This is a genomic window from Prochlorococcus marinus str. MIT 0912 (assembly GCF_027359595.1).
Lineage (GTDB): Bacteria > Cyanobacteriota > Cyanobacteriia > PCC-6307 > Cyanobiaceae > Prochlorococcus_B > Prochlorococcus_B marinus_C.
This window is the reverse complement of record NZ_CP114783.1, coordinates 890,557-945,611: the sequence shown is the minus strand read 5'-3', so window position 1 is coordinate 945,611 and position 55,055 is coordinate 890,557. Positions and strand designations below refer to the sequence as shown.

Here is a 55,055-nt window from a genome sequence, read left to right as displayed (position 1 = left end):
AATGGAGAAGCTGAAAGATTGATAAGTAAGTCTAATTTTTCTTTTTCCAGGGACTTAATAGGATCTTGCCCTATAATCTTTTTATTTTGTAGGCTTTGCTCAACCCATATATCTTCACAAATAGTTATTCCGATCTTCCAAAGTTTTTCTTGGTTATTAAAATTTAAAATACTACTATTTTCTGCAGAACGAAAATAACGTTTTTCATCAAAAACATCGTAAGTTGGTAGGAGTTGCTTCCTCGCTACGACTCTCCAATTACCTTTTTCTAAAATAACAACTGAATTATAAAGTTTCGGAATTTCTATATCTGGAGTTGGTTCTGCGATACCAATTAATACAGATAAGTTGTGACTAAGGTTACTTAACCTTTTACTTAATTTGTTTAGGATATCTTTCTGTTCTTCGTAAAGTTTTGGATTAAATAATAAGTCTTTAGGAGGGTAGCCGATCAAAGAAAGCTCTGGTGTTATGACTAGATCCACATCCTCGTTTTTGATCTCTTTACATACTTCAAATATTTTCTCGGCATTACCATCAAGATCTCCAATGATGGGATTGAGTTGGGCTAATGCTAATTTCATTATTTTTTATCTGCTAAACCGTATAGATTCTCTTCAAGCAATATTGGTATAAGTTCTTGAGGGATAAGACCTTCTTGAGGTCTCTCTCTAAAATTTGAACTGGATGATTTAGGTATACGAAAAGGTAATAGGTCAACTTCACCGCCAAGTTTTTTAATTTCCTCTAATTGTTGATCACTAATTGGCCATCCATCTCTCATTGCGATAGCTATTGTTGCTTTATTGAGAATAGACTTGGCATTAAGCCATTTTGGAACTTGAACAGCTAAATCACTACCAATTACAAAACTAAAACTTGCTTCAGGCCAAAGTTGGAAAGCTTTTTTTAGAGTATGAATCGTCCTAGGGCTACTCAATTCTTGAATTAGTTCTAATTTAGGATGTGATATCTTTTTTACCAGAATTCTTAAAAGCTGAGTTCTTTTTAGAAGTGGAATTTGATGCTTTTTATCCGGGTTATCACTTGCCCATGTTATAACTTTTGGAAAAAATCTTGTTAATTCATTCAACAAGGCCTCGTGACCCAAAGTGGGTGGATCTGCACTGGTACCAAATAAGGCTATTGAGTTAATTTTGGCTTTCATGGCAATAAATAATTTTTATTTTTTGCCGTACTTGATGTAAGGAGTGTACAGTCACCAACCATTATTCTTAAGTCTGTATTTTTTTTGAGAAGATACTTCAACATTAATCGAGGTTGCCCATCTCTTTTATTTGTAGAATTAAGAAATTTATAAGTTGCGAGACGACCTATGAGTTTTGTTGCATGAATCGCAAGAGCTGCTTGTACAATGGCTATTGGAGCAGTAGGGGCAAGGGTTAATCCTCCAGTAAGAGGTGCAGTAAGAATCAGTATTTGCTTTAAAATATTTAAAGTAATTTGTATTCCTATTTGAGCACCCCCTAGTAATGAATTTTGAAAACTAAGCTTTTTAACTAATTGCCTGGCAGAGGGACCACCTACTTCTAAACCATATAATTTACTTAATTGGATAACAAGGGCACTATCAAAAGCAAACCCTGTAAAAAGATCAATCATTAAAAAAGGATTAATTACTATTCCTGAGGCTTTTAAAGTTGCATATTTGCCTATTAAAGCTTGTGCTTTTTTTCTCTTTCTCAGTATTCGATTCTCCTTAAGTGATTTGTAGAATTGGTCTGCAATTCTTAGACTATTTATACAAAGAAGAAATTCACCACTTTGATCAATAATTTCTTTAAGTTCGTTCTTTAGAATATCAACTTTAGGCATTTTTTGTTCACTTCTAACTGTACCATTTTGTTTTATTTTTGCTTCTCGTGGAGATGACGATACCAGATGAATTTTGACTTGTTTTTTGCAAAATGATAATTTTCTGTGAATACTTGAAAGAATTAGTTTTGTCTCTTCTGTGTTCCATTGATCACAGCGATTTAAGACTAATAGTATCGGTTTTTTTTGCCTTAATAGCTCTTCGATGGAATTCAAGTCTATGCGAGTTATGTCACTATCAATTACAAATAGAATTAAATCTGTATCTAAGACATAATTAAAATTTATTTCTTCTTTGTTGATATTATTGATTTCATCTATACCTGGTGAGTCTATTAGTTTAACCTTGTTTAAACTTTTAAATCTTTTGTCCCATGTATAAGATTTGAACTCCTTTGTATTCCCGTTTAGTATGTCGGTGGGAAATATTTGCTTTTCAATTAATGCATTTAATAAGCTTGATTTCCCAACTCCAACACGGCCATATACTGATATCTGTAGTTCTTTTTTTTCTAATTTTTTTATTTGAAAATCTATTTGATTTAAAACGGTTTCGAATTTTGTTCTCTCATAATTAGTAAGATTTAAATTTTTCTTCCATTTATTAATTAAAAAGTTGCATTTTGTCGGTGTATCTTTTTTATTAATCATGTTTTAGATTTCCCCCACCAACCAGCTAATACTGCTAAGACCGCTTCTGCTCCTACCAATCCAACAAATCCTCCAAACTCATCTACAACGACTCTGACTCCTTTTTTGTCTTCATTAAATCCAAGAAGTAATCTATCTACTCTAATCATTTCGGGCACAAACTCTACATTTTCGCTTAGCTCGTACGGAGTTAGGTGGGAGTCTCCTCGAAGTAAAGAGGTTAAGAGTTTTTCACGGTTGGCGACGCCAACTACCTTGTCTACCTCTTCACCTAAAACTACCCACCAAGTTGAATTATTCTCTAATAAGTTTGATCTGACAGATTGAAGAGATACTCTTCCTGGGAGTGTAGGGGCAGCAACTCTCGGAGTCATAAGATCTTTAGCCGTAAGATCATTGAGCTGAAAAACCTTGGATATCATTGCAGCTTCATCTGCTTCAATTTGACCGATTTGAGAGCCAAGTATAGCCATTTGTCTTATTTCTTCTTCGTCTGTTGTTAGCTCACTCTTGGCAGTGATGATTGGCAATAGACGTTCTAGAAATATTAGCAATGGTCTCATTATTATACTTAAGAAATCCAGAATAGGAGCGCTAGTTAAACTGATTTGCAATGCAAGTCTTGTACCAAGAGCTTTGGGTACAATTTCTCCAAGAAGTAAAACAAGAATGGTCAGGCCAATCGAAAATATTGGCATTAGATATCCGATTCGATTTTGGAAAATGAAACTTGCGTAGCTACCAACCATTAGACTTCCAAAAATATTGAAACTATTATTAGCAATTGTTACGACAGTTAAAGTCCTCCCAAGTCTGTGGCGTAATTTTTCCAATCTTTTAGCGCCTAAAACTTTTGGACTTCTTCTTGCTAGCTCATGCACGTGTAATGGATTAACAGCCAATAGCGCTGCTTCTATTCCTGAGCACATTGCGGAACCAATTAAAACAACCGCAACAAGAGCAGTTAAGAGCAGAATGTCTTGGGTCATCCCCTAGAGATTTTTTAAATAGTAAGGATCTTTTGCTTTTATTTTTCCACTAAGTTAGTTCTCTTGCCATCCTTAATAGTAAATAGGAGTATTTTTGTGGCTGATTCAAGTATTTTTCGTCGCCGTAGAGACATATTTTTGTCACATTTAGGTTCTCATGCCGCTGTCATCCCAGCGGCAGAATTAGTTACTCATCATGCGGATTGTGAGTACCCATTCCGTCAAAATAGTGATTTTTGGTACTTAACTGGCTTTGACGAGCCAAATGCAGTGGCTTTGTTTTTGCCTCATAAACCCAAGGGAGAACAATATGTACTTTTCGTCTTACCCAAAGAGTCTGGTGCAGAAGTTTGGACAGGCTTTAGGTGGGGAACAAAAGGAGTTTTAGATAATTTCGATGTTGATATATCTCATCCTTTGAATGAATTGCCAAACCTTTTGCCTCATTATTTAAAAGGAGCCGAAGGGATTGCTTTTCGAGTTGGGAAATATCCACATTTGGAGCCTTTGGTTTTAAAAACTTGGTCTGAGCATTTGCAAAAACTTCCTAGAAGTGGCTCCGCTCCATTGTCCATGATTGCGCCTTGCCCAATACTTCATGATCTAAGACTTCGTAAGGATGATTTTGAGATAGAAAGAATGCGTATTGCATCAAAAATTTCTGCAGAGGGCCATGAAATAGTTAGAGAATTTGCCCGCCCGGGAATGAATGAGAGAGATTTGCAAGCTCAAATAGAAAAATACTTTCTTGAAAAAGGTACAAGGGGACCTGCTTATGGTTCAATAATTGCTTCAGGAGACAATGCATGTGTACTTCATTACACGGCAAATAATTCACTCATAAGAGATGGAGATCTTGTCTTGATAGATGCTGGTTGCTCTTTGGATGATTACTACAATGGCGACATAACAAGAACCTTTCCTGCTAATGGTAAATTTTCTGGAGAACAAAAGGCTTTATACGAAATTACTCTCATAGCTCAAGAAGCCGCAATTCAATGTGTTCGCCCTGGTGATAACGCTGAGAATGTTCATATGACTGCCTTGAAGCAACTTGTTGAGGGCTTAGTTGATATTGGCTTGCTAGTTGGTGAAGTAGATTCGATTATTGAACAAGAAGCTTACTCTCATTTGTATATGCATCGAACCGGCCATTGGTTAGGTCTAGATGTACATGATGTAGGGGCATATCGTTTAGGTGATTATCATCTGAAGCTAGAACCTGGAATGGTTTTAACAGTGGAACCTGGTATTTACATTAGTGACCGTTTAGCAGTACCTGAGGGTCAGCCTGAGATAGATGAAAGATGGAAAGGCATTGGAATTCGCATTGAAGATGATGTTCTAGTAACCAAAGATTCTGTAGAAGTTTTGAGTTGTGGTGCGACTAAGAATTTGGTTGATTTGGAAAATTGATTGAATTTATTTAGAAAATTTCTAAGAAAATCTGTTTAATTAAATTGTCCATGATGAATGTATTTTCCCAAATAGTTTGCTACTTCCATAACTCCATCATTATCGAATAGTAGAAAACCTTTTGAATTCCTACTCTAGTAATTCAAATAGGTCCTAGTTCCTGTTAAGTTAGTATTTTGTTAGCTAGTTGAAAACTTAGAAATGATGGTTTCTGAAGAGGCTGGTACTGTTCAAGAAGATTTAACAAGTACTGAGGCAAGCACACAAACTGAAAATCAAGAGAAAATTAGTTCTGAAGAGACAAAATCAGGTCGACCAAGCGCACTTGGAGGTGCTGCAGCATTAGCAACTGCAACTATTGATGCAGATGGAGTACCTTCTGGCCATACACCAAAGGCAGATGAGGGGAGGTTTTTGCTGAAAATTCTTTGGTTGCCAGACAACGTAGCTTTGGCTGTTGATCAAATTGTTGGAGGAGGACCTAGCCCACTTACAGCCTATTTCTTTTGGCCAAGAGAGGATGCATGGGAAACACTAAAGTCTCAATTAGAAGAAAAAAGTTGGATTACTGATAATGAAAGAGTGGAAGTACTAAATAAAGCAACAGAGGTTATTAATTATTGGCAAGAGGAAGGTAAAGGAAAGACCTTAGAACAAGCCAAAGTTAAATTTCCTGATGTAACTTTCTGCGGTACTGCATAAAAAACACTTGAACAAAATTTTTGTTCAGGGAGAAAAGATTATTTGAAACTTTTAGTCAGATTTTGAAGCATTAAACCAAGCTTTAGCTTTGTTTAATGCTTCTTGGGCTTTGATTTTTTCAGGGGAAGTTTCTTGATCCTTAGTTTGACTTAGTTGATTTTTTGCTTGTTCTAATTCAGCTTCAGCTTTAGCAGAGTCAATATTTTTTCCCATCTCAGCTTTATTTACTAAAACTGTAACTTCATTGGATTCAACTTCTGCGAAGCCCCCACTTAGTGCTATTGAATCCCAATTACCGTTTTTTAAAACCCTTAATACACCAAAATCAATAGCAGTAACCATTGAAATGTGACCAGGCAATACTCCCAATAGCCCAGTAGTGCTTGGAAGTATTATTTCATCAGCGGTATCATCAAATACGCTCTGATCAGGAGCAAGAACTCGTAGAGTTAAAGACATTTCTTGTGGATTTTAGAAAAACGTTGACTGAAGGTGATTTAGTAGGAAAACAGATTTTAAGCTTTTGCTTCAGATTCTATTTTTTCTGCTTTAGCCTTAACTTCCTCAATACTTCCAACAAGATAGAAAGCTTGCTCAGGTAGATGGTCTAGCTCTCCTGCAAGAATCATATTGAATCCTTTGATTGTGTCCTCTAATTTCACATATTTACCCGACATACCTGTGAAAATTTCAGCAACAAAGAAAGGCTGAGATAGGAATTTCTCGATTTTGCGGGCACGATCTACTGTCTTTCTATCTTCTTCAGATAGTTCGTCTAATCCTAAAATAGCAATGATATCCTGCAATTCTTTGTATCTTTGAAGTGTTGATTGAACTGCTCTTGCAGTGCGATAATGCTCATCACCAACAACAGATGGCTGCAACATGGTGCTTGTTGAGTCAAGTGGATCAACTGCAGGATAAATACCCTTAGCTGCAAGAGCTCTTGCTAGAACAGTAGTTGCATCTAAATGAGCAAAAGTTGTAGCAGGCGCTGGATCTGTTAAGTCGTCAGCAGGAACATAAACAGCTTGAATTGAGGTGATGGAACCCTCAAGAGTTGAGGTAATCCTCTCCTGAAGCTCTCCTACATCAGTTCCTAATGTCGGTTGATATCCAACCGCTGATGGCATACGACCTAGCAATGCAGATACTTCGGATCCAGCCTGAACAAATCTGAAAATATTATCAATGAACAAAAGAACATCTTGCTTGTTTACATCACGGAAATGCTCTGCCATCGTCAATGCTGATAGGCCGACTCTCATCCTTGCGCCAGGTGGCTCATTCATTTGACCAAAGCACAAGGCTACTTTTGACTTGGTTAGATCTTCTGAATTGATCACTCCAGATTCTTTAAATTCTTCATATAAATCGTTACCTTCTCTTGTTCTTTCTCCAACTCCACCAAAAACTGATACGCCTCCATGTTCTTTAGCAATATTGTTAATGAGTTCTTGGATTAAAACAGTTTTCCCTACACCAGCTCCTCCAAATAACCCTACTTTTCCACCTTGGCGGTATGGAGCAAGCAAATCAATAACTTTAATGCCAGTTTCAAATACTTTTGGTTTGGTTTCTAAGTCTGTAAGGCTTGGAGCTGAACGATGAATTGGTGAAGTTGTTACGTTCTTAAGGTCGCCCTGCTCATCAACTGGTTCTCCAAGGACATTGAAAATTCTTCCAAGGGTCGCTTCACCAACAGGTACAGAAATGGGCGCTCCAGTGTCTACAGCTTCCATACCTCTAACTAATCCATCAGTTCCGCTCATAGCAACGGCTCTAACGCGATGATCACCTAGTAGTTGTTGAACTTCTGCAGTCAGTGCGACATCTTGCCCGGCAGGATTCTTCCCCTCAATCCTTAATGCATTAAGGATTGAGGGAAGTTTGCCAGCTGGAAATTCAACATCTAAAACAGGACCAATTACTTGGCGAACAATACCCTTAGTTCCAACAGTAGCGGTAGCAGAAGCGGCCATAAGATAACTAAAACTTTGTGAGCATGCTCTGATTTGCATACCCTTATCAGCGGCTTAGACTACCACTTCACAGGCATTTTTTTTTAGTGTTCGGTCAACCGCACAGAATATATGTGGTCTAGAGCGTACTTAGATGCATAAATTAATACCGTTGGTAATGAGTAATACTCTTTATCGAGTCAGCGCTAAGCGCTTTTTGTTTTTTTTGCTACTGCACTAATTTATGGCAGCTGTATCTCTCAGCGTCTCCACTGTTAAGCCACTTGGAGATCGTGTATTTGTAAAAGTTTCTGAATCAGAAGAGAAGACGGCGGGTGGCATATTGCTTCCCGACACTGCTAAAGAGAAACCACAAGTCGGTGAAGTTGCTCAGGTTGGTCCTGGAAAACGTAACGAGGATGGTTCACGTCAATCTCCTGAAGTAAGTGTTGGAGACAAGGTTCTCTACAGCAAGTACGCAGGTACTGATATCAAACTTGGCAGCGATGAATACGTACTTCTCTCTGAGAAAGATATTCTGGCTGTTGTCAATTAAAACTCAGCTTTTGCTGAAGTCCAAACCAAAAAACTTTTTGAAATTAAAGGAAATCGCCTCTTATGGCTAAGCGCATCATTTACAACGAGCAAGCCCGCCGTGCACTCGAGCGAGGTATTGACATTTTGGCTGAATCAGTAGCAGTCACCTTAGGGCCGAAAGGTCGTAATGTTGTTCTCGAGAAAAAGTTTGGTGCACCTCAAATAATCAATGATGGTGTAACAATCGCTAAAGAAATAGAACTCGAAGATCACATTGAAAACACAGGAGTTGCTCTAATACGTCAAGCCGCATCAAAAACTAATGATGCTGCTGGAGATGGAACTACCACTGCAACTGTTCTTGCTCATGCAATGGTAAAAGCTGGTTTAAAAAATGTTGCAGCAGGAGCAAATGCAATCACTTTGAAAAAAGGAATTGATAAGGCAACTGAATTTCTGGTTGAAAAAATAAAAGATCATTCCAAGCCCATTAGTGACAGTAATGCAATTGCTCAATGTGGCACTATTGCTGCTGGTAATGATGAAGAAGTTGGCAAAATGATTGCTGATGCAATGGATAAAGTTGGTAAGGAGGGGGTTATCTCTTTAGAAGAAGGCAAGTCAATGACCACTGAGTTAGAGGTCACTGAAGGAATGCGTTTTGATAAAGGATATATCTCTCCTTACTTCGCAACTGATACTGAGAGAATGGAAGCAGTGTTGGATGAGCCTTACATACTTCTTACTGACAAAAAAATAGGTCTGGTTCAGGATCTTGTTCCAGTTTTAGAACAAGTTGCTAAGACTGGTAAACCTCTTTTAATAATTGCTGAAGACATAGAAAAAGAAGCTTTAGCCACATTAGTTGTTAATAGGCTTAGAGGTGTCTTAAACGTTGCAGCTGTTAAAGCACCTGGCTTTGGAGATCGTAGAAAAGCGATGCTTGAAGATATGGCTGTTCTTACTAATGGCCAGCTCATTACTGAGGATGCAGGCTTAAAACTTGAGAATGCTACTCTTGATATGCTTGGCACTTCTAGGAGAGTCACAATTAATAAGGACACATCCACAATTGTTGCTGAAGGTAATGAATTAGCTGTTAATGCTAGATGTGAACAAATCAAGAAGCAGATGGATGAGACAGACTCAACCTATGACAAGGAAAAGCTTCAAGAAAGATTAGCTAAATTATCTGGTGGAGTTGCTGTAGTGAAGGTTGGTGCTGCAACTGAGACTGAGATGAAAGATAAGAAACTTCGATTAGAAGATGCAATTAATGCAACTAAAGCTGCAGTTGAAGAAGGAATTGTTCCCGGTGGTGGCACTACACTCGCTCATTTAGCTCCTGCATTGGCCGATTGGTCCTCCTCAAACCTCTCTGGAGAGGAATTAATCGGAGCAAATATAGTTGAAGCTGCTCTTACTTCTCCACTAATGCGTATAGCTGAGAATGCTGGGGCTAATGGAGCAGTTGTTGCCGAAAACGTTAAATCCAAGCCGGTAAATGATGGGTACAACGCTGCAACTGGTGAGTATGTGGATATGCTTTCTGCTGGAATTGTTGATCCAGCAAAGGTAACTCGTTCAGGTTTGCAAAATGCTGCTTCAATAGCAGGAATGGTCCTTACAACTGAATGTATAGTAGCCGACTTGCCTGAGAAGAAAGAAGCTTCCCCAGCAGGTGGTGGAATGGGTGGTGATTTTGATTACTGATTAATTTCAGCATTTAGTCTAACTTTGATTTCAATAAGGGACTGGGTTTATGCCCAGTCTTTTTTTATAGTCAAATAAATGTTCAGAACATTTCCTCAACACTTCCTCGATACAAAAGCAATTGATTATCTTTTAGGACAAAGTCCTCAACATATTTCGTAAAGACATAACCTATACGAGGGATAGATTGAGGCTGCGATTAAGAAATAATGATAATCAATTCCATTAATTAATTATTTCCCTTCAATTAAATAGGGTTTAACAAACGTTTGAAAATTTATTTTAACCATCCGGCACTAAGAACAACAGCAAGGGTTAAAAACAAGATAAGACATGTCCAAGTCGCTCTATTTAAAGTCGATTCTGCACTACTGGCACTTGTGAACATAGAGCTTCCGCTAGATGCTAATCCACCCATTCCATCACCTTTTGGGCTATGAAGAAGAACTAATAGTATTAGAAACACTCCTGAAATTGCCCATGCCCAAGATAAAAGTGGAATGATCATTTTTTATTTATTATGCGGGTTGAGGAATAAGGTTTGACTTTTTAGGTAAATTGATTGGTTCAATAAGTGTTGAGCCAGTCATTGCTTTAGGTTTTGGCAAGTTTAGTAGGTGTAGGAGGGTGGGAGCTAAATCAGATAAACCACCTCCGAACTCTCTCAGTTTTATGTCATTGCCATATCCTTTTAATTTACGTTTTTCGCCCTCTACAAGTATAACTGGCACAGGATTTGTTGTATGAGCAGTCCATGGTTGACCATCTGGTCCTAACATCATTTCGGAATTGCCATGATCAGCTGTTATTAGAAGTGATCCGCCTAACTTGCCTATTGAATTTAATAATTTTCCAACACAGCTATCAACTTTTTCATTAGCTTTAATAGCTGCCTCTAGGATTCCGGAATGACCAACCATATCAGGATTGGCAAAATTAATTACCACTAACGAGTAAGTTCCAGTTTCAATTGCTTTTATGCAACTTTCAGTTAGCTCGTCTGCTGACATCTCTGGTTGTAGATCATAAGTTGCAACTCTTGGAGATGGAACAAGATGTCTTACCTCTCCTTTTAATGGCTTTTCAATACCTCCATTCAAAAAATATGTTACGTGAGGATATTTCTCTGTTTCAGCGGTCCGATATTGCTTTAGTCCATGATTCGAGACTACTTGACCTAATAAATCATTCAGTGGCTCAGGTGGAAAAGCAACTGATACGGGAAGACCAGACTCATATTGAGTAAAAGTTAGTAAGTCAATATCTATTTTGTTCTTTCTCTCAAAGCCATCAAAATCTTTTAACTTAAGAGCCTTTACTAATTGCCTAGCTCTGTCGGGGCGAAAATTAAAAAATACCACTCCATCTCCATCATTTAAGAAAGAGGGGGAAAGCCTAATAGGTTCAATAAATTCATCTGTGATTCCTTCTTCATAGCTTTTCTCTAAACACTTTTGTGCGGAAAGATTGCTAACAATAAAGTCTGGATCAGTAAGTAATTCATAAGCTTTTAAAGTCCTTTCCCATCTATTGTCTCGATCCATAGCCCAATATCTTCCGCAAATTGAAGAAATTTCTCCTACACCAGTTACCTTGATTGTTTCTTCTATTTTCTCTATATATTTTGCAGCACTTTTTGCTGAGGTGTCTCTTCCATCAGTAAAAAGGTGTAATGAGACATTTGCTAATTCTTTCTCAGCAGCCCATTGCATTAAACCGCACAAATGATTGATATGGCTGTGGACCCCTCCATCTGAGCAAAGTCCCATGATATGAAGAGTTCCCCCTCTATTTTTTAAAGTTTTAGAAAATTCATTAAGAGCATTATTTTCAATTAATTTATTTTCTTTAACTGTATTAGATATACGGACTAATTCTTGCTGAATTATTCTCCCAGCTCCGATAGTTAGATGTCCAACTTCGGAGTTCCCCATTTGATTATCTGGTAGCCCAACATCTGCACCGCTTGCTTCAATAAGAGTGTGTGGGTAGGCATGCCATAAAGCATCCATTACAGGTGTAGATGCTTGTTTAATAGAATTGTGATTAGTTTCTTCAGAATGCCCCCAACCATCAAGTATCGCCAATACCACTGGGGCTACATTCCCTTTGCTTATTGAAACAGCGGCGTTACTGCTTGACATTCAAAGAAATTGGTTGCTAACAATGTTTCTAATTAATCTTAAATTACTTCCTAATAGGTAAACAGGCTAATACTTTGATGTTTGGTTAGCTTTTCCCTATTAGATTGAAAAAGTATTTCAGCTATTCCTAAGAAAAAATAAAATTTTTAGGATTTTAAAAGATGCCAGATGAAGCAGTAAAAAAAGAGATAGAAATCCTCTCAAAGAAAGAACTTGATAGAACCATAAAAAGATTGGCTTCTCAAATTTTGGAAAAGATTCCAAATATTCGTTCTTTATTGCTAGTTGGAATACCAACTAGGGGAGTTTATTTATCTAAATTTCTATCAAAATATCTAGAGGAATTATCTGGTCAGCCAGTCGAAAATGGTTGTTTAGATCCTACTTTTCATAGAGATGACCTTGCTAAGATTGGTACTAGAATTGCACAAGTGACTAATTTACCTTCTTCTGTTGATGATAGAGAGGTTGTTTTGATTGATGATGTTATATATACAGGTAGAACGATTAAGGCAGCATTAGAAGCCTTGAATTCATGGGGCAGGGCAAGAAGAATTACGCTTCTAGCGATGGTAGATCGGGGCCATAGAGAAGTTCCCATTCAACCAGACTTTTGTGGGCGTGTAGTTCCAACTAGTAAAGACGAGACTATAGATCTTAGATTGAATGAAATTGATGGAGAGGAGGGTATCTTTTTGTGTAAAAAATAACTATAAATCTATAGTTGATTAATATTAAAAAAATATGGTAATTATCTAATTTGCCCAAGATTTTGAATTGTTATCTTATTGTTATTTCGTAAATCAATGCCTTCAACTTCAAGTTGACACTTGTCATTAATATTAAACATTAGTTTAATACAATCCTGACCAATTTCACCGGGAGGATCAAGGGAAATTGAAATAAGACTATTATTTAACCTCTTTATTTTATCCTTAGACTCTATTGTTTTCAAAGTTGGTATTCCATTAATATAAATAATCTCATTAGACCCTTCTTCCTGAGGTTCTCCGATAACTAAATCTAAACTTAATTGATTATTTATACTTGCAGCTAAAACTATTTCTAAAGGTTTATTTGTTGGCCATGTTTGACCTGCTAGAAAAAGAGGATGCCAAATATGCTTTTCATTTTTTTTATTCCAGCATCTTAAGCTGATGCCTTTATTAAGGACATCTTTTACTTGAACACCTGGAGTGAGATGTAATGCTCCCAATGCAATTGCTTCAATAGGTGGAGGAGTTAAAAAAGGGATGGAATTACAGAGCTCACCTAAATAATTTTTAATTAAAGGTATTCGAGATCCTCCTCCGACTAATACAACACTATCAAGAGCTTTTAATTCAAATGAATTTCGTTTTGCGACATTAATTGTTTGATTGAATAGCTTTTGAATACTTTTTAAGAGTCCATTTTCTATCAGTAATTCTTCTAATCCTTTTTTAGATAGTTTTAAAAACTTTTCTTCACATTGATCATTTTGTACTTTTTTAGTGATAACAAATGTCTCTTTTATATTTGTATTACTTAATTCACATTTTAGTGCTTCTGCCTGTCTTAAGATTGCATTGGTTGGATTTTCTTTTGGCAATAAATAATTACATATCCATCGGTCTATATCTTTACCACCTATTCGAAGCCCTGATTTTCCTAGAACTTTTGCAGTGCGAAGAACTTGTGTACTTTTACCCTCTAAATTATTGCCATCAAATCTGACAAGTTGAGCAATTGGTGCAGCTTTCCCTTCCCCTCCTTCTAACGCAACAATTGACATATCAATTGTACTGCCTCCAAAATCTAAAACTAGTAATGTTGAACCAGGTTCAAGTCCAGCTCCCATCGCAGCAGCAGTAGGTTCATCCACTAATGCAATTTCTTTTACATCTAATGAATTACATACATTTACCAACCAAGTTTTATATTCAAGATAAGTATCTACTGGAGCAGTTAAGACTAATCGTTTGATGTTTACCTTTTCCGAGACTTTTTCCCAAATATTGTGAATTAAAATCTCTCCTGCTTTTTCTGGGGAGATTTTTGAATCATATATAGGCTGAATTTCGGTAGCTCCTATCCATCTTTTAAAATCTTGACTCAAGTTATTTTCTTTTGAGTTAATTAGGTTTAAATCTATAATTTCTTGTCCAATTAAATAGTATTCTTTTTCTCCTTCTACTGATTTCCAAATTAAGCTAGGTATCTCTCCCGGAGCGCGACTAATTGGAGGTAGATTTAAAAGTTCAGGGGGTTGGCCATTCTCTTTTTGAAAAACAACCACAGTTGTAGAACTCCCTAAATCTATGGCTAATGTTCCAAAATCCTTTTTATTGATTTCTTGTTGATGTGATTTTTCGAATGGATCAATTTTAATTTTTTCCATCTTTCTTTGTGAACTTTGAATAGGTTTAACAAGAATCAATCAATAGAAAGTGAGTCTAGAAAAACTAACGCCAGTGTTATTATTTGGCGAAAAATATTGAAATGAGCAATTCTCTCCTAGAATAAAGCAACATCAAAGTTTTAAGTGTGATTAAGTCAGGTTCAGGAGTTAATTCCAAGGATTTAGCAAAAAGAGGCGAGAGTCTTATCAGACATTCCACTAATCGCTACCTCACTACTGTGAGGATTGCTTTTAGAGCAAAACAAAGAAGATTTGATGATTTTGATGGACTTCTAGAGGAATCAACAGTCAAGCCAGTACAAAGAGCCATAATTGAACTAAGTGATGAACAAGATCAGCCCGATCTATTACCCGGTTAGGTGATTAAAAAAGAAGGTCCGGGTTGGAGAATAATTAGAGATTCATCAAGAAACAACTTTTCTACGCTTATAGGAGGAGAATTTTGGGCAATAGAATTGAACAAATATGAGTGGGAAAATTTAGTTAAGGTGATAATAGATCTGTCTGATCAGTACAAATCAGTAAAAGATCAATTGATGGGAGATGAGAATATAACTTTGGAATTAGAACGTAGCCCTTGGTTTGCAATTTTGAAGGGTGATCAATATGGATGGGATCTCAGATTGATTTTGAGTGCAAGCGGGTTAATAAATAGAGGGGCAGAGGTTTATTGGCCTAGAAATGTGACTAACCATGTTTCTAATGCAATGAGAACAATGTGGGATTCAGACTATTTGTGAGAGAACTTAACTAAAAGTTTTTCAAATTTTTCCCCAATTTCACGTCAAAACAACTCACATCTTTTCCACAGGATTTGCCGAAACAACAAGTCTCTTCCTGACTTCTGTGGAAAAAGATCGAATTTGACGGCTTTGATTAGGCTTGCAAATCATAAGAGTACCAAGGATAAGCAAAAATTATAGATTTTCCCGGAAAGTAGTTGGGTGCTTGATCTGAGAGTGAGACGCCCCGAGAAAATGTTTTTTATAGATTTGATTTTGAGAGTAGTTTGCGGATGAATTAAATCTTCTAAAAGCCTTTTAAATGAAAAATATTGATTTTATGGAAGAAAAAAGCTCGATTCAAAGTTCGGAAGTTATGGAATCTGAGGACACAATTAGTTTTCAAACAGAAATACCAAAGCAAATTCAACAAGCTATGAAAGTTTATATTGAGAAACATCCTAATTGGGATCAATACAGGCTTTTGCAGGCTGCACTAGCCGGTTTTTTGATCCAAAACGGTATTAGTTCAAGATTGATAACACGTCTTTATATTGGGAATATGTTTGGATCTCATTCTTTTTGAATTAATTTTTCTTGAGCTTTTTTAGAAGATCTAAAGCGATATTTTTATTAATTGGCATAATTGAAAGCCTGTTACCTTTACGAACTAGCGTTAGTTCATCAGACGTATAAGTTTCAGATAGCTCCTTTAAAGTAATCATATTTTTAAATTCACAGATATATTTAGTTTTCACACAATCCCAACGAGGTTTATTACGTGTTGATTTTTTGTCAAAGTACTTTGAATTTTCATCAAACTGAAATGGGTCGATTAAGTTTGTCTCAATAATTTCCATTAAACCAACTATTCCAGGGGGCTTTGTATTTGAATGATAAAAAAAAGCTTGATCGCCAATTTTCATTGACCTCATAAAGTTTCTAGCTTGATAATTTCGAATTCCATCCCAGAGAGTTTCTTCTTCCTTTTGTAAATCTTTAATGCTGTAAGCATCTGGCTCACTTTTCATTAGCCAGTAGTTAATCTCAGTCATAGTCTGTAATCTTAGTGATTCTTGATGGTTGGAATGGAGTTGGAATGAAACCTCATTCTTCCATCTCTTTTCTTTACTCTATCTAATCAGGTTTTTATTACTAATAACTAACAAATCAGATTTTTTTTCTGTGATTTGTAAGATCGACTCAATTATTTTTGAAAATAAGTGAATATTATTTAGTCCTCTAGCGGCTTCGTTGCAGGGGCGAGGAGGAATCTGTCTTTCGTTTTCATTCCTATCGCTACTAAGAAATTTGCCTTCATGAATATTGCCACACTTTGGACGAGGTGACGAGGAATATAAAAGTCTGGTCTTGATTGCTTCTATAGATGAACTCGATTGCTAATGTACTTTATGCTTCCTCGTCATCAGTGATCGTTAAAGTAGCCGTATCGTCAGAGAAGGTGGAGTTAGTTGCATTGGTGAGAGTAATGGTTGCAGTTTCTGTGTTCTCATCTGTTGAGTCAGCAAGGATAGGAACATTGAAGGTTCCTGAGGTAGCACCTGCAGAGATAGTTAGGGAGCCGGATGTCCTGCCATAATGGTCGTAGGTGCCTTGTTTGCAACTGTTATCATTGGCGCAGTTGGTGCTGAGAAAGCCGTCAATCCCGGTGGTTTTAAATCTTCTTTTGGTTTAAATGACAAAAAAGAAAGAAGAATCAAAAGCAAGAAGAAAACTAATCAAAATTTGTATACAATAATTTATTACCCATAACAATCTGAAGATGATTTGCCCTGTTTTTGCGGGGCATTTTTTTATGCGATTTTGTTAATTTATTTTATATATTTCTTTAGAGTAGTTTATTTATCTTCATTATTTTCTTCTTCAGGTTCGATAACTTTTACTCCACTAAATAATAATTTGCCATCTTCAACCCAACTATAATCGGGTAAAGAATAATCGCTCATTTGACCATGGAAAACTAATTTGTTCAAATTCCCACACTCATCTTTATGATATGCATCAATAACAGTTGTTTTTAAATTATTAGCTTTCTTGCTGTCTAAAGGAATAACAGTATCTTTAAGCCAAAAATCATCTGCATCAACAAATCTAAAACGTATCTGATTATCTTTCCCCTTGATTAAGCTGAGCATTCTCTCTCCTCTAAGTTTTGCACTTAGATTTGAATCTATTGACTCAATAGATTCGCACATAGGATTAGTTACATTATCTGAGATGTCTTTCAATGAAATTGCAATTCTATAAAGCATACTTCTCTCACGAAGTCTATATTTAATTTTTGCATTAACTTTGTAGTCTTTAAATGTAGTATTTTTCTCGAAAATCTGCTCGGATCGTATATCTTCTTTGTTGATACTAGGAGTTAATAAACCTTCAGCTAAAGATCTTTCTTTCTCTAAAGCTGCTTGACGCTTTGCTTCTTCAATTCTAGCTTTTTCCTTTGATTTTTCTCTTTCGCTACGAACTTTATTCTCTGAGTTCTCGTCCATTTTTACAAATCTCATTTCTCCTTCTTTTCCTTCAATCCAACCATAAATATCTCCTGTTTTTTTATCTGATAAAATTTCAAAATCTGTTATATTTTCTATTCTTTTATTGTCAATTGGTTTGAAGTTTTCAGCTGCTTTTGGAATTGAGAGGAAAATCGCTAGACCACTACCTCCTAAAGCAACCCATGGAATTATATTTCTAGGAAAATTTGAGAAATTTGTCATTTTTAATTATAGTTAGATTAGAAATTTTATAAAAACCTACTATACGAGCTAGATTTTCTATTAATCATTTTTAACATCTTCAATCTTTGTAAGATAAAATGTTACTATCAAAAAATACATTAAATATTGATAATGAAAATTAGAGCAAGGATATTTTTTAAACTATTTTTCTTAAGTAGTGTTTTATACCTGCCCGTGATTGCGGCAGACTCCCCACCTGTATGGACAACGGCACAAGCAAAAGGACCAACCGGATCAGCTTTTTTTAAGACCGTTGACCAACGTAATAGAGATTTAGCTAAGCGTCAGGATTGTATAAATAAGAAGACAGGTAATGCCATTGCTGGAGCTGCCTTTGGAGGGATTTTAGGCAAAAAGATTTTTGGAGGGAATTCAGGTGCGGCAATTGGTGCAGCAGCAGGAGGAGCTATTGGTGCTTCATCTGGGCCTGACTGTTGATTGTATTCAATACATTTAATATATAAAAAAATAAACTTTAGCTTTGGGATGAATTAATAGTATGCCTTTTGAATGTAGGATAAAAAAATATACTTTTATCTATGAAAATCTTCTTAAAATTAATAATCTTGCTAGCTTTTTTCTCAATGGGATCTGACTCTCATGCAGGTGGTAGTTGTAGAGGTGGTAATTTAAAATCAATGTCGGAGTTTAGAACACCTAAATTTAAAAAGTATCTTGATAATAAAATGATTTCTTTTTCAGAGAAAGGAATTAATAATACTAAAGAATTTTCGAGAATATCAAAATGCCATAAGATGGTTTTTGGATCTAAAAATAAAGTTAAACCGTTAGATGCTATTTCATTAAAAAGATGTCAAAGTATGATGAAAGGAGATGTGGCTTTTCAATCTGCTATTAAACAACCTAGTTCTAATATAGTAAAATCTACTATTTTGGATACCAAAACTGACGATCAAGATAAGCTTGAAAAGAGACGGGATTCAGAGAAAATATCAAACAATTCATCTATTAGAAGTCAAAAAAGTGATGAATCACTTCAAGAAGAATCATTGTTTTTTGATTGAAAGAACTATAGACTTTTGTCTGAAAGAGCATGAACTTATTAGTGTGGGGATAGATATTTTTTTGGTGTAAGTAGATTTAATTGTTGAAGTCTTTTATTCTTGTCTCTCCCTTCCAATGTATTGGTTGATACTTTTTCTACCTAATTGTTCTCAATTCATTATCATGTGTAAGCAAAATCATAAGAACATATCCTGATTGATTTCAATAAACTTTTCATAAAGATCTTTTTGCATTAGCCGATACGAGATATCTTTTTCTGTCATGGATCTGGGAGAAAGTACGGGGTGTAAACAGAATATTAAAAACGTTCAATTCTAGGTTTATTATCCATCGAAATTTGTATTTAGAAAATAAATCATGAAAGTTTTGATTTTGTATCTATTGTGTAATTACTATCTAATTTTTTAGATTATATGATTAAAAGAATTTTTAAACCGCTTGAAATATATATTCTTTCAATAGCTTTCTTCTTTTCTGTTTCTTTTGATAGAAATTTAAATCTTGATGATGTTGAGGATTCTTCAGTGAAGAATTTATTAGAAAATATTCATTTGGTTTTAGATTCTTTTACTAATTACGAACATCCATTAGGGGCGATTTTTTTAATCTTTATTCTTTGTTTAATAATTTGGGGTCTTTTAGGCAAAGATTCAAGACTTTTGAGTGACGTTTATGCAATTATTTTGAGCTTTGCGTGGCTTTTGGAACTTGCTTCAATGAACTTGCTCTTGGTATCTCCCCTTAAAGATCCTGTCTTACTATTGGTTGAATTAGTATTATTTGTACCCATTGTATTAATTGGATTCTCTTGGTGGTATTGGAGATTGAATCATTCATCTAGATTAGGGAAGGGTAAAGCTGCGATTACATTTGATAAAAAGCCAACTCCATTTAGTTATTTTGCGAAAACAGCTTCTGTCGTTGTAAGTGATACAACTGAACATGGTGTATGTGAAACAGACGTTGCACGTGCACTGAGAATAATGAATGGTTTTGTGGTTTTAGATATTTTTGGATTAACACTTTCAAGAGCTGTAGGTCTCGTAATAACCTGAAAAAATAATCTAAAAGTGTGGACGATGCTTGGACGGGGGGTATTTGATTTTTAATAACCCTTGCAATAACTCAGGGTACATGTTTCATTAACCAGTTGCATGGTTACTTTTTTGCCATGGGATCTTAGCGAAATTAAGATGTTTAGATGGATTGATAATCTCAGCCTCATTTCTTTATTCGATTCTTTGTAGTTAGATAGACGTCAAAAGACTCTAATTAATTTGAGGTAGACGTAATGACATTAATAATGAAAGATTTCTCAACAGGCTATGAAGGGAAAGAAATTATTAAATCCTGATATCTATCGATTAATAGAATTTAAGATTTTAATGAGTGATAAAGTGATGCGCTATCAAGGAGATTAAAATACCGGTCCATATTCCCTTGAAGAGTGTTGGGTAATTTGCTTGGCTAATATCATTCTCAATTGTTATGAGACTTAGATCTTTATTCATATTCAGTAATAAGTTGTGATTAGATTTATATACTATTTTAGTTGCTTTTCAAATAAATACATTCTATCAATAAATACATAACCTAGTCTTGTTTTATACTTTTTAGAAAAGTAAGAATTTAGTTTGTTAAGTATTAATGAAAGTGTTATAGATTAACTACTAATTCAACGCAGTAACGAGAGTTAAGTTGGAGCCTATGGTTTTTTATGTGGTTACACTCTGATGAATATTTAATCACTTTTAAAAGCAATATTTGTTATGACTAAATTTAAAAAAAAAAGTTATGAATAAATTACTTCGAACTCAATAAAATCCAATGAGCAATTTCAAAGAATTTAAAACAATGATAAATAATTTGAATGAGGAAAATTTATCAGAACTTTGTGAGGAATTTCTTACTAACCATGAGGCTGCAATGAATAGGCTATTTAAATATTGCAGTGATTTTGGGTTGATGTTTGATAGTCAAGAAATTAAGGACAATATGACAATTATGCATAGAAATGGTGACTTTGATAATATTGCATGTTTTGGAATTCAATTGTCAGAGAATCAGTTATATAAGAAATTTCATCCTTCTTGAATGGTTTACTAGCGTTTCAAAATGCTGATTTGCCTTGAGCTAAGCTAATAAGGAATAAAGTGGGTAATCCTAATAAAATTACCACTGAAGTAATTAGAATTAGATTGATTGTTAACGTACTTATACCTAACTGAGAAGATGCTAATGCAAAAAACATTTGTTTGATATTGAATTCATCTTATTTTTAAATATCTTTAAAAAAGAATTTCTTTTTCTTAAAATCTTGTAGGAATTATTGTGTATCAAATGACACTCTTACAATTATTTTAATTTGCTTTTTTCTTGGTTTCACTTTGTATTTCCTTCTTTTTCTTTAGAGCTTCTTTTTCGATTTCTTTGATTGCCTCTGCTTCTTTTTCAGCAGCAATTTTTGCAGCTAATGCAACTGATTCTTCATGAGCTATTTTTTCATCGAGTTGCCCTGTTGCTCTTAACCAATCATTCACGCTGACTTCCTTTCCAGAAGCTTCATATTCTCTCTTATATCTAAGAAATGGAAACCAATGATGATTGGCTTTTTTAGGATTGCTTGCTGTTAAATTATCTTCGTACATTGAGTTACTTTGAATTCTTTAATTATCCAATAATCCCTATATTAACAGTTGATTTTTTTTACAGTATTGAAGTTTATTTTATACTTAAGATTACTTTGTGATTTTTATTACTTCATATTAGTAAAATGAGCTAAGTTGTTTGAATGAATTGAAATATTAGTGAGTTCTTATTTTCGTATGGATTTTAATTTATATCTTAGTTTACTAAGACCAATAAACATTTGTTATGGATTATTCATTGGCTCTAGCAATTATTTTGACATTTGTTGGGATAATTATTTTTATATTAATTTCAAAAAACGATCTTGGGGTCACAACGTTAAAGAAAGATCCAGAAGCTCATACGACTCTGATCGGATCTGTTGCTAAAGGCATACCAAGCACTGATATCTTACAGACAGATACGGTTCCAATCACTAAAGATTCACCTGAAAATGCACTTCACAACTAACGAAGATTCAAATGAAGGAATGATTTGGCTTTTGATTTTAAAAAATTTGACATCGAACTTATCAACTGAAGCTTCAGCTTCTACATCCAGTTTCTATCGAACTGAGGATGGTATTGAATGTTCAGTCAGAAAAAGAAATGGAGATTTAATTGCTAATTGTTACTCCGAATCAGATCGTATGGGTAATCGACGTTGGACTATAGATATAAAGTGAATTCCTAAAATTTATACCTTTATTTGTCGAATAATGTTTATACTATTTTTTCTTTTTTAAAGCCTGTTTGTAATCTTGTTTGCAGTAGTCGAGAACATGCTTAAGGTACTTGTCTGTATCTTCTTCGCACTTGGCTCTCTCGAGAATGAAAAACATGATTTCATTTATTATTTCTGTTTTGCTTTTCATTGAAATGATCCATAGATCGCCTTGATTAGGATATTTACTTATTGATGCAAATGAGGAAAAAACAAAAATATAGAATAATATAAATAAAAACAAATGTCATTGGTTAATAAAGATTTATTTTCAAGGAGAGAAGAGCCTTTATTCTCAATAAAACAGCCAACGTTAGAAAGTCCTGATAGTCAATTAGTTTCAGCGAGTCAACTATATGAGAAAGAAGCGGAAAAGTGGATTCAACTTCTTAAGGAGACTGGATTTAGTCCAGAAGGATGCGTATTGGATAGAAAAGTATGGGAATATGTATATATCCTTCAGGCGATTACAACTTACGTTGGAGACTTAAAAGGGAAAAAAGGTTTAGCCTTTGGATGTGGTTTTGAAATGATGCCTTCTTATTTTGCGTCAAGAGATAGCCAAGTAATAGTAACTGATTTGGTATCCCAAAAATATAACTGGCAAGCAACTGAAGTGGATCAATTATATTTTAAATCAATTATTAATAAAAACGATTTCAAAAAAAGAGTTAGTTTTAAAAATGTCAATATGAATTCGATTCCATCTGATTTGAAAGGTTTTGATTATTGCTGGTCCTGCGGCTCATTGGAACATATAGGTAGTCATGATAATGGAATTCGTTTTGTAGAGAATGCTATGAACATTTTAGCGCCAGGAGGTATTGCAGTTCATACCACTGAATTCACATTGACATCCGATAAAGTTAGTCATGATAGTCCTGACTTAAGCTTTTACTGCAAGCAAGATATAGAGGAATTAGCTAAAAAGCTAATAGCAAAAGGTCATAAAATTGTTTTAAATTTTAAACGTGGAAATACACCTGCAGATACACATGTAGACACCCCTGATCCAAAAACAAGAAATTTTCATTATGGAAGAACACTTCTTGCCCATATGAACAATCACGTAATCACTTCATTGGGTTTAATCATTCAAAAGGGATGAAATAGGAAATTTTTATACAAAAAAACGTGAACATTTTTTAGAGCGTTTCAAGAACCTCCGCTAAAAACCAAGGTAAACTTTCATTATGAGCCAATAGTTCATCTTGTTTATTTCAAATAAATTATCTTTTGATTTTTTAATATCTAACTTAGACATCAATATCTTTTTCATTAGCTAAACTCATGTTATTTGGTTTTCAATCTTTATTCAGAACTTACTTTTCGTTTTATTATGAATTGCCTATTACTAATTCTTATCAAGTTGATTTAAAAACTTTCTACTTCTTTCATGCCTAGCATTAGAAAAGAAAATATTTGGAGGAGATGTTTCTATGACTTTACCTGAATCCATAAATAAAACTTGATCACTTACGTCTTTAGCAAAGCCAATTTCATGAGTTACTACAATCATTGTCATCCCTTGCTCAGCTAGTCTTCTCATCGCATCGAGTACTTCGTTGATTCGCTCTGGGTCTAGAGCACTAGTGGGTTCATCGAATAAAAGTAATTCGGGCTTTAAGGCTAGAGCTCTCGCAATAGCTACTCGTTGCTGTTCTCCTCCGCTAAGTTGACTTGGATATTTTTTGGCATGAGAATCTATTCCCATTTGACTTAAGAGATACATGCCATATTCTTCAGCTTCAATTTGATGACGTTTTTGCACATGTACTGGAGCGAGAGTGATATTTTCAAGGATTGAGAGATGAGGGAATAAATTAAATTGTTGAAATACCATACCTACTCTTCTTCGTATTTTTTGTATTTTTCTTTCATCATGAGTGGAATCAACTTTTATTCCTAAAATATTTAGCTCTCCTTTATCAAAAGTCTCAAGACCATTAAAAGTCCGAATGAGAGTACTTTTCCCTGAGCCTGAGGGACCCATGACTACTAGAACTTTACCTTGATTAACTGTAAGAGAAACATCATCAAGAGCTCGTAATCCTTTTATGTACGATTTAGTGAGATTCTTCGCAACAAGAATAGGTTCCATGAATTATCAGAAATTGGCTTGATTAATGTTCATTCTTTGTTCAAGATGCCGTGCTAGAACAGCCATGATTGTACAAACCATCCAATAGACACATGCTAGCCAAACATAAACTTCAATATATTGACCAATAAATTCTGGATTAGCCAGGATACTTCTGCCGACACCTAGTAACTCCACTAGTCCTAAAATAGCCATTAAAGATGTATTTTGAAACAGCCCAATAGATTGATTAGTCAGAGCAGGTAATGCAATCCGTAAAGCTTGAGGAATTAATACGAATTGAATGATTTGGTATTGGTTAAGGCCAAGGCTATTGGCTGCCTCTATTTGAGTGTTGGGGATGGACTGTAGCCCTCCACGAATATCTTCCGCTATGTAGGCAGAGACAAAAAGAGTAAACGCAAAGATAGCTCTCCAAACACGATCAATTTGTATTCCAACAGGAAGGAATAAAGGTATTAGTAATTGACCAAAGAAAAGTACTGCAATAAGAGGAATTGCTCTCATACCATCTATATAAATTGAACTCAGCTTCTGAATTATTGGTAATGAACTCTGTCGACATAGTGCCAAAACTATTCCAAAAGGTAATGAAAAGAATGAGCTACAAACAGTTAAAAGTATAGTTAGAGTTAACCCACCCCAATGTCTACTCGTTATAGGTGATAAGCCAATCCCTCCATAAAGTAAATATAGACCTAAGGGTATTGTTCCTACCCATATAATTAATAGATTTTTACGTAGACATTTCCAATTAGGACCCCAAAGAGTAAAGATACTGAGAGTAAGAAGACTAATAATCCAAGTAGCAGGTCTCCATTGTTCATTCGGTGGGTAACTTCCAAATGCGTATAACGGAAGATTTGATATTACGACTTTCCAATTAGCCTTAAATATGATCCATTCAAAAGTATTAATACAAGTTACACTAATCAATACAATAATGAGCAAAGTAACAATAGTATTCAATAAATTTGAAAATACAGTCTTCCTTATGTTCTTAAAGTAAGCTATTATTGAATTTATATTGAACATGAATTAATTATATTTTCTTGATTTTAAAATTAAAATATTTATGATTTCCATGGTATTAGTTATCAATAGATTTAATAGCAAGAAACTAACAAGTAATATGATAAAACACTCAATAGCTCTTCCTGTTTGATTTATAATAGTATCATTAATTGCGTAAATATCTGAGTAACCTACTGCGATTGCTAGGGTACTGTTTTTAGCAAGGTTAAGATATTGACTAGTTAATCCTGGAATGATCGCCGGTAATGCTTGTGGAATTATTATACGGATAAGTCCTTTCCTTTCTGAAAGCCCTAAGCTCCTAAATGCTTCCCATTGTCCTCGAGGAACGGAAAGAATTCCTCCGCGGATTACCTCTGCTATGTAAGCACTTGTAAATATACTAAGACCAAGTAATAATGCTAAAAACTCTGAGGAAAAAGTTAATCCTGAAAATTCTATTCCTTGATTTGAAATGTTGAATATATTATTTACTTTGATAACCATGTTGTTTGTTAAACCTAAGAACCCAACAAAATACCAAAACATAAGTTGAAGTAAAAGAGGAGTTTGTCTAATTATTGTGATGTATCCAGCCGAAATGAGACCTAATAATGAGTTTTTACCTGTTCTTGCAAAGCCTATTAGTGTTCCCAAGAAAGTAGCCAATATTAATGATGAGACAATAACTTTAAGACTGTTGAGCCAACCTATAACTAATGCCCAAGCATAGCTATTTGAGGGGGTATAAGGTAAGGGGTGTTCCGCTAAAGCAAAACTTGCTGCTTGAGAAAGCCAGCTAAAATTAAAACCAAGACCTGTTCTTATTAGATTTATTGTTAAATTATTAATTAGTATCCCAATTAAACCAAATAAGATAATACATATTCCAAATTGCAAAAATATTTTTTGATTTATTCTCATCCCAGCGAAAAATTATGTTTTAGTTAAATGGTGGTGAAATATGTACACCACCTTTGTTATACAACTCATTTTGCCCTCTTGGAATAGGTACCTCGCTATTTATTCCTAAATGTCTTTCGTAAATCTCTCCATAATTGCCAGTTGATCTAATTACTTTAACTACGAAGTCATTGCTAAGACCAATTTTTTCTCCAAGTCCTCCCTCAATACCTAGAAATCTTCTTAAAGGTTTTAATTGAGGATTATTCTTTGCAATTTGTACTTTTTCATCAATATTTGACTTTGTTATCCCTTGCTCTTCTGCCGATATAAGTGAAAAGATAACCCATCTCATGGCATCAGCTAGTTTCTGATCTTGGCCATCGGAGGCTGGAGCAAGTGGCTCCTTGCTTAATACATCATCAAGAATAATATGTTCTTTTGGATTCTTAAAACCAGATCTGGCTGCTGCTAATTGTGAACGATCAGAAGTCATGGCTGAACAACGACCCTGTAAATATCCAGCAACTACTTGATTAAGATCTTGATATTTGATTGGTGTATAAGGTAGTGAGGCACTCTCAAAGGCATCATTTATATTTTGCTCAGTAGTGGTACCTGAACCTACACATATAGATTTATTTGCAAGATCTTTAAGACTACTAATTTTACTTTCCTTCTTGACCATCAATCCCTGGCCATCATGGAAAACAACTGGTGCAAAAGTTAATCCGTTTCCACCTAAGGAGTCTCTACTGAGAGTGAAAGTGGTATTTCTTGATAACAGGTCAATTTCACCTGTTTTAATAGCTGTAAATCTTTCTGCTGCAGTTAGAGGTCTATATTGGATCTTTTCTGAATCTCCTATAATTGCAGCAGCAAATGCTTTACATATATCGACATCTAGTCCTTGATAGCTACCATCACTTTTCATAAAACTAAATCCAGGAATCTTTCCACTTACTCCACAAATCAACTCATTGCGATTTTTTATTAGGTTCAGTCTAGAACTATAGTCTTGATTTGTTGTCGCACAGCCAGCTAATAGAGCTGCAAGACCAACTATTCCTGATACCAATCGACGCATGAATTTTTTTATCATTGAATTTGATTTTCGCCAGAATTTTCTTTTTCCTAGGGCAATTAAAGAAAATCTTTTACTTTTTCTTCATTGAAAGTTGTGATCCCAAAACTAAAGCTCGCTGAAACTTCTAAGTATTTTTTGTGAGTTTAAAACTTTTTCTAAAGATAGAAGATTTGTCTTTATGTATTAATGAATAATCTGAAATCAATTAGATTATTTCCTGTTAATGAATCTGTGTTAGCTACACTTCTCATAATCTAATAGTTGCGTTATCCCTGTCAAATAATTTGTGCGTAAATATGGGGTCTGAAAAAGTTTAGGAACTTTCCTAAATTTAAAGAAAGGGATTCATCTTATTGAAGATATTTTCCAAAAGTAGATGTATTTATAAAGAGTATGTTTTGTGGAACCAGCTTTTTATTCTTTATGCATTTAATCCATTCTCTATATTCTTGTCCAATAGCTAACTGATCTCCAGTATTGAGATGGTCGGTTCTTTTAAGCATATGGCATATAAGGTCTGACATCGTTTCCTCTACAGATCGATTAAAGGCCATTGGCTAAAAGTAGCTAATCCAATTTAACTTCTTAGATAAGTTTGTAAACATGCATATATTTGGCTATAAGTAATTTTAATATTTAGATGATCGAAAGTAAGCCCCTTACCTGATCGTTATGTAGCCATTTAACCGTTGTTAATAAATATATCTATTAAAAGTAGTTGAATTTAATTCAATCGTAATAAGAACCAAATCTTAATGTATGCTTTTGACTTTTCTGTTGTCTCATCTCTGAATTGTATATATTCAAGATGAATGGTGAATCAACTTTTATTACATTAAAATTCCTTTACTATCTATATTGCTTGAGAATAGAAAATATCGATTCCTAATACGATTTCAAGCATTTGGATATGAAAAATTTCAACACAAAAAAAATAATCAGAGCTTTATTAGTAATAGCTTGTCTTACTTTCTCTTTGTTTATTGGTTTTATAATTAGTATTAATCTTATAGTTGATCCAATTATTTATTGGCTTGCATCGACTGAAGGAGCAAGGATATGTATAAGTTGTATTCTATCTTGGTTGGGAGTGTCGACACTTTTCGACTTGTTTTATAAGCGTTATAGGCGTAGTAAGAAATTGAAAAAGTTTAATGCTCTTAATATCCCTTATCCTCGGACTTTCAAGGGTAGGAAATGATTATTTTTCAGAGGAAGGCTGGGCAAATATATAAAGATTGTAGAAAGGAATGAATGAACAAAATGCCCATAAAACTAAGTTTTCCTTACCTATATCTCTCAGCCTTCTGATTAATAAAGCTATAAAAACTAAAAAAGATGGAATGCTATATAAATAACTCCAATCATATCCCTCAGAGATGGTATAAAAATCATTTGGATCATTAGCAAGGGTGTTATTAGATAGTATTGAAACCACAGCTCCTATTAATCCATCCAGGATAAAAAAGTGCCAAAATGGTATTCTACTTGTTTTATCTTTGTAATTAAAAATCTGGCTCCATGCCAGAAAGTAATTTGAAAGAACTCTCTCTAAAAAATTCATCCTTATTCTTATATGTATAAATAATTATGTAAGATCTTACTCTCAAAAGGCTCTGAAGTTTTTTATCTTACAAATAAAATAATGAACCGTATCTTTCTCATGGCTCTATCTTTTTCTCTTATGTCTCCGATGGTGGTTAAGTCTGATGATCGAATTTATGAAACCAAGAATATTTGTGGACGATACTATGCAGTCGAAATTAACGGTGGTGATGCCGCAAGGTTACTAGGCTTAAAAGATTCTGGAAGAGTGAGCTCAAGGGTAGAGCAGTACTGCAATTTCTTTCGCTAAGTTTCTTGTTTATGCTTTCTGCTCTTGCAGTAAATTACATATTTCGTAGTTCATTTAACTGTTGAAATAAAATGTATTAGCTATTAAGCAATGACAGCATTTATTTATAAATTTCGTGTTCAAGCTTTGAAAAAGATCATGAGGACTAAGGGGGGGGTAATATTTAAGAGTTAGCTTTAGTTATGGACTTGAGGACGTAAGCTGTGTTGATTAGTCTTATTAATGCTTCAACAGACTTTGGAATAAAAAATCTTTTTAAAAATTTAGACCTTCATATAAATAAAAAAGAGAGACTTGGTTTAATTGGTCCAAATGGATCTGGAAAGTCAACACTATTGAGAGTCATTGCAGGAATAGAACCTTTGATGGAAGGAGAAAGGAGATGTTTATCATCCTTGCGGATATCTTTAGTTGGGCAAGAAACAAGTTACAACAGTGAAAAAAGTATTTTGGAAGAAGTTCTTGAAGGGTGTGGAGAAAAAAGAAAATTATTACTCAATTTCAGTCAGCTAAGTAGAAAAATCGCTCAAAGCCCGGAAGATGAAGGGCTTTTGAAAAAACTTGGTCAGGCGAGTGAACTTATGGATGCCGCTGGGGCATGGAATTTAGAACAACAATGCCAAGATGTTCTAAGAAGACTAGGTATAAAAGATTTAGATAAGCCAGTAAAAGATCTTTCTGGTGGTTACCGCAAAAGAGTGGGACTTGCCGCTGCTCTTGTCTCTAAACCAGACGTCTTACTTCTTGATGAACCTACAAATCATCTCGATGCATCTGCAGTGGAATGGCTTCAAAATTGGTTAGATCATTATGAGGGTGCTCTTGTCTTGATAACTCATGATAGATATGTTCTTGATCGCATTACTACTCGGATGGTTGAAATCAATAATGGAGAAGCTCGCAAGTATCAGGGAAATTATCGCCAATTTCTTCAACAAAAAGTAGAACAAGAACAATCAGAGGCATCTACAAAGAAAAAATTTCAGGGTGTTTTAAGAAAGGAATTAGCTTGGTTAAGACAAGGTCCTAAAGCAAGAAGTACAAAACAAAAAGCACGTATTCAAAGGATTGCTGAAATGCAAGCGAAACCTAGAAATCATGTCAAAGCCAAATTAGAAATGAATTCATTGAGTAGAAGAATTGGAAAAATCGCAATTGAAGCTGAAGGTGTAGGACTCTCTTTAAATGATAAAGAGAATAATTTGGATCTTCTACATGATTTCACGTATAGCTTTAGTCCGGAGGATCGAGTAGGCATTATTGGTCCAAATGGAAGTGGTAAATCGACTCTTTTAGATCTAATTGCAGGTACAAGATTGCCTACTAGTGGAAAAATAAAACTTGGGGAAACCGTTCATGTTGGCTATCTCGATCAACATACAAATGATTTAAATCAAGGGAGTGGTCTAAAGCGCAAAGTTATCGAATTCGTGGAGGAAGCCGCATTACGAATTGATCATGGAGGAAAACAAATAACCGCATCACAACTCTTAGAAAAATTCCTGTTTCCACCCAGTCAGCAACATAGTCCTCTACTTAAGCTTTCAGGAGGAGAAAAAAGAAGACTTGCTCTCTGCAAAATGCTCATACAAGCTCCAAATGTATTGTTGCTTGATGAGCCTACCAATGATTTAGATATACAAACACTAAGCGTACTAGAGGATTTTCTTGAGGACTTTAAAGGTTGTGTCGTAGTCGTATCGCATGATAGATATTTTCTTGATCGAACTATTGATCGAATTTTTAATTTTGAAAATGGTCATTTACGAAGATATGAAGGTAATTACTCGCGATTTCTGGAACAAAAAATATTAGAGGAGCGAAATAACGAAACCACAGAAAGAGACCAGATGGTTAATAATTTACCTAACAAGCGTGAATTAAAAATAAAATCAAATTTTCAAAATAAAATAAGAAAATTAAGTTTTAAAGAAGCTAAAGAATTGAAAGAACTAGATCTGAAACTACCTATGTTAGAAAAACAGAAAATATATTTAGAAAAAAAAATAAATGGTAGCGATGTAGACATTAGTGAAACTAGTCATCAATTAGCAGAGCTTATTGAAGTTATTCAAGAGCATGAGGATAGATGGATTGAGCTAAGTGAGTTGTCTGAGCCAGCCAAATAAGAACGTAATTCTTCTTGTTAAGTAGAAAAACAGATTGAGGTTAAATCGTCACCATTGACATTTTTGAGTATAAATACTATAAAAGTATAGTAGTTTTTTCTACTCAATCGTCCGATCTGCCTATGTAGACCGCAGTCCGACTCAAGCCACAGGACGGGGACTTGAGCTTTTTGAGGAGTATTTACCATGGTCAATATGTATTTCAATGGAAGATCATTCGTATATTGTAATTCTGCTGCAAAGCCTCAGTTAAAGCTTACTTACAGGGGATTGAATTATTCAAGATAAATATATGCCTCTAATAATTTAAGGCATCTCAAAATAATCATATTTTTAGAAAAAGATTGTATGATTTTTTTCCTATTAAAGTTTGCTGACTTAGTTGAATCACTGCAGAGATGTTTTCATGAATTTTGAATGACTCATTTGAGTCGTTATTAATACAGGGCGAAGAAGAGGATGTTTGTCTTTATTTCGTTATCCTTGGAGCTGCGCTACTGGAAAATCTCTAAAAATAATAAGAAATTCTATTATTCTAAAAGATTTTTTCTTAGGAGCTTTTAACTATAATAACTTTGTGTACACAGATGAATTGTGAATTTGATTAAATGGCATAAATCATTTGTTGAACGTGCCCAAAAAGAAATGGGGATATCAAGCTATGCCCTTTATTGGTTTGGATTCCTTGAGGGAGCTTTAGTTATGTGGTTACTTATGAAAGTTATTTCTGCGTTATGGATGAAATCTGAGTTTCCTTTTTAATAAAGATGTTTTTAATTTGTAAATGATGGAGTTTCTAAAAAAAATCCCTTCCAATATTTATTTGATTTTTTCTTTAATTTTCATAACAATAGCTATTGCACTTCTTTTTTTTGGGGAATTTATTTTTGCTTTCATATCTTTGGTAATTGGAATTATTTCATTAACAGCATGGACTTTTTTTGGATTATTTGAAGAAACTAAAAATACTTAGATGTTTCAGTAACCTTATATATAAGGTTATGGCTACCAACAAATTTTCATGATTACATTATCCATTAGGCGCTTGTTTTTATTGTGACTGAATTTATATTGTCAAAAGTTAGATTATCTTTCAGTTGAAAATGGGTATTGATCCAGAAGTAATTCCCCCTTCAAGTAATAAAGGGAGTAGAGCAGGTAGATATGTCCCGAAATGGGCAATTTATAGCTCTGCCGGGATAGGGGTTTTGGTTCTAGTTGGGTTGATTAAAACCCTTCTCCCTTTAATTGGGATGGCTTTTTTATTGGCTTTTATCTGGACACAATCAACAACTAACAGAAGATACTGAGAATTCTGTTCTCCAATAATTAAGGTCTTTCTTCAGATAAATTTTGATCTATCTCCCGATAATGAAATGGTGAACAGAAGGAACCGTTCTATAGAGAATGTAAATAATCAGAACTAGCAAATTTCCTCCAACAACCGCAGCTCCTGCAGCAAAATTTCCTTCTTTAGTGGTGTAATCCCACTTTGGCTCGTTCTCTGTCATGGTTGAATTATTAATCACTTTATTATTGCCGTTTATCCAACGCGATCAACAAATATAACTAATAAAAGAATAAAGAAACTCATGATTTTTTCTAAATTCATAATCTAATCCACTTTTCTTGAAGGAAAAAGAGATCTATATAAATATATTGAGAGTTTTTGTACTTTCAAATCTCTCTCTCTGACTGCTGGGTTAAATTGTAAATTTATGCTTCCTCTTTAGAAACCACTTCAGCATCAACCACCTCTTTTGAATCAACAAATTCGTTTCTTTTCCTATCTATCCAACTATTAATTCCAAATACGAGAGGCTTTGATCCTCGATAAATAAAAATGGCGGTGGGAAGAACACTTATTATTCCAACGGCAGGGTTTTTGAATATGAGTCGTCCTGCTTTGACATTAAAAAGAATAATTAAGACAGAAGGAATTAAAACACTAAGAATGGTTTTTAGCGCTTCAGTCCATCCAACACGATAAACCCACCAAATTGAAGCTATGCCAAAAAAATATAAAATAAAATAAGTCATTAAATATTACTTACCCTGTGAGTCAATTCTTATTTCAACTATTCTAAGAACTTCTTTTACGCTTTGAGTTGCTCGTCTCGAGGATATAAACACTAAAAGCTATCAAAAAAGTTACCAAAATGGACGCGGCTACCCAACTTAATTGATTTGAGGTCATCCCTAAGTAAGGACCATCAATAGGTTGTTCAGACCAAGTGCCAGGTAAGTGCCACACCTGTGGATTAGATAGAAAAACCATGCAATACCTTCCCATTGCTTTATGAGCAAAGTTTATATTTAAAATGCACAAATGCTATGAATAATTACTTATCGTTACTTGTTCTTAGAACTAAGACTGATGACTAATTTGATTTTTAATTAGTAACGGATTCTTTTTTAATCCTTTAAAAATAATAATTACTCATGGCAAAGCTTTGAAACATAAGCCATCTTTAAGTTGAATTCATTTCGAGGTCACAATGACTAGAGCTGTGAACTGGGTTTTGCTTCAATTGGCTATGAGTTACTACGGAGACTCATTGAAAGAGTTTCAAGTTGATAATGATTAGTTATTTATAAGTTTTGAATATTTTTTAATTTCTTATAGTTTTCATGAAATTACTAACTCAGTTCAGTATTCCTAATCCAAGCAAGGCTGATCTGGCTAAACTGAAAAATAGCAATTCAAAAACACTCAAAAAAGCAGCTAAACAATAAATCCTTGTTGAGTATGAGAAGCATTGAGCACGTTCTCTGAGGATATCTTTGCGTGAATTACTACCTTTTTGTGGTTAGAAATACTCTTAAGGTTGAATTTTGAAGAAATAATGCATACTCAATTAATAGTGGTTTTTGTCTCAGGATTTCTTGCATTGCTGGGGATTCGAATTTTCATTTCTAGCTTTGATGATGACAATGATAATGATGGGGATGGGATGGCTTATTCAACTCGGGATAGTTATCAATTCTCAATTTTAGAAGTTTCATGACATCTGAGCATTGGCTGGGAGATCTTCTCCGGGGAGTCACCCCGGAGCCATGTGTTGTGTCTTGTTGGCGATTGCTATAATTGCTAATTTAACTTTCTCTTAAGTCTTTGATCACAAGATAGGCATTGGTGTTAGGTGTTAGGACAAAACTTTATCTCTTGCCCCCGCTTCGAAAGCGTGCAAGCCTAATCCGACCAAAATTTTAGATCCCTTAGCAAAATATTTACATCAGATACAACACCCAAACAACATATAGCATCATCATTTCAGGTAAATACTGAATACGGAAAGCAAATATATATTTGCTCTTGAAACTCCTCTTCAATTAGTAGAAAACTATTAAAGCTACCCAAATGAAGCTGACAAACAATGGGCCTTGGGCAACGATTGGAATAATCAGCCTTTTAGGTGCATATATTATAAAAGGATAAATTATCTCTGGTTTTTTAACAGGAAATTAAAAAAAAAACTTTGATTAGATGAATGAGATCTAACGATGCTTGTTGCGTTTCACTAACTATCAACTATCTTTTTTTTAGCTGTAGCTGGTTTCAATTCATTATCTAGGGGTTTATAACAGATTTATCAATACTCTTATTGAAATGTCTATAATATATTGTCAATTTGTACTTTTATGTCTAATTTCTCATCAGTGTATTTTTTAACTTTCTTGATTTCTAAATTATTTGAATCATTATCTTTATGTATTGGCAGCTACTTTTGACTCTAAACCAATGTTCTTAGAGTTCCCTTTGAAAATTGGTTTTACTCTTTTTATTCTTTCTTCTTCCCAAATCCAGTAAACGGGATCAGACTGCCTAGCCTTTCTTAATTGTTTATTTGATCTTAAGCTAACCGGTGAGAATTCTTTTGATTTATCAAATGAATTATCTCTAATTGCTTGATTCAAAACTATACTACCTTCTTTTCCTGACTCTGATCGGTGATAAGTTCCAATTGGTATTTGCAGTGCACCCATTGCTCTATTTAAAAAAATCACATGGTGCGGCTCATCCCATTCAGGGTTGATAAGAGTGAATTTTCTGGTACCTTCAATGACTAGATTATGATCAATTTGATGATGGTGAATATAATACTGCTCAAAATTGCCATCATCAGGTGGAGATACGGCATTGTTGTGATGGATGACAACATCGGCGCCATTTGATCCTTTTACGCCAGCGTCAAAGAACGTTACTTGTGCTGTTTCACGAAAAACATGAATAGGGACAAAATGAAGAAGCATTTGTAAAACCCCTCTGTTCTTACGATTTATTCATAATCGAAAATAGTTAATTTATAAATCTCGGTTTTCACATAGGCAGATATTCTTATATCAATTATTGTTCTTGCTAAGATTCAAAAGTCTTACCTTTCTCAGAAGCAAGACTTTGCAATTCCGAAAAAGAAAAAACTTGCTTATTTATTATTGAACCTTCTGAGGATTCTTGATGTATTGATCTAGAAGATAAAACCCAAGGTCCACCTTGGAATAAAGGGATAAAAGCATCATTGTAAAAGCTTTTTTCCTTTAAATCTTTTTTTGAAATTGGATCCAGATATTGACTAGAATAACTTTTGCTTAAGTAGCCGTTACCAGTATGAGTCACATCATTAGTGTGGATGATTATTAGATTTCCATGGATATGCCTATAAACCATTGTCACAATATCGTTTTTGACTCTATATTTGTCACCTTCATTTTTTCCTCCAACTATTACTTCTGAGCCAATTTTATTTGTATCACCAAAAGTAAAGGTATTTTTACCATGAGTTTGTTCAAATGATCTTCTGACTCGATGAATAGCAACTTCCCAAAGTTGTGAAGAAATGGCTTTGTGTATTTCTTCGTCATCTATTTCCTTAACAGTAGCTTTTAAATCTTGCCCTAAGCAAAAGCTTCCTGTTACTTCTCTTTCGCCATCTGTCCAAGAACATCTACCTTTATAACCTGAGAAATCTGATTCCCAAGTGTAGCGATTTTCGTAGGCAGACTTAAATAAATGCGTACAATCTGTTCCTGACATTTCCTTGGATAGCATAAAACTCTTTTATGACTTATTTTAGTCAATTAAAGATTTTAATAAACTAATTGAAAATATATTTACGAAACACAATTATTTAGTGTTATGTATAATAATTGTTATGAGGAATAAACATAGATAAATTAGTTTCCATGAAATAACATTTAACTGTATTATATTTAAGTTTATTTTTTATTTTTTTATTTTTTGTTTTGATAGCCAAGACCATGCAAGAAATGGCTATCACGCAAAAGCATTAACTTAGTTGAAAAAACTTTTGCTATTTATTTTTATTATATCTTTCAAAAGTTGTCAGATTATATGATACAAATCAATGCTAATCATTAGACCTCATTAGCGATTAAAAGATTTTTCGTTATTTTCTTCAACTGAGGATTTTCTATCTTCTGAGCTTAGAGACTCATTCTTATTATCTGTCTTTTCATCCCAACCCCAGTTTCTTTTGATTTCTTTTAGTGATCGGCCACTCTCTCTTTGTTGAGGACTTAAGGGAATCCAACTCCAATCAATTAAAAGTGTGGCGGCAACGCCAAAAAGGACATGTCCGACGAGTACGCCTACAACATCAACTGTAGTGAGAGATTCTTGTCCAATCGAAGGGTCGTACAAATTCTTTCTTCATTTGTTTTTTAATTATAGGAATTTAAAAAGTAGTTCAAAGAAAAGGTAAGGATTAAAGTTTCGTTTTTTATATAGATTTTTCTTATGTAATTGATCATCTTTACTAGTATGTTCGGTTGCCCACCATCAACCCGAGAGAAAGTTCCTTTACATTACTTTACATAAACAAATCAATTTCAAAATGACTCCTGAAGCAGAAAAATTTAATGGTTGGGCAGCAATGCTTGGCTTTGTTGCAGCCTTTGGCGCGTATGCAACAACCGGACAAATAATCCCTGGCATCTTTTAGATTTTTTTATCATGCAACCTTCTAATAAGACAATTCTAGAAAGAAGCATTGGAAGACCAGCAATGATGGCTTTCGTCCTGCTAACAGGTGTCTACCTAACAACTGGTCAACTTATCCCTGGAGTTGTGTGATGCCTACCAAAAACAACAACACAAGAAATATTGACCTTGAAAAGTTAACTGCAGAAAGGTTAAATGGCTATGCAGCACTAATTGGTTGTATTGCTTTAATTGGTGCATATGCAACAACTGGACAAATTATTCCTGGCTTTGTTTAATCTGAAAAATTAAACAAATATCTGCTTAACAATTGAATTATCGCTTACCGATAATTTTTAATTGAGGTAGTTCTTGAAGATAAATTCTTTTAGTCGTTATTAAAGCCCCGATTAAATTTCCATAGACCATAAAAAGCTCTCGTCTTAGAGAGCTTTTTGTTTTAAAGGAACATTTAATATCAATGAGCTTAAAACTCAAAGGAATATTCCTCTTGATTGAACAAAGCTATGAAAAACTGGATTATGAAGATATTCAATATATAAAGCAATTAAAAATGAACTACTCAAACAGCCACTGGCAATGATTGATCCAAAAATAAAAACTTGTTTTTTGCTTAGATTTTGCTTCTTATCTACAAATACAAATCTCTTTGAACTTGAGACAGTCATTTAATTTTTTTCAACTACTTAATACCTAGCCATTGCATGTCTTTATTATTTCCTGCTTAAGAGTTTCTTTATGAAACTGTATCTTCCGTGTAAATAGCTTGACAAGAAAATTCTTGAATTTCTCCGTTTGGTAAAAGTTGAGCAAATCTAGGTTCATCCATTCTTAATCCATTTTTCTCATCCTGATAACTCCATAACCATTTCTTGTCGGTGAAAGATATATCACCAACCTTAAAAGATACTGGGAGCATGAGGTTTATATCTCTCCAGTTAAGAACTATAAATGCTCCTTTATCAATATTTTCAAGATCATTAGTTATTGCGAAATCTCCATTTAAGTTGTTTCTTATGACAGCATTTAATTTATCTCCATCGCAATTGAAATTTGAAGAAGGATGAAGAGTAATAAGTAAACTTAGAAAACATGAAAGAAAAATCATTTATTTCAAGCATAAGACAGATTTTATTGTACAAATGATATTATTTTAGTTTTAACCATGATTTGAACAGCTTTGATAAAAGTTACTTATTTGCTATTTGATGTGAGTATAAATCCAGTAAACTAAATTTATACAATTAGGTCTTTCAAATCAAAAAAACAAAAGATACTTATTCCAACTCTACGAAAATCAGTTGCAAATATCTTGGGGATTTGCAAACGGAAGCAAAACATTCGCTTTCAGGTAGTGTTATTCATACAGATGCACCTCAAGACCATGATGGTGAAGGGAAAGATTTTGCTCCAACTGATTTATTAGCTTCTTCTTTGGGAACTTGTGTAATAACAATTATGGGTATTGAGGCAAAACGTAGAGGTTGGGACCTAGGTAAAATTAAGATTGATGTTTATAAGACAATGACATCAAAGGGACCTAGGAAAATAAAGTCTCTTGCCCTAGACATTTTTATGCCATCTGAATTAGATTCTGAAAAGTATAAAATCCTTAAAAGAACAGCTGAAGACTGTCCTGTAAAACTTAATCTTGAGGTCTCTATGGATATTAAATTGAGTTGGCACTAAACAAAAATTTAAGAAGAGAAACAGCTTTATTCGATTATTTATGAATTATCTGATTATTAAAAAGTTCTTTTAATGAGATGCCTTTTACATTATTCATACCAAGAATTAAGCCTCCAACTAGTCCAGCATTCATTAAGACAGCTTTTATTTGAAAAGGAGAAAAATGAAATATAAAAGTTGTTGGTACTATAAATATCAGTAGAAGATATGCGCCTAATCTTTGCTTAAAACCGGAGATGAAAAGTGTTGAGCCAAAAATCAAGCAAATGATGGCCAGCAGTAATAAAAAAGGAGCTAAAGTATGAGGTATATTTTTATTGGAGATAACTTCAACAGTCTGTTCGAAATTTATTATTTTACCAGGAATTGCATAAATAAATATGGCTGAAATTAATATTCTTCCAATTAAATTTTTCGTATGTTCAAAGTTCATTTACTTAATAAGATTGGTGAAAGCTAAGTTTTCTTGAAAAATTTTAATACTTTAAATTGATGTACCTTATAATATTATGCTGTATATATTTTTTTTGTGGATACTTCTCAATTTTTTATATGACTCTAAAGTGTATTAATTTTTTTGTAAGCATTCAAAATACAAATATATTGCTATCTTACTTTTAGATTATTTTATTTTTAATAATGACAAGGGATTCGGACTCAGGTCCATCATTTTATAAGAAGGGTTCGATTCATAACAAAATAGGAATGATATTACTTTGGATCTTTATATGCTTGGCCTTGATTCAAATTTTTATATTGATTCTTAGTTGAAGAGTATTTACATAATTCTTTAATATTAAAAGAGCTTTAAATTTATATAATAATAGATTGGATTTGATTTCAATTTATCTAAGTTCTAATTATGATTGTTCTCAAAATTACTAATGCATCAGATGTTGTTGCCTCTAAAGCAGGTAAATTATTTGAGAAAATGACTCCAGAAATGATTGATCAGAAATTAGTAGAAAGTCAGGTTATTCAACAGATGATTGATCAACTTCAATTAGAGGGCTTGAAAGGGCAGATTTCTAGCGTCAAAGGACTAGATATTAATGATGATACTTTGATAACTAACAGTAGTTTTAAAATTAGATCTACTAAGACCTTTTGAATTAAAAAAATTAATTTAAAGCATTTAATATTTTAATTAAATGAGAAAAGAATAAGCGACGAAAAGCTATTTTAGATAGAATTTCTAGTTTTTTCTTGCCTTTTATTTGGAATTTTTAGTTTGGCCTTGCTTAATTGTATTGAAGCTTTTCTTATAGAAACTTAATTATTATTTATTGAGAAGAGATTAGTTTTTATATGTCAGAATTATCTATTCTTAAAGTTAAGCAATATAAGGAATTATTTTGGGTTTCGGTGCCCCAAAAATAAGCAATGAAGAAGAGCGCTTAAGAGCTCTTGCTGAGTACAGAATTCTTGGTACTCAGCCTGAGCAATGCTATGACGACATTACAAAAATTGCTTCTTTAACTTGTGGAACTCCTATCTCTTTAATGAGTTTGGTTGATACCGATAGGCAATGGTTTAAATCAATGTGTGGGTTTGAGACGAAAGAAACATCAAGGGACGTTTCTTTTTGTGCTCATGCAATTGCTAGTCCAGAACCTTTGATTATTGAGGATGCTCTATTAGATGAAAGATTTAAATCAAATCCTCTAGTAGTTGAGGAGCCAAAAATTCGTTTATATGCTGGTTTCCCATTACAAACCCCAAATGATCAGAGAATAGGCACACTCTGCGTGATTGATAGAAAGCCTGGGCATTTATCTGATCAACAGCATCAAATCATGGAGGCATTATCTAGACAGGTTGTAACCTTATTAGAACTTCGTAAAAGATCTATTCGTCTTCTAGATGCTCTCACTCATATGCATAATACCGAGGGTATTTTAACGACATGTTCATATTGCAAAGAGGTCAGAGATTCTGATGGGGAGTGGCAGCATCTAGAAAAATACCTTTCAAAAATTGCAGATATTCGTTTTAGTCATGGGATTTGTGATTTGTGTATGGAAAAGCACTTTCCTGATGTATTAGAAGTCTGGAGTGATGACAAGCTTAATTTAAATAGTAAAAGAAACAGCCTAGAATGCAAAAAAGTAGTTAGTTTCTTAGATAATAAATTATGTGAGTTACTTGCTTCCTAAACTTTTAATGAATAGATAGATAATTTCAAAACTTATTAATCTAAAAGCTTTAATATGATTGGTTTTTTTGCAGCAATATCTGCAGTACTTTCTTGGACTTTTGCTTGCTCTATTTGGCGTAGAGAATCTGAAAAGTTACTTCCTAGGCAAATTAATATTTATAAAAATGTTCTTGCCTCAATCTTCTTTTTACCAGTTGTCCTAACGATAACTTGGTTCTCTGATGTGTTTTCTATAATTGTTTTGATGATAAGTGGAATTATCGGTATTTCTATAGGGGATACTTTATATATAAATTCTTTAAAAATAATAGGGACTAGAAAAACGCTTTCATTTGAAGCGTTAACGCCTCTAATTGCAACTACTTTAGGAACATTTAGTATCGATGAGATATACCCTCAAAAAGTATGGATAGGATCTTTGATTGTATCTTTTTCTTTATTTATGATTGTACGTCAAAATACATTTCAAAAAGAAGACTCTAAACAAATTAACATTCTAGGCATTCTCTGCGCATTAGGGTCGGTTCTTTGTGCAGTTTTGGCCGCTTTATTGTCAAGGATAATTTTAATTAGTTCTACATTAACCCCATTACAAACCACTGAAATAAGACTTTTATCCGCATCAATATTTTTATTTTTAATTTTTAAAAAAGATTTTTTAAATCTTCTTAATAACAGATCAATCACTAAACAAAATCATTCAAATTTGATTTTATCAACCCTACTTGGTACTAATTTTGGAATATTATTTCAACAGATGGTGTTTAAATTTTTACCTATTGGGATTGGTTGGACTTTGTTAAGTCTTTCTCCTGTCTTTGCACTTTTTATTTCAAAAAGAGAGGGAGATGAAATAAATAAATTGACAATTTTTTATTCTTTTTTATCTTTTATTGGAGTGGCTATTACTTTAAGCTAGACCTCAAAGTAATCATTTTCTTGCCAATATTCATCAGGATCATCTTCTACGTCGGGTGGATCTTCTAGTTCCCCAGGCTTCTCACCAAGTAGTATAAGTAATCCTTCTAAATATCTCATCTCTGAAGGGTCATCAGACTTATCAAGACGGTCCTTTACTTTCTTTGAAACTTGAGGATCTCCTTGCTCTACGGCTTTTGTTAATAAATAGAGAGGATCACTTTTGGGGTCTATTTCTTTCATTTTAAACAGAAATTTTTTAGGTATGTGAGATTTATTTTTTTATATATTCATGATAAATTTCTATCAGTTGTACCTGGATAGAAAAGAGTATTTTGATCAATATTAATTGCTGAAAACTTGATAGGTGCCCAAAATAAATCTCTTGTAATCAAAAAACGAATATCTTTCTCTTTTAAAAACTTCTCATTTACAAGTTCTTGTAGTTGTTTTATCGGGATTTCTCCCCATGTGGTGGAATTAGTTAACCAATTATCCATTTCCCAAACAGGTTCAGAATTTATTATTTGAAATCCAAAGGCTCGTTCCCTGTCTTCTGATATTTCCGAAAGGTACCAATCACCTACAACGCCATATAGGTGACAATAAATTAAATCATCACCGGACCCCTTGCTTTTACCTGATATCGGCTTGATCAACTTGGCGGTTGACTCTGGTAAAAGAACAAGTGGATTTTGATTTTGCTCGGACAAGGTAATTTGAAATGTACAACCCCTATTAAAAGGATTTAAAAACTAATTATATTTTTTTTAAAGTACATTTTGTTATTTTCATTTCTTATGTAATAAACCTAGTATATTTAATTTTATTAACTAGATCCAGTTGCTTTAAGAGCTTGTAAAGCCATATTTATATGTGCCCCCATTGCCCCAAAGGCAATTAGAGATTTAGAATTTTTATTCTTTGTAAGAAGTTCCTCTTTTTTATTCATCATTAATAATATTTTTTGACTTGTTTCTGTCCAATTTTTAATTAAATCATTGAAATCCTGTTCTTCCTTTATTCTTTTGTATTCAGAGGAATTTCTTGAGGTTATATCTTTTTGGGCTTTGATCAAAAAGTCATTTAATTCCTTATGACTAATTGCGTTTTTTGAGAATTGGTTGTTATTCAATTCATATAAGTAAATCTTTTTTAAAGTTATCACGTTTAAAATCACCCCTAAGGGTGGATCCCCGACCAAATATATTACGTTTTAAAAAAGTAGATCATTGCTATCTATATGCCTTTTTACTAGTTCTTTGAAATGATCACCTCTTTCTTCGTAGTTTTGATATTGATCGAAACTTGCACAGGCTGGAGATAATAATATACTTTTTGATGTTACTTTTCTTGCTAAATCAATAGAAGCTATTGTGGCCTCTTCTAGATTTTTTTTGACAATTATGTCTCCTTTATAAGAAGAATTTAAAAGTGCTTTCTGTAAATTATTTGCACTAAGTCCAAATAATACTATTCCATTTGTAGATTGCTTTATTTGCTTTATCCATGGAAGAAAATCCCCCTTCTTTTGTATACCGCCAGCTAGTAAAATTATAGGACTAGGAATAGATTTTAAAGCAGTTATTGATGAGTCGAAATTAGTAGCTTTACTATCATTATAGAACCTTAGATTGTTTATTTTCCCTAGATTCTCCAACCTATGAGGGATGCCTTTAAAAGAACTTATAGATGTAGCAATTGATGAATGATCGAGACCTATTTCTCTTGCTGCAGCTGTTACGAGCAAGAGATTTTGCAAGTTATGATTGCCAGGTATCTTTAGTATAGATTTATGAAATAGTTGCTTTGTGTCCTCAAAAATATAACCTTCTTTATCGACCCAGAATTTTGGATGATAAGAGTAAGAGGAGGGATTATTTGTTCCAACCCAGATACCCTGAGGTAATTCTTTTCTCTTATTGGATAAATTCTTATCATCAGAGTTATAAATTCGAACAGATGATTTCTCTAGTAAACTTCGCTTGATTTTGAAATATGATTCTATATCAAGATGTCTTTCTAAATGATCAGGTGTGAATGTTGTCCATATGCCTATTGTCGGCTCTACTTTGGGTGAACTTTCAATCTGATAACTACTTAATTCTAAAACTAGCCAATTTAATTCTTGATAATTATCGTTCATACTCTCTAAAGCAATTTTAGATAATGCTTTCCCAACATTCCCTCCCATTTCAGTAATTAAATTATTCAATTTAAGGACATGGTTAAGCATATTGGTCACGGTCGTTTTCCCATTTGTTCCTGTAATACCAATAGTAGGAATATGATTTAATCTCTCCCAAGCCAACTCGACTTCTCCTTGAATATTGATATTTCTATTTCTTAATTCTTTTAGTGTTACATGCTTCCAATCTATTCCTGGACTTACAACAATTGAATAAATTCTTTCTATCCATGGTGTAAAATTATTAATATGTAGTTGTTCGCCTAGTAAAATAACATTGATTCCTTCTGACTTTAACTTATCAGATATATTTATTAGTTTTTTATTTGAATTGTTTTCTAATACTAAAACGTTTTTCCCCTCTGATTTTAGTAGCTTCGCAGCACTGATACCTGAGCTACCTAGTCCAAGTACAACATGTAATTGATTTGATTGATTTTGTTTTGACAATTTAATTTAGATTTGATTCTTAAACAAAGATATCTTATGCATTATTACTCGAATACATTTTCTTGCTACAAATATGAATGATTTTACGAAGGAGTTTTTTAACTTGATTTTAATAAGATTAAAAAAACATTAATACTTCTGGCTTTATTCTTTAACTGTTGTTTTGATACAAAGGAATTAGATTCTGTTTAATGCCTGCAAAAATTGATAGTAGCGAAATGTTAGAACAAAAAGCATTGCAAGAATCAAAGAATGTTGAGTATTCTCTAATTGATCTAGTAGATCAGAGTGAGAGTGAAATTACATGGATTAAGCTTCATCAAATGTTTGATAAGTAAAGAACTTCTAACCAGTCAAATACCCATGCAATCTTGAATTTGTTCAATGGGCGATACTGGAATCGAACCAGTGACTCCTACCGTGTCAAGGTAGTGCTCTACCTCTGAGCTAATCGCCCTCAAAAATAAACTTAGGACTTAAACTAAGTTCCTCAATAAAATTAGCAGGCAATAGGACCTAATAATCATTGCCTTAGTAATTTGATTCTCCAACGTTCCTTTTTCGTTTTGTCGATATTTAAAACTTTAAGTGAACCTTTGTTCTCCAAATGAATAAGGTCTCCAATACTTACCGATTTGTTGGGCTGATCATTCAAAGTCCAATTAAGTCGTAAACAGCCTTGTCTTATTTGAGTCGTTATTTTTGATCTTGATAAACCAAAGCCTGCAGAAGCTATTGCGTCAATCCTTTTAGAAGCTTCAACTGTATTAATTATTTTTTCTGCTCTCTTAAAAGGGATCTCCATCTCGTTTTCATCTAATGCTTCAATTACTAATTCAACTTCTCTTAATTTTCCAATTTTTTGATGAATTGAATTGGCACATTTTTGCGAGCACATAGCTTGAGCTCCTCTATCTCTAATTAACCAAATGTCTCCAATTTCACCTGCCTCCACGTCAAGTTCATGTAAGACGTCTCTAAAGTCATTTTCTTTGGCTCTATCAAACAAGAAATTCCCTTTTATATAAATACCTTTTATAGGAATATCGATAGAGGGAGATTTCATTATTTCTTCAGATCTTGTGAAACATATCCTTTTACGTTCTGCGCTAGGGAACCCTCCCTCGAAATGAAGATTTATATCGTTTAAATTATTAAATTTATTTTTAACTTCCTCTATTAATTGTGCTGATACAAAAGGAGTCCATATAGCTATTCTATCTGTAAGAGCCTTCTCTGCGTAGTAAAGTAAATTCTCTAACTCATAACGAAAAGGACTTTTAAATAAAATATTTTCTTTTGGAAGATGCATGAAAATGATAGAAATTTCTTATTCTATAAATTTAAAGTCTAAACGTTTTTTTTTAGAAATATAATATTAGATCTTGGATTAGTACTATTAATACTTACATTAACTTACATTGAATTTTTTATAAATATTATTTAATTTAGTACTTATTCTTTACCTAGGGTTATTATTTCAAGACTCTTTGTTTCTTTTAGAATTTCCCAAGGTGGTTCTATTTCTAATGGTAGTTCCAGAATTAATAGCCAAAAACCTTCTTCACTTTTTTTTCGAAGAACTTTTAAATCATCAACTGTTTCTTGGCTAATCCCTCCGGCTGAAAAAAAACTGCCAAGCGCTCCAGAAATCATTCCAACTGTGCCACCTAAAAGCCTCTCTAATTGATTTGGAAATCCCATGTCTGCAAATGTCTTTAGATCGGTCATTTGAGAAAAGCTTAATCCTGCAATAAATCCAAAGGGAATTAACCATGAAGCCAAAGTTTTTTGGCGATCCTTTCGAGTCAGAGCTGGATTCAAAAGCTTGATATTATTAAAACTTTTTTGATTGGTAAATACTTCTTCAAATGTGTCTGAATTTGAATCCTCATGGTCCGATTGATTGTCCAATGGTTCTACAAGATCGCAATTAAGGATAGGTGTTTGAGCCTCTCTCAATTTGAGTAGAAACTCTTTTGCTGGTTTTTTTTCTTTTAAGATGATGACGTATGTGGACACTAATTACCTCCTTGAAATGTTTGGATATTCAATCCTGCTCAACATAATTCTGGTCAGCGGCAAATAGATCACTAAAGTTCAGATCGGCACGTTTATCGCCTTTAATGACGAAAGTTCTTGTTTCTGATCCCATTGATCAAGCAGGTATAGATATTCTTACTCAGGTTGCTCAGGTTGACCAAAAAGTAGGTCTTTCAATAGATGAGTTAAAGAATATAATTTGTGAGTATGACGGATTAATGATCCGTTCAGGAACTCAAGTTACCTCAGATGTGATTGCTGAGGCAAAGAATTTGAGAATCATTGGTAGAGCAGGAGTTGGCGTAGACAATGTTGATGTTCCAAGCGCAACGAGAAAAGGGGTCTTAGTTGTTAATTCACCGGGTGGAAATACTATCGCTGCAGCAGAGCATGCTCTGGCAATGATTCTTGCATTATCTAGAAATATTCCTCAAGCGCATGCAAGTATGTTTTCTGGAGGTTGGGATAGGAAGAAATATGTAGGGAATGAGCTTTATAAGAAAACTTTAGGAGTGGTTGGACTTGGCAAGATTGGATCTCATGTAGCAAAAGTTGCGAATGCGATGGGTATGGAAGTCATTGGATTTGATCCTTTTGTTTCTAGTGAAAGAGCTCAGCAAATGCAGGTTCGATTAAGTGATATTGATTTGTTGTTCAAAGAATCTGATTATGTAACCCTTCATCTCCCAAGAACTCCTGAAACAGAGAATTTAGTTGATATTGACCTTCTAAGAAAAATGAAACCAACAGCGAGATTGGTCAATTGTGCAAGGGGCGGGATTATCAATGAAAATGATTTAGCTCATGCATTAGAGGCAAATGTTATTCAAGGAGCTGCAATCGATGTTTATGCAAAAGAACCTTTAGTTGAAAATTCCCCTCTTCGTTCCGTAAAAAAAGGCTTGATACTTACGCCACATTTGGGAGCTTCAACTGTTGAAGCTCAGCAAAATGTTGCTATTGATGTCGCAGAACAAATTAGAGATGTTCTTTTAGGCTTGCCAGCGCGCAGCGCCGTAAATATTCCAGGTCTTAGCGCAGAGATAATGGATAGTCTTAAACCACATTTAAAACTTGCCGAGACATTAGGATTATTAGTTAGTCAAATTTCAGGGGGACAGATTCAAAAATTAGAAGTCCGTTTGCAAGGAGAATTTGCTCAACATCCATCTCAGCCTCTTGTTATTGCAACTTTAAAGGGATTACTCACAAGTGCATTGGGAGATAAAATTAATTATGTAAACGCATCATTGGAAGCTAAAGGACGTGGTATTGATGTCGTCGAAATTAAGGATGAGTTGAGCCCAGAGTTTGCTCGAGGATCTTTGCAGTTGGATAGTTTTAGTGACAAAGGTGGACATAGTGTGTCTGGGACTGTTTTTGGTGATGGTGATCTTGGTATTACAAGCATTGATGAGTATCCGATAAACTTTGTACCAAGTAGACATATGCTTTTTACAAGGCATAGAGATATGCCAGGAATCATTGGTCAGATAGGTTCACTTCTTGGAAAATACAATGTGAATATCGCTTCAATGCAAGTTGGAAGAAGAATTGTTAGAGGTGAGGCAGTTATGGTTCTAAGTATCGATGATCCTATTCCCTCTGAATTGTTGGGTTCAATTCTTTCAATGCAAGGTATAAACGAAGCTCATTCCGTGACTTTATAACTTGTTGGTTGAAAAAACTATAGATTTGCAAAACTCCCAGTTTCGTTGGTTGAGATTTGAGCAGGAATTTCCTGTTGAGCTGGAAGATTCTTTTTATTGGCTTCTGAGCAATCTAGAAATTCATAGATTTTCTCTAGAGCATGATCCCATTGAAAATTTGACTAAAACTCTCTTTATATGGATTCCATCGAATGAGTGCTCAGTTAGAGAACAAGAGAGCCTAGTTAAATCATTAATCTCATTGGCAAAAACTTTTGACCTGACTTTGGCTCCTTGCAAATGGATTGAAGTAAAAGATGAAGATTGGAGCTTAAGTTGGAAAAAAAGTTGGAAGCCTGATCCAATAGGAAAATCAATTTTAATTTTACCTGCATGGTTAGACGTTCCTGAAAAATTTTTAGAACGAAAAATCATTCGTTTAGATCCTGGAAGCGCTTTTGGAACTGGCAGCCATCCTTCTACTAGGCTATGTATTGAAGCCTTGGATAATGATCCTCCAGTAGGTCAAGTAATTGCTGATATAGGTTGTGGGAGCGGAATACTATCCATAGCTGCATTGAAATTAGGTGCAAAGAGTACTTTCTCAGTTGATATAGATTCTTTAGCAATATCAGCCACCAGAATTAATGCGGATTTAAATGATATTCCTGAAAACCTCTTAAATTTTTTTCTTGGTTCTATTGAAGAAATTGAGGCGAATATGCCTACGAAAAAAATTGATTTAGTTCTATGCAATATTCTTGCGCCTGTCATAAAATTATTAGGACCCGATTTCGAAAAAATTATTGGTCATAAAGGAAAGGTAATTTTGTCTGGTTTATTAGTTGAGCAAATTGAAGAACTAAAAGATTTCTTTTTACCACTTGGTTGGCAAGTTCTTGAAATCAAAACAAAAGATCAATGGGCCTTAATGGTATTGACTCAGGATTTACCTTAATCAAATAAATTCTAAATTTTCAGATCAAAAACTTTCATGAAATCTTTTAAGGTCACTTTTATTAATGAGTTAAGTGGCCTTAAAGAAATTATTGATATCCCAGATGACAAATATATTCTTGATGCTGCCTGTGAACAAAATATTGATCTTCCTTACTCCTGTCGATCGGGAGCTTGTTCAACTTGTGTCGCAAAATTAGAAAAAGGAGAGGTTGATCAACAGGACCAAAGTTTTTTGGACGATGATCAGATTGAAAAAGGTTATGTTTTGATTTGTATGGCATATCCGACTTCAGATTGCACAATTAGAACTCATGCAGAAGACGAAATGTATTGATATTAATTTTTTCGCCACATTTTCTCCGTTTTGCTTGCCAAAGATCTCCTTCCTCGCCAACCTCTTGTTTATGTGCTCATGGGCGCAAATAAAATTATTTAGGGATTAATTGATTTCAGAAGTTTTGCCAACAAATAAAGTTCAAGGTCTTTTAGACCATGGTTCTATTCATTCAAGTATTGGAGGGCAATTTAGTTTTAGGGTTTTAGGCCCATGCTGTCGTCTCTATGACCGTGAGGAATTGCCTTGGCCCTGTTGTAGGCTCTCATGGCGAAGTAAGGAGCCTAGCTGGAGAAGAATTGGGAAAAGATTGGTTGCTGATATTGCTGCACAAAAATGTCCCTCATATTCTGTTGAGATTATCCAACCAGGAGTGAAACCAACCAGAACTATTTTGACTTTATTTTCTTCTCGTTTAGATACGAATATTCAGGAATGGTGGTATAGCAAACATCCACGTTCTAGAGATAGCTCGAATATTGAGCCTAAATCTGCATGAATTTAGAAAAATTAAAAATTCTTTTTGGATTTAAAGAGATGAAGATATGAAGCATTTCAGGCATAAGTTCATACCATTTTTCAAATTTGAAGGATAATTGTAAGTAATTAATTCAACTCAGGGATGAACTTCGACTATCACGCTGTTGCTTCTGCTGCTACTGCTGCTATTCCTTTGGCTGCTGGAGCCGCGGGAGTTGGTTATTTTATATTGCGCCAAAAAGGCGTTGGTTTTGGCACTTCACATTTGTTAGTTGGGTTGCCAATGTTTGCGGTTGGTGGAGCTGCAGCTGCTTTCTTTCTTATTACAAAGTGAAGAAGTTAGTTTTTAACCAATAAAAAAGGGGCCATTGGCCCCTTTTTTATTGGTTGTTCAATCTTGGATAAATTTTAAGTACCTGGGTTGAAACCTTGACCTTTGGTCGCAGGCACATATCCAGCAGCTGTAGTGCTACAACCAAGACTTTCGGCTGTGCTGCCAGTAGCTACTTCGCAAAGTTTTTTCTGTTGACTTCTATCTAATACAGCATCAGTAAAGTCGGCACCATCAATGGTTGCACCATCAAAAACACTCTTGAGCAACTCTGCACCAGTAAGATTTACGTTGGTTAGGTTCGCATTGTCAAACCTTGTTGCATAAGCAATAACATTGGTCATGTTTGCGCCTGTTAGATCAGAGTTCTTCAAAGTTGAAACACTGAAATAAGCCCCAGTGAAATTAGCTCCACCAAGATCTTTTCCTGATAAGTCGTATTTTACATACTCTGTATTTTGTAAGTCCTTACCAGCCAAGCTTGGATCTAAGCTCTCCACTGAAGAAGGATCGCTGGGATACAAGGCACTTACAGAAAGAGGACTAATAATTAGACTTACAAGCACAGGGATCAAGACAAATAGTCTTGTAAGGGACCGTTTAAGGGAAGAAATAAGAGAATCCATTAATAACGCCAGCGATTAGAGAAGCACCAAACTCGACTATTGTTTCATGTAGAGGCATTTCATAGGTAAAGGGATCACGAACTGTTGCAGTTGCGGGTTTTATTTATATCAATCTGCAGAAAGTCTTTTGCTAACTGAGTATTTGGGAAAATGGCTTTTGCTTCATTAAGCAAATCATTAGGACTTGTTTCATTCCCAGGGGTATATCTCGGACTCAAATGAGTCAAAATTAGTTGATCAACATTTGCTTTTTCAGCAATCTGAGCGGCCATAGTTGCAGTTGAATGTCCTCGTTCATATGCCATTTCAGTTTCTTTATGAGAATATGTGGATTCATGGATTAATAGATTGGCCTCTCTAGAAATTTCTATTGCTGATTCTGTGTAAACAGTATCTGTGCAATAAACCATGCTTTTCCCAGCCCTAGGAGGACCGCAGAATTCTTTTCCAAAGAAAATGCGACCATCTTCTAATGTGACCTTCTCTCCTCTCTGTAAGGCTGCATAGACGGGACCTGGAGGTATTCTTTTTGATTTTGCTTTCTCTATATCGAACCTGCCGGGTCTAGTTTTTTGATTCACTCTGTAAGCAAAAGATGGGATTCGATGCTTGAGTGGAGCAGTTTTGACTTCTAAACTGGAATCTTCAAACAAAATTTCTTTATTAATAGCAGCACTTTCGACCCTATGGAATTTTAAAGAGTAAGCCAATCTGCTCGAACTGTTGTACAGACAAGAATCAATAAAGTTTTTTAGAGGGGCTGGCCCGAATAACTCAATTCCAGAGCTGCTTCCTGCTAACCCAATGCTCGCTAAAAGTCCAGGTAGACCATAAATATGGTCTCCATGCATGTGAGTAATGAATATTTTTTTTATTTGAGATAACTTAAGATTGCTTCTTATGAACTGATGCTGTGTACCTTCGCCACAATCGAACAACCACAATTCTGACCTTTGTGGCGGCTTCAGCACCATCGCTGATACGTTTCTATTTAGAGTTGGAACTCCTGAGCTTGTTCCAAGAAAAGTGACTTGCAAGGTTTCCTCTTTTAAGACATGGTGCTATTCACAGCTTTGACCACTGGTGGATATTCTTTCTTATAGGCAAAATTAGTATCTAAATCCAATTTTTATTGTGAGCGCATCACTTAAAAGAAAATCTTGTTCGGCAATAATCTTTGTATCTATATTTTTCATCTCTCCAATAAAGGCAATTGCGGCAAAAGAACCAATAATGCGTGTCTTGATAAGTAATGAAAATAAGGCAAGATTTAGAGCGGATAGAGTAGAAAATATTTTTGTTCATGGTATCTCTTCTAATCATAGAAAAATTAAATCTTTAAATTTAGTTTATAAAAATAATAAAGTTAAATATTCAATTAATAATAATCTAAATGAATGGTTCGAATTACCAAATAATTTTCATTTGATTATTAGAAATAGTGATAAAAGGGGGATTTGGTTTAAGAATAGAAGATATGCTGGAGAATTAAGAGTTTTATTAAATGATAAGAAGTTAAATATAATAAATCATGTCAAATTAGAGAAGTATTTGCAAAGTGTAGTTGGCAGTGAAATGCCGAAAGAGTTTCCTCTTTCAGCACTTCAAGCTCAGGCTATAGCAGCAAGGACATATGCCTTAAAACTTTTAGATAAAAATAAATTATTTGATATTCATTCAACACAAGCTAGCCAAGTTTATTTAGGACTTGAATCTGAAACAGTAAAAATAAATAGAGCAGTTAGAAGTACAAACTCACTTGCTTTATTTTATAAGAATGAGCTGATTGATGCAGTTTTTCATAGTAGTTCAGGCGGTAGGACTGAGAATAGTGGTCAAGTTTGGAAGTATCAATTACCCTATTTAAAAAGTGTTATTGATTATGATCAAAATAGTATAAAATATAGATGGAAGAATAAATTTACTTCTGCAGAATTGGGAAAGATCTTTTCTGATTTGGGTGGAGTAAATGGTATTCAAATTATAGATAAAAGTGATACTGGCAGAGTCTTAAAAATTAGACTCCATGGAAAGAATGGAAATAGAATTATTTCCGGAAAAAAATTAAGAGAAAGATTGCAATTGAATAGTACTAAATTTGAGGTTGATTTGAAATTTAATCAAATTAATCTAGATAATAAATTAAATTTTGATAATAAAATAATTGACGACTTTCCCCCTCAATCTCTCCCCCCTATTCCAGTAAACTATTTTCTATTTGTTGAAGGTTATGGAGCTGGTCATGGGGTGGGAATGAGTCAATGGGGTGCTAAATCTATGGCTGAAAGAGGCTCAAGTTTTCGTCAAATTCTAAAGCATTATTATTCAGGTGTACAGATAAAAACCTATTATTAAATTATTTCATAGGTACAAAATATTATTATAATATATAGATTTTTGTTTAACCAATTGCATTGAAAACAACCTTTGGTTTGATTTCATAACTTTCATCTAAATGTGCTATACCAAGGATGTTGTTATTTTTATCCAATACTAATATATTTCTAGTATGAATAATACTATCTTCAATATCATTGCTTTTGCCTATCTTTAAACGTTTAATATTATTGTTAAAATTTATCTTCCTACCTGAGCGCCAACTAATAATCTCCTTTTCAGAAATCAATTTAAAAGAAGAAAGATGTTTAAAAAAAATATAAGGATTAAGAACTTTAGGTTTATTTTCCTCTGGATAAAAGTCTGATTTCTCAGGCAGTATTACTGAATGATTTTCTTTGAAATCATATGCTTTTGTACGGCGTAAACTTTTTAAACAGGCACCGCAACCGATTTTTGCTCCAATATCTCTAGCTAAAGATCTGATATATGTTCCCGTTGAGCAGTCAACGTCAACTAATAACTCACCCGTGTTTTGAGACCAGCTTATTAAATTTAAATTATTTATAGTAACTTTTTTAGGATTTAAATCAAATACTTCTCCTTTTCTTGCTTTCTTATAAGCTCTCTCTCCTTTAATATGAACACTAGAAAAAATTGGCGGCTTTTGTATTATCTCACCTCTAAAATTTTCCAGTAGAAAATTTATATTATTTTCACTCATTAATGGCCAATCTCTTGAATCTATAATCTCTCCTTGCATATCATCAGTATTTGTAGTTGTACCTAATTGAATGATCCCTGTATAGGCTTTAGACCCTTGTAAATAAGAGATTAATCTTGTCGCATTACCTATCGCTATTGGAAGTACTCCTGTGACTAGGGGGTCTAGCGTTCCACTATGTCCAATTTTTCTGATACCAAATACTTTTCTAAGTCTATTTACACAATCATGAGAAGTTAGCCCTGCAGGCTTATCAATGACAACAAATCCAAATGGCTTTTCCAAAATTAATATTGTAGCTTGAGGCTTAGATGAAATGATTGTTCAAGTAACCCTGAACATTTAGAGTTATAACTCAGTGTGTTCAGTGAGCCAAATAATATGACCAATTTAGATCTAAGTATTTCCTGCTTCCTTAAAGATGGCTTTAATTTAAAAAATCACCTACTTGATTTTCTTGATATTAATAATGATGAATTAGAACAAAGGTTAATTAAGGGTGTTGATGATTTGGCCGCTTTGCATCCAGGTGCATTTAATGAGAATAATGCTGGAGATTTTTACGAAGAACAAGTTGGAGATGCCCATTTAATAGATCTTGCATCTTGGCATTTAAATAGTTCCAATTACATAGCTGATACCCTTCGTCTACAACAAAAATTTGCTTTTGGAAAAGTTTTAGATTTTGGTGGAGGTATTGGTACGCATGCTCTGGCAGCCTCATCCTTACCAGATGTTGAACATGTGTGTTTTGTGGACCTTAATCCTCAAAATCGAAGTTTTGTAGAACATCGTTCTAAGGAATTAGGTATCGAAAATAAGATTTCAGTTTTTAGAGACTTAGAAAGCACATCTGATGTGATTTTTGATTCTCTTGTTTGCTTGGATGTCCTTGAACATCTCCCAGAT

The 55,055-nt window shown here is 34.1% G+C and carries 73 protein-coding genes, 1 tRNA gene and 1 pseudogene (2 of these 75 only partly in view); 37 read left to right on the top strand and 38 right to left on the bottom strand.

Going from position 1 to position 55,055, the window contains the following annotated elements:
* The 4 genes in view from O5640_RS05780 to O5640_RS05765 are tightly spaced (each overlapping or abutting the next) and all read right to left on the bottom strand, a layout consistent with a single transcriptional unit that may run on beyond the window.
* On the bottom strand, positions 1-584 hold the 5' portion of the coding sequence (locus tag O5640_RS05780) for an NAD+ synthase (RefSeq protein ID WP_269613762.1). The gene continues 1,117 nt to the left of window position 1, outside the view; only the first 584 of its 1,701 coding nucleotides appear in the window; the start codon lies at positions 582-584; its stop codon lies beyond the left edge, outside the window.
* Entirely contained in the window at positions 584-1,168 is a 585-nt protein-coding gene (locus tag O5640_RS05775) for a nicotinate-nucleotide adenylyltransferase (RefSeq protein ID WP_269613761.1), read from the bottom strand. The genes O5640_RS05780 and O5640_RS05775 overlap by 1 nt, the downstream gene beginning before the upstream one ends.
* Positions 1,165-2,487 carry a DUF697 domain-containing protein gene (locus O5640_RS05770; RefSeq protein ID WP_269613759.1) on the bottom strand — a complete coding sequence of 441 codons (1,323 nt, stop codon included), beginning with the start codon at positions 2,485-2,487 and terminating at the stop codon, positions 1,165-1,167. The genes O5640_RS05775 and O5640_RS05770 overlap by 4 nt, the downstream gene beginning before the upstream one ends.
* A complete protein-coding gene (locus tag O5640_RS05765) occupies positions 2,484-3,476 on the bottom strand; it encodes a CNNM domain-containing protein (protein ID WP_269613758.1) in 993 nt (330 codons plus the stop codon). The genes O5640_RS05770 and O5640_RS05765 overlap by 4 nt, the downstream gene beginning before the upstream one ends.
* A 96-nt stretch (positions 3,477-3,572) precedes the next feature.
* Here O5640_RS05765 and O5640_RS05760 point away from each other — a divergent pair, with 96 nt between their 5' ends.
* Positions 3,573-4,892 (top strand): aminopeptidase P N-terminal domain-containing protein, encoded by a 1,320-nt coding sequence (locus tag O5640_RS05760; protein ID WP_269613757.1) that lies wholly within the window; start codon positions 3,573-3,575, stop codon positions 4,890-4,892.
* Between the two features lie 201 nt (positions 4,893-5,093).
* Complete coding sequence (locus tag O5640_RS05755) at positions 5,094-5,594, top strand: 30S ribosomal protein PSRP-3 (RefSeq protein WP_269613756.1); 501 nt, start codon at positions 5,094-5,096, stop codon at positions 5,592-5,594.
* Between the two features lie 51 nt (positions 5,595-5,645).
* Here O5640_RS05755 and atpC read toward each other — a convergent pair whose 3' ends face one another.
* Positions 5,646-6,053, bottom strand: a complete 408-nt coding sequence (atpC, locus tag O5640_RS05750) for an ATP synthase F1 subunit epsilon (protein ID WP_269613755.1) — start codon at positions 6,051-6,053, stop codon at positions 5,646-5,648.
* Between the two features lie 56 nt (positions 6,054-6,109).
* Entirely contained in the window at positions 6,110-7,576 is a 1,467-nt protein-coding gene (gene atpD / locus O5640_RS05745) for a F0F1 ATP synthase subunit beta (protein WP_269613807.1), read from the bottom strand.
* Between the two features lie 223 nt (positions 7,577-7,799).
* Here atpD and groES point away from each other — a divergent pair, with 223 nt between their 5' ends.
* Together groES and groL are read left to right on the top strand one after the other, a co-directional pair.
* Positions 7,800-8,111, top strand: a complete 312-nt coding sequence (gene groES, locus O5640_RS05740) for a co-chaperone GroES (protein WP_011295315.1) — start codon at positions 7,800-7,802, stop codon at positions 8,109-8,111.
* 62 nt (positions 8,112-8,173) lie between these two features.
* Complete coding sequence (gene groL, locus O5640_RS05735; RefSeq protein WP_269613753.1) at positions 8,174-9,805, top strand: chaperonin GroEL; 1,632 nt, start codon at positions 8,174-8,176, stop codon at positions 9,803-9,805.
* Between the two features lie 277 nt (positions 9,806-10,082).
* On the opposite strand, the gene secG is transcribed toward groL, so the two are convergent.
* Together secG and gpmI are read right to left on the bottom strand one after the other, a co-directional pair.
* Positions 10,083-10,313 carry a preprotein translocase subunit SecG gene (secG, locus tag O5640_RS05730; protein ID WP_269613752.1) on the bottom strand — a complete coding sequence of 77 codons (231 nt, stop codon included), beginning with the start codon at positions 10,311-10,313 and terminating at the stop codon, positions 10,083-10,085.
* A 10-nt stretch (positions 10,314-10,323) separates the two neighbouring features.
* A complete protein-coding gene (gpmI, locus tag O5640_RS05725; protein WP_269613750.1) occupies positions 10,324-11,949 on the bottom strand; it encodes a 2,3-bisphosphoglycerate-independent phosphoglycerate mutase in 1,626 nt (541 codons plus the stop codon).
* A gap of 161 nt (positions 11,950-12,110) precedes the next feature.
* Here gpmI and pyrR point away from each other — a divergent pair, with 161 nt between their 5' ends.
* The gene (gene pyrR, locus O5640_RS05720) at positions 12,111-12,659 is read left to right on the top strand and encodes a bifunctional pyr operon transcriptional regulator/uracil phosphoribosyltransferase PyrR (RefSeq protein WP_269613749.1); all 549 of its coding nucleotides are present in this window, start codon (positions 12,111-12,113) and stop codon (positions 12,657-12,659) included.
* A gap of 41 nt (positions 12,660-12,700) precedes the next feature.
* On the opposite strand, the gene O5640_RS05715 is transcribed toward pyrR, so the two are convergent.
* Positions 12,701-14,329, bottom strand: a complete 1,629-nt coding sequence (locus tag O5640_RS05715) for an Hsp70 family protein (protein WP_269613748.1) — start codon at positions 14,327-14,329, stop codon at positions 12,701-12,703.
* A 146-nt stretch (positions 14,330-14,475) separates the two neighbouring features.
* Between O5640_RS05715 and O5640_RS05710 the strand changes: the two genes are divergently transcribed.
* From O5640_RS05710 to O5640_RS05700, 3 genes are all read left to right on the top strand, one after another.
* A complete protein-coding gene (locus O5640_RS05710) occupies positions 14,476-14,709 on the top strand; it encodes a DNA-directed RNA polymerase subunit omega (protein WP_158467134.1) in 234 nt (77 codons plus the stop codon).
* On the top strand, positions 14,710-15,090 hold the full coding sequence (locus O5640_RS05705) for a DUF1818 family protein (RefSeq protein ID WP_269613746.1): 381 nt from the start codon (positions 14,710-14,712) through the stop codon (positions 15,088-15,090). It abuts the gene before it with no gap.
* Positions 15,091-15,394: 304 nt separating this feature from the next.
* On the top strand, positions 15,395-15,658 hold the full coding sequence (locus tag O5640_RS05700) for a DUF2811 domain-containing protein (protein WP_269613745.1): 264 nt from the start codon (positions 15,395-15,397) through the stop codon (positions 15,656-15,658).
* A gap of 1 nt (position 15,659) precedes the next feature.
* Here O5640_RS05700 and O5640_RS05695 read toward each other — a convergent pair whose 3' ends face one another.
* Together O5640_RS05695 and O5640_RS10850 are read right to left on the bottom strand one after the other, a co-directional pair.
* Positions 15,660-16,127 (bottom strand): EVE domain-containing protein, encoded by a 468-nt coding sequence (locus tag O5640_RS05695; RefSeq protein ID WP_269613743.1) that lies wholly within the window; start codon positions 16,125-16,127, stop codon positions 15,660-15,662.
* A 355-nt stretch (positions 16,128-16,482) separates the two neighbouring features.
* Positions 16,483-16,644, bottom strand: a complete 162-nt coding sequence (locus O5640_RS10850; protein ID WP_420063701.1) for a hypothetical protein — start codon at positions 16,642-16,644, stop codon at positions 16,483-16,485.
* Between the two features lie 27 nt (positions 16,645-16,671).
* Between O5640_RS10850 and O5640_RS05685 the strand changes: the two genes are divergently transcribed.
* On the top strand, positions 16,672-16,845 hold the full coding sequence (locus tag O5640_RS05685; RefSeq protein WP_269613729.1) for a hypothetical protein: 174 nt from the start codon (positions 16,672-16,674) through the stop codon (positions 16,843-16,845).
* A gap of 86 nt (positions 16,846-16,931) precedes the next feature.
* Here the strand turns inward: O5640_RS05685 and O5640_RS05680 are convergent, their stop codons facing one another.
* Complete coding sequence (locus tag O5640_RS05680) at positions 16,932-17,810, bottom strand: hypothetical protein (protein WP_269613727.1); 879 nt, start codon at positions 17,808-17,810, stop codon at positions 16,932-16,934.
* 195 nt (positions 17,811-18,005) lie between these two features.
* Between O5640_RS05680 and O5640_RS05675 the strand changes: the two genes are divergently transcribed.
* From O5640_RS05675 to O5640_RS05660, 4 genes are all read left to right on the top strand, one after another.
* The gene (locus O5640_RS05675; RefSeq protein WP_269613726.1) at positions 18,006-18,269 is read left to right on the top strand and encodes a hypothetical protein; all 264 of its coding nucleotides are present in this window, start codon (positions 18,006-18,008) and stop codon (positions 18,267-18,269) included.
* A gap of 146 nt (positions 18,270-18,415) precedes the next feature.
* Entirely contained in the window at positions 18,416-18,856 is a 441-nt protein-coding gene (locus O5640_RS05670; protein WP_269613725.1) for a hypothetical protein, read from the top strand.
* Positions 18,857-19,270: 414 nt separating this feature from the next.
* Positions 19,271-19,912 (top strand): hypothetical protein, encoded by a 642-nt coding sequence (locus tag O5640_RS05665; protein WP_269613724.1) that lies wholly within the window; start codon positions 19,271-19,273, stop codon positions 19,910-19,912.
* Positions 19,913-20,684: 772 nt separating this feature from the next.
* Entirely contained in the window at positions 20,685-20,951 is a 267-nt protein-coding gene (locus tag O5640_RS05660; RefSeq protein ID WP_269613722.1) for a hypothetical protein, read from the top strand.
* Positions 20,952-21,217: 266 nt separating this feature from the next.
* Here the strand turns inward: O5640_RS05660 and O5640_RS05655 are convergent, their stop codons facing one another.
* The gene (locus O5640_RS05655; protein ID WP_269613721.1) at positions 21,218-21,505 is read right to left on the bottom strand and encodes a hypothetical protein; all 288 of its coding nucleotides are present in this window, start codon (positions 21,503-21,505) and stop codon (positions 21,218-21,220) included.
* A 226-nt stretch (positions 21,506-21,731) separates the two neighbouring features.
* Here O5640_RS05655 and O5640_RS05650 point away from each other — a divergent pair, with 226 nt between their 5' ends.
* The 3 genes from O5640_RS05650 (at position 21,732) to O5640_RS05640 (ending at position 23,316) form a co-directional block, all read left to right on the top strand.
* A complete protein-coding gene (locus O5640_RS05650; protein WP_269613720.1) occupies positions 21,732-21,956 on the top strand; it encodes a hypothetical protein in 225 nt (74 codons plus the stop codon).
* The gene (locus tag O5640_RS05645; protein ID WP_269613719.1) at positions 21,940-22,170 is read left to right on the top strand and encodes a hypothetical protein; all 231 of its coding nucleotides are present in this window, start codon (positions 21,940-21,942) and stop codon (positions 22,168-22,170) included. Before O5640_RS05650 ends, O5640_RS05645 begins: the two co-directional genes overlap by 17 nt.
* Before the next feature lie 282 nt (positions 22,171-22,452).
* Positions 22,453-23,316, top strand: coding sequence for a methyltransferase domain-containing protein (locus tag O5640_RS05640; RefSeq protein ID WP_269613718.1), 864 nt, complete (start codon positions 22,453-22,455; stop codon positions 23,314-23,316).
* A gap of 246 nt (positions 23,317-23,562) precedes the next feature.
* Here the strand turns inward: O5640_RS05640 and O5640_RS05635 are convergent, their stop codons facing one another.
* From O5640_RS05635 to O5640_RS05610, 6 genes are all read right to left on the bottom strand, one after another.
* A complete protein-coding gene (locus O5640_RS05635; RefSeq protein WP_269613717.1) occupies positions 23,563-24,309 on the bottom strand; it encodes an amino acid ABC transporter ATP-binding protein in 747 nt (248 codons plus the stop codon).
* Between the two features lie 6 nt (positions 24,310-24,315).
* Positions 24,316-25,344 (bottom strand): amino acid ABC transporter permease, encoded by a 1,029-nt coding sequence (locus O5640_RS05630; protein ID WP_269613716.1) that lies wholly within the window; start codon positions 25,342-25,344, stop codon positions 24,316-24,318.
* Between the two features lie 3 nt (positions 25,345-25,347).
* Positions 25,348-26,247 (bottom strand): ABC transporter permease subunit, encoded by a 900-nt coding sequence (locus O5640_RS05625; protein WP_269613715.1) that lies wholly within the window; start codon positions 26,245-26,247, stop codon positions 25,348-25,350.
* 19 nt (positions 26,248-26,266) lie between these two features.
* Positions 26,267-27,328 carry an amino acid ABC transporter substrate-binding protein gene (locus O5640_RS05620; RefSeq protein WP_269613714.1) on the bottom strand — a complete coding sequence of 354 codons (1,062 nt, stop codon included), beginning with the start codon at positions 27,326-27,328 and terminating at the stop codon, positions 26,267-26,269.
* 335 nt (positions 27,329-27,663) lie between these two features.
* A complete protein-coding gene (locus O5640_RS05615; protein ID WP_269613712.1) occupies positions 27,664-27,867 on the bottom strand; it encodes a hypothetical protein in 204 nt (67 codons plus the stop codon).
* A 647-nt stretch (positions 27,868-28,514) separates the two neighbouring features.
* On the bottom strand, positions 28,515-28,877 hold the full coding sequence (locus O5640_RS05610; protein ID WP_269606786.1) for a DUF805 domain-containing protein: 363 nt from the start codon (positions 28,875-28,877) through the stop codon (positions 28,515-28,517).
* An 81-nt stretch (positions 28,878-28,958) separates the two neighbouring features.
* Here O5640_RS05610 and O5640_RS05605 point away from each other — a divergent pair, with 81 nt between their 5' ends.
* The 5 genes and pseudogenes from O5640_RS05605 to O5640_RS05590 all read left to right on the top strand — a co-directional run bounded on the left by O5640_RS05605 (position 28,959) and on the right by O5640_RS05590 (position 32,607).
* Positions 28,959-29,168, top strand: coding sequence for a hypothetical protein (locus O5640_RS05605; RefSeq protein ID WP_269613711.1), 210 nt, complete (start codon positions 28,959-28,961; stop codon positions 29,166-29,168).
* 269 nt (positions 29,169-29,437) lie between these two features.
* Positions 29,438-29,869 (top strand): annotated as a pseudogene (locus O5640_RS10845) (ATP-binding cassette domain-containing protein); the annotation flags it as partial.
* A 171-nt stretch (positions 29,870-30,040) separates the two neighbouring features.
* Complete coding sequence (locus tag O5640_RS05600; RefSeq protein ID WP_420063700.1) at positions 30,041-31,297, top strand: ABC-F family ATP-binding cassette domain-containing protein; 1,257 nt, start codon at positions 30,041-30,043, stop codon at positions 31,295-31,297.
* Between the two features lie 594 nt (positions 31,298-31,891).
* Positions 31,892-32,059 (top strand): hypothetical protein, encoded by a 168-nt coding sequence (locus O5640_RS05595; RefSeq protein WP_269613708.1) that lies wholly within the window; start codon positions 31,892-31,894, stop codon positions 32,057-32,059.
* A 341-nt stretch (positions 32,060-32,400) separates the two neighbouring features.
* Positions 32,401-32,607 (top strand): hypothetical protein, encoded by a 207-nt coding sequence (locus tag O5640_RS05590; protein ID WP_269613707.1) that lies wholly within the window; start codon positions 32,401-32,403, stop codon positions 32,605-32,607.
* 48 nt (positions 32,608-32,655) lie between these two features.
* Here the strand turns inward: O5640_RS05590 and O5640_RS05585 are convergent, their stop codons facing one another.
* The 3 genes from O5640_RS05585 to O5640_RS05575 form a co-directional block, all read right to left on the bottom strand.
* Positions 32,656-32,826, bottom strand: coding sequence for a hypothetical protein (locus tag O5640_RS05585; protein ID WP_269613706.1), 171 nt, complete (start codon positions 32,824-32,826; stop codon positions 32,656-32,658).
* Between the two features lie 187 nt (positions 32,827-33,013).
* Positions 33,014-33,337, bottom strand: coding sequence for a hypothetical protein (locus tag O5640_RS05580; RefSeq protein ID WP_269613705.1), 324 nt, complete (start codon positions 33,335-33,337; stop codon positions 33,014-33,016).
* A gap of 43 nt (positions 33,338-33,380) precedes the next feature.
* Positions 33,381-33,575: a hypothetical protein gene (locus O5640_RS05575; protein WP_269613704.1), complete on the bottom strand. Its 195-nt coding sequence runs from the start codon at positions 33,573-33,575 to the stop codon at positions 33,381-33,383.
* Between the two features lie 568 nt (positions 33,576-34,143).
* Here O5640_RS05575 and O5640_RS05570 point away from each other — a divergent pair.
* Positions 34,144-34,305 (top strand): hypothetical protein, encoded by a 162-nt coding sequence (locus O5640_RS05570; protein WP_269613702.1) that lies wholly within the window; start codon positions 34,144-34,146, stop codon positions 34,303-34,305.
* A gap of 700 nt (positions 34,306-35,005) precedes the next feature.
* Here O5640_RS05570 and O5640_RS05565 read toward each other — a convergent pair.
* The 3 genes from O5640_RS05565 to O5640_RS05555 form a co-directional block, all read right to left on the bottom strand.
* On the bottom strand, positions 35,006-35,551 hold the full coding sequence (locus O5640_RS05565) for a hemagglutinin (protein WP_269613701.1): 546 nt from the start codon (positions 35,549-35,551) through the stop codon (positions 35,006-35,008).
* Between the two features lie 106 nt (positions 35,552-35,657).
* Positions 35,658-36,332 (bottom strand): DUF3386 domain-containing protein, encoded by a 675-nt coding sequence (locus O5640_RS05560; RefSeq protein ID WP_269613700.1) that lies wholly within the window; start codon positions 36,330-36,332, stop codon positions 35,658-35,660.
* Between the two features lie 351 nt (positions 36,333-36,683).
* On the bottom strand, positions 36,684-36,959 hold the full coding sequence (locus tag O5640_RS05555) for a hypothetical protein (RefSeq protein WP_269613698.1): 276 nt from the start codon (positions 36,957-36,959) through the stop codon (positions 36,684-36,686).
* Positions 36,960-37,152: 193 nt separating this feature from the next.
* Here O5640_RS05555 and O5640_RS05550 point away from each other — a divergent pair, with 193 nt between their 5' ends.
* The 3 genes from O5640_RS05550 to O5640_RS05540 are packed head-to-tail and all read left to right on the top strand — an operon-like array spanning position 37,153 to position 37,537.
* Positions 37,153-37,260: a high light inducible protein gene (locus tag O5640_RS05550; protein WP_011125327.1), complete on the top strand. Its 108-nt coding sequence runs from the start codon at positions 37,153-37,155 to the stop codon at positions 37,258-37,260.
* An 11-nt stretch (positions 37,261-37,271) separates the two neighbouring features.
* Positions 37,272-37,391: a high light inducible protein gene (locus tag O5640_RS05545; protein ID WP_011295030.1), complete on the top strand. Its 120-nt coding sequence runs from the start codon at positions 37,272-37,274 to the stop codon at positions 37,389-37,391.
* A complete protein-coding gene (locus tag O5640_RS05540; protein WP_269613697.1) occupies positions 37,391-37,537 on the top strand; it encodes a high light inducible protein in 147 nt (48 codons plus the stop codon). The genes O5640_RS05545 and O5640_RS05540 overlap by 1 nt, the downstream gene beginning before the upstream one ends.
* A 195-nt stretch (positions 37,538-37,732) precedes the next feature.
* On the opposite strand, the gene O5640_RS05535 is transcribed toward O5640_RS05540, so the two are convergent.
* Together O5640_RS05535 and O5640_RS05530 are read right to left on the bottom strand one after the other, a co-directional pair.
* Positions 37,733-37,927, bottom strand: coding sequence for a hypothetical protein (locus O5640_RS05535; protein ID WP_269613696.1), 195 nt, complete (start codon positions 37,925-37,927; stop codon positions 37,733-37,735).
* 68 nt (positions 37,928-37,995) lie between these two features.
* Positions 37,996-38,367: a hypothetical protein gene (locus O5640_RS05530; protein WP_269613695.1), complete on the bottom strand. Its 372-nt coding sequence runs from the start codon at positions 38,365-38,367 to the stop codon at positions 37,996-37,998.
* Positions 38,368-38,579: 212 nt separating this feature from the next.
* On the opposite strand from O5640_RS05530, the gene O5640_RS05525 reads away from it, so the two are divergent.
* Complete coding sequence (locus O5640_RS05525; protein ID WP_269613694.1) at positions 38,580-38,948, top strand: OsmC family protein; 369 nt, start codon at positions 38,580-38,582, stop codon at positions 38,946-38,948.
* Between the two features lie 34 nt (positions 38,949-38,982).
* Here the strand turns inward: O5640_RS05525 and O5640_RS05520 are convergent, their stop codons facing one another.
* Positions 38,983-39,381 (bottom strand): DoxX family protein, encoded by a 399-nt coding sequence (locus O5640_RS05520; RefSeq protein ID WP_269613692.1) that lies wholly within the window; start codon positions 39,379-39,381, stop codon positions 38,983-38,985.
* A gap of 429 nt (positions 39,382-39,810) precedes the next feature.
* Here O5640_RS05520 and O5640_RS05515 point away from each other — a divergent pair, with 429 nt between their 5' ends.
* From O5640_RS05515 to O5640_RS05505, 3 genes are all read left to right on the top strand, one after another.
* A complete protein-coding gene (locus O5640_RS05515; RefSeq protein ID WP_269613691.1) occupies positions 39,811-40,059 on the top strand; it encodes a hypothetical protein in 249 nt (82 codons plus the stop codon).
* Between the two features lie 244 nt (positions 40,060-40,303).
* Positions 40,304-41,104 (top strand): GAF domain-containing protein, encoded by an 801-nt coding sequence (locus O5640_RS05510; RefSeq protein ID WP_269613689.1) that lies wholly within the window; start codon positions 40,304-40,306, stop codon positions 41,102-41,104.
* A gap of 54 nt (positions 41,105-41,158) precedes the next feature.
* Positions 41,159-42,025 (top strand): EamA family transporter, encoded by an 867-nt coding sequence (locus tag O5640_RS05505; protein WP_269613688.1) that lies wholly within the window; start codon positions 41,159-41,161, stop codon positions 42,023-42,025.
* Here the strand turns inward: O5640_RS05505 and O5640_RS05500 are convergent.
* The 4 genes from O5640_RS05500 to murD all read right to left on the bottom strand — a co-directional run bounded on the left by O5640_RS05500 (position 42,022) and on the right by murD (position 44,662).
* Positions 42,022-42,267, bottom strand: a complete 246-nt coding sequence (locus O5640_RS05500) for a hypothetical protein (RefSeq protein WP_269613687.1) — start codon at positions 42,265-42,267, stop codon at positions 42,022-42,024. The two genes, O5640_RS05505 and O5640_RS05500, sit on opposite strands and share 4 nt — an antisense overlap.
* A gap of 47 nt (positions 42,268-42,314) precedes the next feature.
* Positions 42,315-42,737 (bottom strand): hypothetical protein, encoded by a 423-nt coding sequence (locus O5640_RS05495; protein ID WP_269613686.1) that lies wholly within the window; start codon positions 42,735-42,737, stop codon positions 42,315-42,317.
* Between the two features lie 116 nt (positions 42,738-42,853).
* Positions 42,854-43,204 carry an MATH domain-containing protein gene (locus O5640_RS05490; RefSeq protein WP_269613685.1) on the bottom strand — a complete coding sequence of 117 codons (351 nt, stop codon included), beginning with the start codon at positions 43,202-43,204 and terminating at the stop codon, positions 42,854-42,856.
* Positions 43,205-43,240: 36 nt separating this feature from the next.
* Positions 43,241-44,662 carry a UDP-N-acetylmuramoyl-L-alanine--D-glutamate ligase gene (gene murD / locus O5640_RS05485; protein ID WP_269613684.1) on the bottom strand — a complete coding sequence of 474 codons (1,422 nt, stop codon included), beginning with the start codon at positions 44,660-44,662 and terminating at the stop codon, positions 43,241-43,243.
* 191 nt (positions 44,663-44,853) lie between these two features.
* Between murD and O5640_RS05480 the strand changes: the two genes are divergently transcribed.
* Positions 44,854-45,000: a hypothetical protein gene (locus tag O5640_RS05480; RefSeq protein ID WP_269613682.1), complete on the top strand. Its 147-nt coding sequence runs from the start codon at positions 44,854-44,856 to the stop codon at positions 44,998-45,000.
* A 47-nt stretch (positions 45,001-45,047) separates the two neighbouring features.
* Here the strand turns inward: O5640_RS05480 and O5640_RS05475 are convergent.
* The 3 genes from O5640_RS05475 to O5640_RS05465 form a co-directional block, all read right to left on the bottom strand.
* A tRNA-Val gene (locus O5640_RS05475) sits at positions 45,048-45,119 on the bottom strand.
* Between the two features lie 66 nt (positions 45,120-45,185).
* Complete coding sequence (locus tag O5640_RS05470) at positions 45,186-45,974, bottom strand: photosystem II S4 domain protein (protein ID WP_269613680.1); 789 nt, start codon at positions 45,972-45,974, stop codon at positions 45,186-45,188.
* Positions 45,975-46,117: 143 nt separating this feature from the next.
* Positions 46,118-46,684 (bottom strand): hypothetical protein, encoded by a 567-nt coding sequence (locus O5640_RS05465; protein WP_269613679.1) that lies wholly within the window; start codon positions 46,682-46,684, stop codon positions 46,118-46,120.
* A gap of 104 nt (positions 46,685-46,788) precedes the next feature.
* Here O5640_RS05465 and serA point away from each other — a divergent pair, with 104 nt between their 5' ends.
* The 5 genes from serA to O5640_RS05440 all read left to right on the top strand — a co-directional run bounded on the left by serA (position 46,789) and on the right by O5640_RS05440 (position 50,462).
* Complete coding sequence (gene serA / locus O5640_RS05460) at positions 46,789-48,375, top strand: phosphoglycerate dehydrogenase (protein ID WP_269613678.1); 1,587 nt, start codon at positions 46,789-46,791, stop codon at positions 48,373-48,375.
* 25 nt (positions 48,376-48,400) lie between these two features.
* Positions 48,401-49,312, top strand: a complete 912-nt coding sequence (gene prmA / locus O5640_RS05455) for a 50S ribosomal protein L11 methyltransferase (protein ID WP_269613677.1) — start codon at positions 48,401-48,403, stop codon at positions 49,310-49,312.
* Between the two features lie 36 nt (positions 49,313-49,348).
* Positions 49,349-49,648, top strand: a complete 300-nt coding sequence (locus O5640_RS05450) for a 2Fe-2S iron-sulfur cluster-binding protein (RefSeq protein ID WP_269613676.1) — start codon at positions 49,349-49,351, stop codon at positions 49,646-49,648.
* A 109-nt stretch (positions 49,649-49,757) separates the two neighbouring features.
* Complete coding sequence (locus tag O5640_RS05445) at positions 49,758-50,147, top strand: hypothetical protein (RefSeq protein WP_269613674.1); 390 nt, start codon at positions 49,758-49,760, stop codon at positions 50,145-50,147.
* A 123-nt stretch (positions 50,148-50,270) separates the two neighbouring features.
* Positions 50,271-50,462: a hypothetical protein gene (locus O5640_RS05440; RefSeq protein ID WP_011295270.1), complete on the top strand. Its 192-nt coding sequence runs from the start codon at positions 50,271-50,273 to the stop codon at positions 50,460-50,462.
* Between the two features lie 74 nt (positions 50,463-50,536).
* Here the strand turns inward: O5640_RS05440 and O5640_RS05435 are convergent, their stop codons facing one another.
* Both O5640_RS05435 and rnz read right to left on the bottom strand, forming a co-directional pair.
* Entirely contained in the window at positions 50,537-51,085 is a 549-nt protein-coding gene (locus tag O5640_RS05435) for a pentapeptide repeat-containing protein (RefSeq protein WP_269613671.1), read from the bottom strand.
* A gap of 74 nt (positions 51,086-51,159) precedes the next feature.
* The gene (gene rnz / locus O5640_RS05430; RefSeq protein ID WP_269613670.1) at positions 51,160-52,122 is read right to left on the bottom strand and encodes a ribonuclease Z; all 963 of its coding nucleotides are present in this window, start codon (positions 52,120-52,122) and stop codon (positions 51,160-51,162) included.
* Between the two features lie 97 nt (positions 52,123-52,219).
* Between rnz and O5640_RS05425 the strand changes: the two genes are divergently transcribed.
* Entirely contained in the window at positions 52,220-53,440 is a 1,221-nt protein-coding gene (locus O5640_RS05425; protein WP_269613668.1) for a SpoIID/LytB domain-containing protein, read from the top strand.
* A gap of 46 nt (positions 53,441-53,486) precedes the next feature.
* On the opposite strand, the gene truB is transcribed toward O5640_RS05425, so the two are convergent.
* Entirely contained in the window at positions 53,487-54,431 is a 945-nt protein-coding gene (gene truB / locus O5640_RS05420; RefSeq protein ID WP_269613667.1) for a tRNA pseudouridine(55) synthase TruB, read from the bottom strand.
* 96 nt (positions 54,432-54,527) lie between these two features.
* Here truB and O5640_RS05415 point away from each other — a divergent pair, with 96 nt between their 5' ends.
* Positions 54,528-55,055, top strand: the 5' portion of a protein-coding gene (locus O5640_RS05415; protein ID WP_269613665.1) for a class I SAM-dependent methyltransferase. It continues 216 nt past the right edge of the window; only the first 528 of its 744 coding nucleotides appear in the window; the start codon lies at positions 54,528-54,530; its stop codon lies off the right edge, out of view.

Coding starts and splice junctions, on each gene's coding strand:
- O5640_RS05590 (WP_269613707.1), top strand. CDS start 32,401: ATGGGTATTGATCCAGAAGTAATTCCCCCTTCAAGTAATAAAGGGAGT.
- O5640_RS05630 (WP_269613716.1), bottom strand. CDS start 25,344: ATGTTCAATATAAATTCAATAATAGCTTACTTTAAGAACATAAGGAAG.
- O5640_RS05600 (WP_420063700.1), top strand. CDS start 30,041: ATGGTTGAAATCAATAATGGAGAAGCTCGCAAGTATCAGGGAAATTAT.
- O5640_RS05550 (WP_011125327.1), top strand. CDS start 37,153: ATGACTCCTGAAGCAGAAAAATTTAATGGTTGGGCAGCAATGCTTGGC.
- O5640_RS05615 (WP_269613712.1), bottom strand. CDS start 27,867: ATGGCCTTTAATCGATCTGTAGAGGAAACGATGTCAGACCTTATATGC.
- O5640_RS05700 (WP_269613745.1), top strand. CDS start 15,395: ATGAAAAATATTGATTTTATGGAAGAAAAAAGCTCGATTCAAAGTTCG.
- O5640_RS05545 (WP_011295030.1), top strand. CDS start 37,272: ATGCAACCTTCTAATAAGACAATTCTAGAAAGAAGCATTGGAAGACCA.
- atpD (WP_269613807.1), bottom strand. CDS start 7,576: ATGGCCGCTTCTGCTACCGCTACTGTTGGAACTAAGGGTATTGTTCGC.
- O5640_RS05680 (WP_269613727.1), bottom strand. CDS start 17,810: ATGACAAATTTCTCAAATTTTCCTAGAAATATAATTCCATGGGTTGCT.
- O5640_RS05480 (WP_269613682.1), top strand. CDS start 44,854: ATGCCTGCAAAAATTGATAGTAGCGAAATGTTAGAACAAAAAGCATTG.
- gpmI (WP_269613750.1), bottom strand. CDS start 11,949: ATGTCAAGCAGTAACGCCGCTGTTTCAATAAGCAAAGGGAATGTAGCC.
- O5640_RS05565 (WP_269613701.1), bottom strand. CDS start 35,551: ATGCTTCTTCATTTTGTCCCTATTCATGTTTTTCGTGAAACAGCACAA.
- O5640_RS05685 (WP_269613729.1), top strand. CDS start 16,672: ATGGTCGTAGGTGCCTTGTTTGCAACTGTTATCATTGGCGCAGTTGGT.
- O5640_RS05620 (WP_269613714.1), bottom strand. CDS start 27,328: ATGATAAAAAAATTCATGCGTCGATTGGTATCAGGAATAGTTGGTCTT.
- O5640_RS05610 (WP_269606786.1), bottom strand. CDS start 28,877: ATGAATTTTTTAGAGAGAGTTCTTTCAAATTACTTTCTGGCATGGAGC.
- O5640_RS05605 (WP_269613711.1), top strand. CDS start 28,959: ATGAACCGTATCTTTCTCATGGCTCTATCTTTTTCTCTTATGTCTCCG.
- O5640_RS05580 (WP_269613705.1), bottom strand. CDS start 33,337: ATGACTTATTTTATTTTATATTTTTTTGGCATAGCTTCAATTTGGTGG.
- O5640_RS05450 (WP_269613676.1), top strand. CDS start 49,349: ATGAAATCTTTTAAGGTCACTTTTATTAATGAGTTAAGTGGCCTTAAA.
- secG (WP_269613752.1), bottom strand. CDS start 10,313: ATGATCATTCCACTTTTATCTTGGGCATGGGCAATTTCAGGAGTGTTT.
- O5640_RS05470 (WP_269613680.1), bottom strand. CDS start 45,974: ATGCATCTTCCAAAAGAAAATATTTTATTTAAAAGTCCTTTTCGTTAT.
- O5640_RS05560 (WP_269613700.1), bottom strand. CDS start 36,332: ATGTCAGGAACAGATTGTACGCATTTATTTAAGTCTGCCTACGAAAAT.
- groL (WP_269613753.1), top strand. CDS start 8,174: ATGGCTAAGCGCATCATTTACAACGAGCAAGCCCGCCGTGCACTCGAG.
- atpC (WP_269613755.1), bottom strand. CDS start 6,053: ATGTCTTTAACTCTACGAGTTCTTGCTCCTGATCAGAGCGTATTTGAT.
- O5640_RS05625 (WP_269613715.1), bottom strand. CDS start 26,247: ATGAGAATAAATCAAAAAATATTTTTGCAATTTGGAATATGTATTATC.
- O5640_RS05665 (WP_269613724.1), top strand. CDS start 19,271: ATGATTAAAAGAATTTTTAAACCGCTTGAAATATATATTCTTTCAATA.
- O5640_RS05645 (WP_269613719.1), top strand. CDS start 21,940: ATGCACTTCACAACTAACGAAGATTCAAATGAAGGAATGATTTGGCTT.
- O5640_RS05765 (WP_269613758.1), bottom strand. CDS start 3,476: ATGACCCAAGACATTCTGCTCTTAACTGCTCTTGTTGCGGTTGTTTTA.
- O5640_RS05640 (WP_269613718.1), top strand. CDS start 22,453: ATGTCATTGGTTAATAAAGATTTATTTTCAAGGAGAGAAGAGCCTTTA.
- O5640_RS05775 (WP_269613761.1), bottom strand. CDS start 1,168: ATGAAAGCCAAAATTAACTCAATAGCCTTATTTGGTACCAGTGCAGAT.
- pyrR (WP_269613749.1), top strand. CDS start 12,111: ATGCCAGATGAAGCAGTAAAAAAAGAGATAGAAATCCTCTCAAAGAAA.
- O5640_RS05650 (WP_269613720.1), top strand. CDS start 21,732: ATGGATTATTCATTGGCTCTAGCAATTATTTTGACATTTGTTGGGATA.
- O5640_RS05755 (WP_269613756.1), top strand. CDS start 5,094: ATGATGGTTTCTGAAGAGGCTGGTACTGTTCAAGAAGATTTAACAAGT.
- O5640_RS05575 (WP_269613704.1), bottom strand. CDS start 33,575: ATGGTTTTTCTATCTAATCCACAGGTGTGGCACTTACCTGGCACTTGG.
- O5640_RS05520 (WP_269613692.1), bottom strand. CDS start 39,381: ATGAACTTTGAACATACGAAAAATTTAATTGGAAGAATATTAATTTCA.
- O5640_RS05515 (WP_269613691.1), top strand. CDS start 39,811: ATGATTGTTCTCAAAATTACTAATGCATCAGATGTTGTTGCCTCTAAA.
- O5640_RS05570 (WP_269613702.1), top strand. CDS start 34,144: ATGCATACTCAATTAATAGTGGTTTTTGTCTCAGGATTTCTTGCATTG.
- O5640_RS05715 (WP_269613748.1), bottom strand. CDS start 14,329: ATGGAAAAAATTAAAATTGATCCATTCGAAAAATCACATCAACAAGAA.
- groES (WP_011295315.1), top strand. CDS start 7,800: ATGGCAGCTGTATCTCTCAGCGTCTCCACTGTTAAGCCACTTGGAGAT.
- serA (WP_269613678.1), top strand. CDS start 46,789: ATGACGAAAGTTCTTGTTTCTGATCCCATTGATCAAGCAGGTATAGAT.
- O5640_RS05435 (WP_269613671.1), bottom strand. CDS start 51,085: ATGGATTCTCTTATTTCTTCCCTTAAACGGTCCCTTACAAGACTATTT.
- O5640_RS05440 (WP_011295270.1), top strand. CDS start 50,271: ATGAACTTCGACTATCACGCTGTTGCTTCTGCTGCTACTGCTGCTATT.
- O5640_RS05500 (WP_269613687.1), bottom strand. CDS start 42,267: ATGAAAGAAATAGACCCCAAAAGTGATCCTCTCTATTTATTAACAAAA.
- O5640_RS05530 (WP_269613695.1), bottom strand. CDS start 38,367: ATGATTTTTCTTTCATGTTTTCTAAGTTTACTTATTACTCTTCATCCT.
- O5640_RS05695 (WP_269613743.1), bottom strand. CDS start 16,127: ATGACTGAGATTAACTACTGGCTAATGAAAAGTGAGCCAGATGCTTAC.
- O5640_RS05660 (WP_269613722.1), top strand. CDS start 20,685: ATGAGCAATTTCAAAGAATTTAAAACAATGATAAATAATTTGAATGAG.
- O5640_RS05670 (WP_269613725.1), top strand. CDS start 18,416: ATGGGATCTGACTCTCATGCAGGTGGTAGTTGTAGAGGTGGTAATTTA.
- O5640_RS05655 (WP_269613721.1), bottom strand. CDS start 21,505: ATGTACGAAGATAATTTAACAGCAAGCAATCCTAAAAAAGCCAATCAT.
- O5640_RS05535 (WP_269613696.1), bottom strand. CDS start 37,927: ATGACTGTCTCAAGTTCAAAGAGATTTGTATTTGTAGATAAGAAGCAA.
- O5640_RS05635 (WP_269613717.1), bottom strand. CDS start 24,309: ATGGAACCTATTCTTGTTGCGAAGAATCTCACTAAATCGTACATAAAA.
- O5640_RS05540 (WP_269613697.1), top strand. CDS start 37,391: ATGCCTACCAAAAACAACAACACAAGAAATATTGACCTTGAAAAGTTA.
- O5640_RS05770 (WP_269613759.1), bottom strand. CDS start 2,487: ATGATTAATAAAAAAGATACACCGACAAAATGCAACTTTTTAATTAAT.
- O5640_RS05505 (WP_269613688.1), top strand. CDS start 41,159: ATGATTGGTTTTTTTGCAGCAATATCTGCAGTACTTTCTTGGACTTTT.